This is a genomic window from Amycolatopsis vancoresmycina (genome assembly GCF_000716785.1).
Classification (GTDB): Bacteria; Actinomycetota; Actinomycetes; order Mycobacteriales; family Pseudonocardiaceae; genus Amycolatopsis; species Amycolatopsis vancoresmycina.
In genome coordinates this window covers 279,432-335,882 of sequence record NZ_JNYY01000014.1, presented here as the reverse complement: position 1 = coordinate 335,882, position 56,451 = coordinate 279,432, and the positions used below count along the sequence as shown (strand labels likewise).

Genomic DNA, 56,451 nt, shown 5'->3' with positions numbered 1-56,451 from the left:
GGGCCCTGATGGCGGTGGCCCACCGGGAGCTGGTCCGGCCCGGGACGCGCGGGACGTTCCTCTTCTACCACCCGGCGAACCCGCTTTCGCCGGTGTTCTGGCACCGGCAGGGCTATCGTCCACTGTGGACCATGTGGATCCGGCGACCCGCCTGGTCCTGACCGCACGCTCTCCAGGGGGGACCATGGACATCGCCGAGCCGCTGCTCGCGGCGCACCGGGCGCGGTTCGCCGCCGTCGACGCGCTGCTGCCGCCCGCCGCGCCCCCGGCCGACGGCGAGCGGCTGGACGCGGCGACCGCGGGCGGCACGCAGGTCACCGGCGTGCTGCAGCGGCAGCGGCTGGGGCCCGGCGACGTCCCGATGCTGTGGTCGGCCGCGGACACCTGGCAGCTCTTCCCGTACTTCGGCGCGACCGGCACCGAGGGCGTGGACCTGCTGCTGCGGGCGCTGAAGGCCCGGCTCGCGGGCGAGGTGACCGGCGAGGACTCGGCGTGCGTGGTCGTCTGGCCCAGCCGGGACGCCGAGGCGATCCGCGCGTTCCTCGACCACGGCCTCGTCCCGCTGTCGGCGGTCGGCGTGCGGACCGCTCCCCCGCCCGCGGCCGGACCGGCCGTCACGATCCGCCGGGCCGGCCCCGGCGACTTCGCCGCGGCCCTCGACCTGGCGGCGGCGACGTTCGACTACACCGGGCTCGTCGCGGCGCCCCGCCGCGCCAACACCGCCGAGCTGCTGGCGCCGTCCCTGCGGGCGGCCCTCGCCGAGGACGAGCCGCCCGTCTGGCTGGCCGAAGCGGACGGCGAGACCTGCGCGTTCGCGCACTGCGCGTGGGTCGACGCGGTGCCGGGCAGCGAGGCGGGCGAGCTGCTCCCGCCGGGACGCTGGGGGTACGTGAACAACGTCGTGACGGCGCCCGGCGAGCGCGGCGGCGGGTTCGGCCGGGCGCTGATGGCCCACGTGCACCGGGAGCTGCACCGCGGCGGCGCGACCCGGACGTACCTCTACTACAACCCGACCAACCCGCTGTCTTCGGTGTTCTGGCACCGGCAGGGCTACCGCCCGCTGTGGACGACGTGGGAGGTGCGCCCGGCGTCGGCGCTCCGGTGAGCGCGGCGCAGCAAGGGTGCGCCGCCACCCGCTCGTGAGTGGTAAGGAGGGTTCTAACTCGCCTTACCACTCACGAGCGCCGTGACCGTGAGCCACCCACAAGTGTGACGTGCGTCCGGTGATCTTGCCGCCCACCGCGCCCGGGACTAGCTTTTGAACTGACCGGTCAGTTCAAAATTCTCGAAGCGGGAGAAACCGTGCAGGTCCGAGCCGATCGGGTGTCCCTCGAAGGGCACCACGGCACCTTGTTACCGCCCACCTCCCTGACCGTCGGCGAGGGCGACCTGGCGATCGTGCACGGCGAACCCGGCGTCGGCGTCACCGCCTTCGGCCTCGCGCTGGCCGGCCGCCTGAAGCCGACCACCGGCACGGTGCACGCCGAAGGCGTCGACACCCCGCTGACCGAACTCGTCGCCGTCGTCGACGCACCGGGCGTCAGCGAACCCGACGACGCCCTGCCGCTGCGCGTGGTCGTCGGCGAGGAGCTGGCGCTGGCGCACCGCCCGGCCGGCAAGGAGGACGTCGCCCGCTGGCTCGCCGCCCACGATGCCGCGCCCTTCGCCGGCACGCGATTCGAGAACCTCACCCCGGCGCTGCGCACGCGGCTGCTGACCGAGCTGGCCGCCGAGCGCAAGGGCGTGCGCGTGCTCGTCCTCGACACGCCCGACCGGCACACCAGCGACGTCGGCAGCTGGGCCGCGCCGGCGCGCGAGCAGGCCGCGCGCGGCCTGGCCGTGGTCGTGCTGACCGCGACGACGCCGCCGTCCGCGCTGCCCGGCACCCCCGCGGTCCTCGGCGCGGCCGAGCAGCCGGAGCCGCAGAACTTCGCCCCCGAACCCACCGAAGAGCTCCCCGCGAGCACTGACGGAGACCCCGAATGAACGCCTTCCGCATCGCGCGCAACGAGCTGCGCCGCCTCTCGACCGGCACCCTGCCGAAGCTCGCGCTGGTCGCGCTCGTGCTGGTGCCGCTGCTCTACGCGTCCTTCTACCTCTACGCCAACTACGACCCGTACGGCCGCCTCGACAAGCTGCCCGCCGCGGTCTTCACCAGCGACACCGGCGCGAAGGACGCCGGCGGCCAGCAGCGCAACGTCGGCCGGGAGGTGACCGACGAGCTGGTCAAGTCCGGCACGTTCCAGTGGCACGAGGTGTCCGAGCAGGAGGCCCGCGACGGCGTCCGCGACGACAAGTACTCCTTCGCGATCGGGATCCCGAGCGGGTTCTCCGCCGCGCTGCTGTCGGTCGGCAACTTCCAGCCGCAGCAGGCGACGATCACGCTGACCACCAACGACGCCAACAACTACCTGTCCGGCACGATCGCCAAGCAGGTCGCCGAGCAGGTGCGCAAGACGATCGCGGAGAAGGTCGGCAGCGAGGCCGCGGACCGGTTCCTCGTCGGCTTCTCCACGATCTACGCCAAGATCCAGGAAGCGTCGACCGGCGCCGCGCAGCTCGCCGACGGCGCCACGCAGCTCAAGACCGGCCAGCAGAAGCTGGCCGACGGCGCCGCCAAGCTGGCGGACGGCTCGTCGACGCTGGCGACCGGCCTGGGCACGCTGAAGAGCGCCACGGCTTCCCTGCCGTCGCAGACGCAGCAGCTCGCCAACGGCGCGTCGCAGGTGGCCGCCGGGGACCAGAAGGTCGCCGACGCGGCTTCGGTCGCCGCGACGGCGTCGTCCGACATCCAGGGCAAGCTCGACTCCTACCGCAGCCAGCTGCAGACCGACCTGCGCAACGCGGGCGTGCCGGAGACCCAGGTGGAGGCGATCCTGGCGAAGGCCGACCAGCTGCGCTCCCCCGTCGACCAGGCCAACGGCAAGATCCAGCAGGCCAACGGCGACCTCGCGAAGCTGGCCGACGGCGCCCGCCAGGTGTCCGACGGTGCGGCCAAGCTCGCCGCCGCGTCCCCGCAGCTGGCGAGCGGCATCGCCCAGGCGTCCGACGGCGCGAACCAGCTGAAGGACGGCTCGGCCCAGCTCAGCGACGGCGAGAAGACCGCGGTCAACGGCACGAACCAGCTCGCGGACGGCGCGGTGAAGCTGCGCGACGGGCTCGCGGCCGGGCTCCAGCAGATCCCGAACCCCGACGACCCGACCCGCAACGCGACGGCCAACACGATCGCGGACCCGGTGGCGGTGAACGCCAACGGCGAGGCGTCGGCGGGAACCTACGGCGCCGGCCTCGCGCCGTTCTTCATCTCGCTGGCCACCTGGATCGGCGCGTTCGTACTGTTCCTGATCCTTCGCCCGCTCTCGACCCGCGCGCTGACCGCGGGCGCGGCGCCGTTCCGGGTCGCGGTCGGCGGCTGGCTGTCCTCGGCGCTGCTGGGCATCGCGCAGGTGGTCGTCCTGTTCGGCGCGGTGACGTGGCTGGTCGGCATCCACATCGCCCACCCCTTGGCGGCCATCGGGTTCGCGGTGCTGGTGTCGCTGACGTTCACCTCGGTGGTGCACGCGCTCAACGCGTTCTTCGGCGCGGTCGGCAAGTTCCTCGGCCTGGTGCTGCTGGTGCTGCAGCTGGTGAGCGCGGGCGGCACGTTCCCGTGGCAGACGATCCCCGACGCGCTGTACCCGCTGCACGTGGTGCTGCCGATGGGCTACGCGATCGACGGCTTCCGGCACCTGTTCTACAGCGGCGCCTCGACGGGCCGGCTCCTCGGCGACATCGGCGTGCTGCTGGCGTACCTGGTGGGCGGGATCCTGGTCTCGACGCTGGCCGCCCGCAAGCGTCGCGTTTGGACGGTGTCGGCCCTCAAGCCCGAGCTGAGCCTGTGAGCGGCGGGACGAAGCAGAAGCTCTTCGAGGCCACGCTGGAGCTCTCGAAGAGCCGGGGCCTGGTCGGCCTGACCGTCGACGACATCGCGGCGGCGGCGGGCGTCGCGAAGGGCACGGTGTACTACAACTTCGGCTCCAAGGACGGCCTGGTCGACGCGCTCCTGCGGTACGGCGTCGACATGCTCGCGCTCCGGCTGCGCTCGGCGGTGTCCGACGCCGACCCGCTGGACGTGATCGAGGCGCAGGTCGACACGACGCTGGAGTTCATCGCGCAGTACCCGGGGTTCTCGCAGATCCTGGTGAGCGAGCTGTGGCGGACGCCGGGCCAGTGGCACGGGACGCTGTCGCTGCTGCGCGAGGAGATCATCTCGATCGTGAAGCAGCAGCTGTCGCGGCTGGACGCGGCCGGGCGGCTGCCGGAGGGCGTGCAGATCCCGACGGCGGCGGCCGGGCTGTTCGGGACGATGCTGGTGGTGGCACTGGACTGGCAGGTGTTCGGGCCGCAGCGGACCCGCGCGGAGGTGCGGGACGCGGTGATGGTGCTGATCCGCGGCCTGGGCCGCCGTTAGCCGGCGGCCTGCGCCCGGTAGCGGCCGGGCGTCTGGCCGGCCAGGGCGGTGAACGCCTCGATGAAGCTGGTCGGGTTCGCCCAGCCGAGCCGCGCCGCGGTGTCCGTGACCGAGGCGCCGTCGCCGAGTTCGAGGACGGCTCGCTGCACCCGCAACAGCGTGCGCCACCGGGGGAAGCTCATCGACAGTTCGCTGCCGAACAGCCGGCTGAGGGTGCGTTCACTGGCGCCGGTCCGGCGCCCCAGCTGGGCCAGGGTCGCCGGGTTCGCCGGGTCGGCGTGCAGCAGGTCGGTGACGGCCTTGAGGCGCGCGTCGCCCGGCTCCGGGAGGCGCAGCGGCTCCTGCGGGGCGCGGGCGAGTTCGGTGAGGACGAGCTCGCGCAGCAGCCGGGTGCGCCTGCTGCCGGCCGGCTCGTGGTCGGCCATCGCCAGGTAGGCCTCGCGCAGCAGCGCGCCGGCCACGAACACGGCGGGTTCGTCGGGCAGCGGCCCGGCGAGGGCGGCGGGCACCGCCAGGAGCCGGACGTCCGTCTCGCCGTGCGAGCGGCTGCTGTGGACGTGGAACGGCGGTACCCAGGTGATGCGGTTCGCCGGCGCCACCCAGGTGCCGGCCCGGGTGGTGGTGACCAGCGCCCCGGAGGCGGCGTACCGGAGCTGGCCGAAGTCGTGGGAGTGGGCGGGAACGCCTTCGCCGTGGGCCAGCGGCCCGCAGGCCACCACATCGCCGATCATGGTTCCACCGTACGGTGGCGGGTTTCCGGAGTTTCCCGGCGGGACACCGGTGGTGCGCCGGACGGGCCGACGGCCATCGTGAAGGCATGCGAACGATCACCCAGCACGAGTTCGGGGGCCCCGAGGTCCTCACCGTCGTGGACGCCCCCGAGCCCCGCCCGCTGCCGACCGAGGTCCTGGTCCGGGTCGAAGCGATCGGCCTGAACCCCTTGGAGCCGCGCCTGCGCGCCGGCGAGTTCCCGCTGCTCGGCCCGCCGCCGTTCGTCCTGGGCTGGGACATCAGCGGCGTGGTCGAGGCGGCGTCCCGGACGTGGCGGTTCCGGCCCGGCGACGAGGTGTTCGGGATGCCGCTGTTCCCCCGGGCGGCCGGGGGGTACGCGGAGTTCGTGGCCGCACCGGCGTTGCACCTGGCCCGCAAACCGGCGTCGTTGACCCACGTCGAGGCGGCGGCGCTGCCGGTGGCCGGCCTGACGGCGTGGCAGGGGCTGGTCGACCTGGGTGGCGTGACCGAGGGCGACCGCGTCCTGGTCCACGGCGGTGGCGGCGGAGTCGGCCACCTCGCGATCCAGCTCGCGAAAGCCCTGGGCGCGCACGTGATCACCACGGCGGGTGGGAGCAAGCGGGAGTTCGTGTCGAGCTTGGGCGCGGACGAGGTCATCGACTACACGGCGGCGGACTTCGCGGAGGTGGTTCGCGACGTGGATCTCGTGCTCGACACGCTCGGCGGGGAGGTCGCTTCGCGTTCGCTTCCGGTGCTGCGCCCCGGCGGTCATTTCGTGACGGCGGTCGCGGAGGAGGACACGGCGCTCATCGCGAAGTTCGAGGCGGCCGGGCTGCGCTTCAGCGGCATCGCGGTCGAACCGGATCCGGTGGCGCTGCGCGGCCTCGCCGATTTGGTCGAGAGGGGGCGGCTGCGGGTGCACGTGGAGGAGACGTTCCCGTTCGACCGCATCGCCGACGCCCACCGGCGGCTCGAGCGCGGTCACCTGCGGGGGAAGGTGGTGCTGACCGTCTGATCCGGCGGCCGCGGGGGCGCCCCCCGTTTTCCACGCTACCAGCGGGGACCGACAATTCCGGGGCGCAGTAGGGCCGCTCGGTCGCGGGTCCTGGTCGCGGGGTCTCTGCCGCGGGTCTCGGCCGCGGGTCCCGGCCGCGGACCCGCGGGGGCGCCCCCCGTTCTCTACGCTACCGCCTGGCACCGACAATTCCGGCGCCCGCGGGGGTGCCCCGCGGGCCGCCGGGCGCCCGCGGGCCGCCTCAGCCGCGGTCCTCGATGCGGGCCCGGACCGCCGCCGCATACGTGTCCACCGCGGTTGCCGCTGCCGTCAGCTCGCAGGGGCCGTCGATCAGCAGCCGCTTCGCCGGGATGTACGCCTGCTCGATCTCCGGGTCGCCCTCCAGGGCGTGCTCGCGGGCCAGCTCGTGGTCGCCCGCCAGCCTTGCGCGCAGTTCCTCGCGGCGGGCCACCAGGCCGTCCAGCACCGCTCGCTGGCGGCGGCCGTCCTCCACCGCCGGGGCCACCGCGTGCTCGTGGCCGTCGATGTGGCGCTCCACCCACTCCGCGTCGCCGTCCACCTCCGCCGACCGGAGCTGCTTCAGTGCTCCGCGAAGGCGTTGCGCGCGGGCCGGCAGCATCGCGACGCCCGTGAAGCGCGTGGCCACCCGCAGCTGGTACGCCTCGATCTCCGCCAGCTCCGCCACCGCCTGGGTCAGCACCTCCAGCCGGCCCGCGAGGTCGTCCGGGGCCGGGCGGGCCTGGCCCGTGCTCGCCCGGACCGCCGCCACCCCCGGCGACGACTCCTCGCGGAATCCCAGCAGCAGCCGGAGACCGAGCTCGGCCGCGCGGCCGGCCAGCGGGGCCAGCACCTCGCCGACGAGCCGGTCGGGCTCGGCGGAGTCGTCGATCGCGTCCACGACCAGCGTGCGGCCCGCGACGCCGTTGGTGAGGCGGTCGGCGATGCGGTGCCGGACGGCGTCGGCCGTGCGGCCGGTCGCGTCCACTGCGAGGTCGACGCTGCCCGGTGGCGGCATCTCGCCGAGCGCGGGCGGCAGGCCGGGCACGCCGAGGGAACGTTCCCGGTCGGCGAGCACGATCCCGAACCGCAGCGCCGCCGCGACGGGCGAGCCGGCCTCGCCCGTGTCGACGACCCAGACCGTGCCCGGCTCCGCGTTCGAGAACCAGTCGGCGACGCGCTGCACGAAGGACACGTCGACGGCCTCGCCGACCGGACGCGAGAAGCTGGCGTCGACCGCCGGGCTGCCCGAGGTCCAGATGCTCAGCTGGGGCAGGTGCCCGAGCATCGTCTCGACCGGCACCATCCACGTGCCGGTGTCCTTGCCGACGACCATGCCGACGACGTGCCCGGTCGCCTCGTCGAGCACGGCCGTGCCGCCGAAGCCGGGGCCCAGCGGTTCGGCTTCGGCGGTGCGGAACAGGCGGACCCACTCGCCGCCGGTCTGCTCCGGGCCGCCGAGCCGCGCGTGCGTCCAGCGGCCGACCGAGCCCGGCGGGAACCCGAACGCGCGGACGAGCTGGTGCTCGCCCAGCGGCATCCGGTGCAGCGGGGCGCGGAACACGCGCGATTCGGGACGTTCCAGGCGCAGCAGCGCCAGATCGCCGTGGCCGCCGCCGTCGGACGGCACCCAGCAGCCTTCGACGACGGTCGCGGCACCCGGCAGCGCCTCGGCCAAGCCGACGAAATCGACGCTCAACGCGGCACGCGGGCCACCGGCGGTCTCGACGACGTGCGCGCTCGTGAGCACGTGGTACTCGTCCAGTACCGTGCCCGCTCCGCACACCCGGCCGAGTTCGTCGTGCAACCGGACCCGCCAGCGTCGTCGCTCACGCTCGAACCCCATTCGGCGGACCCTACGCCGTGATCGCCACGCGGTGGCGCCGACCCACTTACCCAGCGGTAATGGCTCACCCGAACGGAGTCGTCCGTTCGGCGCAACGCCGGATCACACTCGCCCGAACACGCGGCTCCCGGGCGCGGCCGGGTCGTCGCCGGCCCAGAACTCGTACCAGTGCCCGGTGAACTCCTCGCGGGACAGCCGGCCGTCGCCGTCGGTGTCGAGGAGCGCGAACACCTCGTCGGTCGGCGTCTCGACGCCGTTCCAGGCCGTGATGAGGCGGTGGTACTCGGCCGCGGAGATCACGCCGTCGCCGTTCTCGTCGACGGCTTCGAACACCGCCTCCGCCGTGCCGGTGACCGCGCCCGGCATCTTCGGGAGTTCGTCGACGACCCGCAGGACCTGGTCCACGCTGACCTTGCCGTCGCCACCGGCGGCGTCGTCCAGCGTGCCCCACCAGCCCATCATGATGCCGGTGAGCCGCCGCCCGCCGGGCGTGCCCGCGTCGGTGCCGCGGAGGTCGAGCCACCGCGCGGTGAGAGCCCGGAAGTCCGCCTCCGTCAGGTAGCCGTCGCGGTCGTGGTCCATGGCGCCGAAGACGCCGGAGATCTTGCGTCGCTGGAAGTCACTGGCCATGGCGCCCAGCATCATCGTGGGCGTGACGCGCGGCGACGGCCGCCCGAGTACATCCGCGCCACGACCCGGTGATCCGGGCCGTGACGCGCAGTAGCGAAAGCTAGTGGGCGGCTTCGTTCCACGAGCGGCCGTAGCCGACCGAAACCTCGAGCGGCACAGCAAGGGAGTACGCCGAACCCATGCCCTCGCGCACGAGCTTCTCCAGCTGTTCCTTCTCCCCTTCCGCGACCTCGAGCACCAGTTCGTCGTGGACCTGCAGCAGGATCCGGCTCTTCAGCTTCGCCTCGACGAGCGCGCGGTGGACGTTCAGCATCGCCACCTTGATGATGTCGGCCGCGCTGCCCTGGATCGGGGCGTTGAGGGCCATCCGCTCGGCCATCTCGCGGCGCTGGCGGTTGTCGCTGTTGAGGTCCGGCAGGTAGCGGCGGCGGCCGAAGACCGTCTCCGTGTACCCGTTCTTCGCCGCGACGCCGACGACCGAGTGGAGGTAGTCGCTGATGCCGCCGAAGCGGGCGAAGTACGCCTCCATCTGTTCCTTGGCTTCTTCGGTGGAAATGCGCAGCTGCTGCGAAAGCCCGTACGCCGACAGGCCGTACGCGAGGCCGTACGACATCGCCTTGACGCGGTAGCGCAGCTCCGGCGTGATCTCCTCCGGCGGCAGGGAGAACGCCCGCGACGCGACGAACGTGTGCAGGTCCTCGCCGGAGTTGAACGCCTCGATCAACCCCTCGTCCTGTGAGAGGTGCGCCATGATCCGCATTTCGATCTGGCTGTAGTCCGCGGTCATCAGCTCGGAGTAGCCCTCGCCGACGACGAAGGCGTCGCGGATGCGGCGGCCTTCCTCGGTGCGGACCGGGATGTTCTGCAGGTTCGGCTCGGTCGAGGACAGCCGCCCGGTGGCCGCGATCGTCTGCAGCAGCGTGGTGTGGATGCGCCCGTCGTCGGCGACGGCCTTGATCAGCCCCTCGACCGTCGTGCGCAGCTTCGTCGCGTCCCGGTGCTCCAGCATGTGCTGCAGGAACGGGTGCTCGGTCTTCTCGAACAGACCTTGCAGCGCCTCGGCGTCGGTGGTGTAGCCGGTCTTGGTGCGCTTGGTCTTCGGCATGCCGAGCTCGTCGAACAGCACGACCTGCAGCTGCTTCGGCGAGCCGAGGTTGATCTGCTTGCCGATCACCGCGTACGCCTCTTCGGCGGCCTGCGTGACGCGCGAGAGGTAGTGCGCCTCGAGCGTGGTCAGCTGCTCCAGGTCGACGGCGACGCCGGCGATCTCCAGCTCGGTGATGACCTCCAGCAGCGGCAGTTCCAGCTCGGCGAGCAGCTTCGCGCCGCCGATCTGCTCCAGTTCCTTCTCGAGCGCGCCGGCCAGCTCGAAGATCGCGCGGGCCTTGACCAGCTCGTCCTGGATCTCCTTCTGCTCCAGGCCTTCCGCGCCGCCGTCGAGCAGCGACAGCTGCCCGTCGCCGCCGTCGGTCTCCGAGCGCAGCTCGCGGTGCAGGTAGCGCAGCGCGAGGTCGTCCAGCTCGAACGTGCGCTGCCCGGGCCGCACCAGGTACGCGGCCAGTGCGGTGTCCATGGCCAGCCCGGCGAGGGTCCAGCCGCGGGCGCGGATCGCGTGCAGCGGGACCTTGAGGTCGTGGCCGGTCTTGCGGACGGCGGGGTCGGCGAACCAGGCGGCCAGCGCCGCGTCGTCGGCTTGGTCCATGGCCGTGACGTCGACGTACGCGCCTTCGCCGTCAGCCGTCGCGAAGGCGACCGCGCGCAGGTCGGACCGGACAGACGTGCCCACCGTGCGGAAGGACAGCGCCACCGGCTCGCCCGTGCGCGCGTGCGCGGCCAGCCACGCGCCCAGCGCGCCGGGGGCCAGCGCCGCGCCCGAGACCTCGAAGCCCTCGTCGGCCTCCGGCTCGGCGCTCTGCAGCGTTGCGAACAGCCTGTCGCGCAGCACGCGGAACTCCAGCTCGTCGAACAGCGCGTGCACCGCCTCGCGGTCCCACGGGCGCAGCTCCAGCCCGGCCGGGGCGACCTCCAGCTCGACGTCCCGGATCAGCTCCGTCAGCTGGCGGTTGAGCTGCACCGACGACAGGTGCGCCCGCAGCGCGTCGCCGACCTTGCCCTTGACCTCGTCGACGCGGTCGATGAGGTCGTCGAGCGAGCCGAACTGCTTGATCCACTTGGCCGCGGTCTTCTCGCCGACACCGGGAATGCTCGGCAGGTTGTCCGACGGGTCACCGCGCAGCGCGGCGAAGTCCGGGTACTGCCGCGGGGTGAGCCCGTACTTCTCCTCGACGGCGTCCGGGGTGAACCGGGTCATCTCCGAGACGCCGCGCTTCGGGTACAGCACGGTGACGTGCTCGGTCACCAGCTGCAGCGCGTCGCGGTCGCCGGTACAGATGAGGACGTCGAAACCGTCGGCCGTCGCCTGCGTGGTGAGCGTGGCGATGATGTCATCGGCTTCGAAGTTCTCCTTCACCAGCGACGGGATGCCGAGCACCCGGAGCACGTCCTTGACCAGGTCCACCTGGCCGCGGAACTCGTCCGGCGTCGTGCTGCGGTTCGCCTTGTAGTCGGCGTAGGTCTCCGAGCGGAACGTCTTGCGCGAGAGGTCGAACGCCACCGCGAGGTGGGTCGGCGCTTCGTCGCGCAGGAGGTTGATGAGCATCGAGGTGAAGCCGAAGACCGCGTTCGTGACCTGACCGGTCTTCGTCTTGAAGTTCTCCGCGGGCAGGGCGAAGAACGCGCGGTAGGCCATCGAATGGCCGTCGATCAGCAGCAGCTTCGGCCGCTCGGCGAGGCTGGTGGATCCTGTGGCGTTGGCAACGGTCGTCTTCTCACTCGGGCTCACGGGGCCGAGTCTAGGCTGAGGGTCCGACACTCTTACGTGTCGCATAGGAACAGGAGCTTTGTGTGACGGAAAGTGCCGCCCCCATCGACGTGGAGCGGCTGTCGGGCATCGACCCGGCGGCGGCGGACCAGCAGCTGAACGACAAGGTCGGGATGAAGCTGCTGGAAGCGACGGCCGAGCGCGTGGTCGGCACGATCCCGGTCGAGGGCAACCTCCAGCCGTACGGCCTGCTGCACGGCGGCGCGAACGCCGTGCTCGCCGAGGCGCTCGGCTCCACGGTCGCCGCGCTCAACGCCGGCCCCGGCAAGGCCGCGATGGGCCTCGAGCTGTCCTGCACCCACCACCGGGCGGTCCGCTCGGGCACGGTCACCGGCGTGGCGACGCCGCTGCACGTCGGCCGCGGCACGATCACCGCGGAGATCGTGCTCACCGACGACGAGGGCCGCCGCACCTGCACCGCGCGGCTCACCTGCGTCGTCCGGGACCGGCCGCCGGGCGCCTGAGCCGGTGGACCTCGACCTCGCCCAGGTGCGGGCGTTCGTGGTGACGGCGGAGCACCGCCACTTCGGGCGGGCCGCCCAGGCGCTGTTCCTCACCCAGCAGGCGCTGTCGAAGCGGATCCGGAAGCTCGAAGAGGCCCTCGCGACGCCGTTGTTCCTGCGCACGCCCCGCGCGGTCGAGCTGACCGCCGACGGCGAGCGGTTCCTGCCGCACGCCCGCGAGCTGCTGCGGGTGGCCGGCGCGGCGGTGGCCGCGGTGGGCGCCGAAGACCGGCCGCTGCGGCTCGACGTCCTCGACTACCGGCTCTCCCCCATGTTCCTGCTCCGCCGCCTCGCCGAACGCGAGCCGGGGCTGGAGATCGACCGGGTCGCCGGCGGCGGGTTCGCCAACGCCGTCGAGCCGCTGCTGTCCGGCGAGCTCGACGCCGCCTTCGGCCGGGTCACCGGCGGCGAGCGGCCGCTGCCCGAGGAGCTGGAGCACCGGGTCGTCCGGCTCGAGCCGCTGGTCGCGCTGCTCGCGCCGGAACACCCCCTCGCCGTGCAGGACGTGGTGCGGCTGGACGAGCTGCGCGCCGACGGGATCTGGCTGCCCGGCCTGCGCGGCCCCGCCGAGTGGCTGTCCTACCTGCAGGCGATGTGCACCCGGTTCGGGGTGCCGATCGACGACTCCGGCGTCAGCTACGACCTGCGGCACACCCTCGAGCAGACGCGGTACGGCAAGCGGCGCGTCACCCTGGCCGGCGCCGACATGGAACTGGCGCCGGAGCTCAATCTGAAGGTGCTGCCGTTCGAGCCGTCACCGTTGTTCCCGTGGTCGCTGGTCTGGCGGCGCGGCAAGGCGCACCCGGCGCTGCGGCGGCTGCTGGCGCTGGCCGGGCGCACCAGCCGCGAAGAGGACTGGTGCGCCCAGGACCCGGCGCACGCGTGGCTGCCGGACGACGACGTCAGCCTCGCAGCCGCCGCGCGAACCACTCCGTGAAGGCGGCGTCGACGCGCGCCGCTTCCGGTGTCCCCGGCGGGAATTCGTGGGCCATCCCCTCGACCGTCACCAGCTCGGCCCCCACCTTCTCGCGCAGCGCCTCGGCCGGCTCGCGCACGGCGACGTCGTCGTCCGCGCCGGTGACGATCAGCAGCGGCGCGGTCAGCTCGGGTGCCCGGTCGACGTAGTCGTGGTGCGCCGCGACCTCCCGCGAACGTTTGCTCCAGGCGTAGGCCACCCCGAAACGGCGCTCGTTGGCCGCGATCACCGGCGCCAGCTGGACGACCGGGCTCGCGACCGCGGCCGCCGTGATCGCGGCGTCCCCGCGCGCCAGCACCTCCAGGGCCACCAGTGCCCCGGCCGAGCCGCCGAACACCCCGAGCGGCCCGGTCGCGCCCGGCAGCCGGTCGCGCAGCTCGGCCAGCGCCGCCGGGAACTCGCCCGCCGCCTGCTCGGTCACCGGCCCGAACACGTTCAGCACGGCGTCCTCACCCGCCCGCCGGAACACCTCCGCGGGGCCGCCCTCGGGCAGCCGCTTCCCGGACAGGGGCAGCCCGAAGTACACGCGCCACGCCTGCAGGCCCGCCATCGGGACGGCCTCGGCCATCGCCTGCTCGCTGGACGGCGAATCCATCAGGTGCCAGCCCGCCAGCAAGGCCGCCGGAGCAGTCTCGTCCGCCGGCGGCACCGCCACGAACGGCACGCCGGCCGCGGTCCCTTCCATCATTTCGTTCTCCCTCGTTCTGCTTGTGCGACAAGCAAACCGCCGGAGAGCGGGCCGGGTCCAACAGCCGTTCCGGCGCCGGCGACAACCACCGGTTGTCGCCGGGAACGCGAACCGGCCCCGCACGCCGGAGCGCACGGGGCCGGTTCGGGGCTTCCGGGACGTCAGCCGACGCCCAGGTACGCCTCCTTGATGCTGTTGTCCGCCAGCAGCTCCTTGCCGGTACCGGTCTTGGTGATCCGGCCGGTTTCGAGCACGTACGCGCGGTGGGCGCGGGACAGCGCCTGCTGCGCGTTCTGCTCCACGAGCAGCACCGTGGTGCCCTGCTTGTTGATCTCCGTGATGATCCGGAAGATCTGCTGGATGAACTGCGGCGCGAGGCCCATCGAGGGCTCGTCCAGCAGCAGCAGCTTCGGCTTCGCCATCAGGGCGCGGCCGATGGCGAGCATCTGCTGCTCGCCGCCGGACATCGTGCCGCCCATCTGGGTCTTGCGTTCCGCCAGCCGCGGGAACAGCTCGAAGACGCGCTCCAGGTCCGCGCTGAGGTCCTTGCGGTCCTTGCGGGCGTAGGCGCCCATGTCGAGGTTCTCCATCACCGTCATGCCGGGGAAGATGCCCCGGCCTTCCGGCGCCTGGGAGATCCCGCGGACCACCCGCAGGTCACCGCGCAGCTTGGAGATGTCCTCGCCGGCGAAGGTGATCTTCCCCGACGAGATCGGCCGGATCCCGGAGATCGCCCGCATGGTCGTCGACTTGCCGGCGCCGTTCGCGCCGATGAGCGTGACGACCTCGCCCTCGTTCACCTGGATGGACAGCCCGGAGACCGCCTGGATCCGTCCGTAGTGGACGGACACGTCCGACAACTCAAGCAACGTCATCGTCAGGCACCCCCAGGTAGGCCGCGATCACCGCGGGGTTCTCGCGGATTTCGGCCGGCACGCCTTCGGCGATCTTCTTGCCGAACTCCAGCACCACGATCCGGTCGGTCACGCCCATCACGAGCTTCATGTCGTGTTCGATCAGCAGGACGGTGTAGCCGTCGTCGCGGATCGTCCGGATCAGGCCCATCAGGTCTTCCTTCTCCGCCGGGTTGAAGCCCGCCGCGGGCTCGTCCAGGCAGAGCAGCTTCGGCTCGGTGGCCAGCGCCCGCGCGATCTCCAGGCGCCGCTGGTAGCCGTAGGGCAGGTTCTTCGCCCGGTCGGCCGCGCGGTCGGCGATGCCGACGAACTCCAGCAGGGCCATCGCCTTCTCGACGGCGGCCTTCTCCTCGCGGTGGTGCCGCGGCAGCCGCAGCAGCGCCCCGAGGAGGCTGGTCTTGTGCCGCGCGTCGGTGCCGACGACGACGTTCTCCAGCGCGGTCATCTCGCTGAAGAGCCGGATGTTCTGGAACGTCCGGGCGATGCCGAGCTGGGTGATGCCGTGCCGCGACGTCTTGCCGAGCGCGTTGCCTTCGAGCCGGACTTCACCCGACGTCGGCCGGTAGACGCCCGTCATCGCGTTGAAGCACGTCGTCTTGCCGGCGCCGTTCGGCCCGATCAGGCCGAGGATCTCCCCGCGGCGGATGTCGAAGGAGATCTGGTCGAGCGCGACGAGACCGCCGAAGCGCATGGTCACGTTGTCGACCTCGAGCAGCGTCTGCCCGACCTCGACGTCGATCTCGCGGTCCGGCGCGACGACCTCGGCGACCTCGGCGTCGTGCTCGGCCCGCTCCTCGGCCGTCATGTGCTGCAGCTCGGCGACGAGGCCGCCCTCCGCGACGACCTCGGGGCCGCCGTTCTGGGGGTCGGTCATGGCTTGCTCCCCGGGGTCGGTTCGGTCTGCAGCGCACCGTCACTGCTGATCTGCTCGCCCCGGCCCAGCAGCCGCTGGTACGCCTGCCTGCCGTAGGCGAGCAGGCGCTGGCGGGCACCGAGCAGGCCCTGCGGGCGGAAGATCATCAGGATGATCAGCGCCAGGCCGAAGATCAGGTACTTGTACTCGGCGATCGCCTGGAACCGCAGCGGGACGTAGGCGACCACGCACGCGCCCAGCAGGACGCCGACCTTGTTGCCCGAACCGCCGAGGATCACCGCGGCCAGGAACAGCATCGACGTCACGACGTCGAACTTCTGGTTGTTCACGAAGCCGAGCTGCCCGGCGTAGAGCGCCCCGGAGAGGCCGCCGATCGCCGCGCCGCTGATGAACGCCCAGATCTTGAACTTGAACGTCGGGACGCCCATGATCTCGGCCGCGTCCTCGTCGTCCCGGATGGCGACCCACGCGCGGCCGACCCGGCTGCGCTCGAGGTTCCCGACCAGGAACAGCACGGCGATGATCAGCGTCACGCACAGCCAGTACCAGGGAATGCCGTTCGAGTTGTTGAACAGCGGCGACCCGTCGGCGTTCGTGCCCGGCGGGTGCCCGACCTCCTTGAACCCGGAGTTGCCGCGCAGCGGGCCGACGTTGTCGGCGAGCAGGCGGACGATCTCGCCGAAGCCGAGCGTCACGATCGCCAGGTAGTCACCGCGCAACCGCAGCGTCGGTGTCCCGAGGATCACGCCGAAGACCATCGTGACGGCCATGGCGATCGGCAGCACGACGAGGAACGGCAGGTGCGACAGCGACGAGTCGGGGCTGGTGAACAGCGCCATCACGTACGCGCCGATGGCGAAGAAGCCGACGTACCCGAGGTCCAGCAGGCCGGCCTGCCCGACGACGACGTTGAGGCCGATGGCGACCAGCGCGTAGCGGGCCACCTCGAACATCGCGATCGGGAAGTCGTACCCCGGCTGGGTGGTGAGGATCGGCGGGTTCAGCACCGGCAGGAAGTAGATGAGCACCACCAGCGGGATCAGGATGCCCCACTGCTGCACGCGGCTGAGGTTGTTCCAGCGCTCGCCGAACGAGCGCTTCTTGGCGGTCGCGGCCGCCGGCGGAGTCGTGGTCGTGGTCATACCCGGGCCTTTCCGAGCGACTCACCGAGGATGCCGGTGGGCCGGATCATCAGGACGAGCACCAGCAGCACGAACGCGACGATGTCGCGCCAGCCGCCACCGAACAGCGACTGCCCGTAGTTCTCCGCGACGCCGAGCAGCAGGCCGCCCAGCAGCGCGCCGCGCAGGTTGCCGATACCGCCGAGCACCGCCGCGGTGAACGCCTTGATACCGAGCAGGAAGCCGCCCTGGTACCACGCGCCCTGCGGGATCTTCATCATGTAGAACAGCGCCGCCGCACCGGCGAGCAGGCCGCCGATGAGGAAGGTCAGCATGATGACGCGTTCCTTGTTGACGCCCATCAGCGTCGCCGTGTCGGGGTCCTGCGCCACCGCGCGGATACCGCGGCCGAACTTGGTCTTGTTGACGAAGTAGTTGGCGCCCAGCATCAGCACGATCGAGGCGACGACCGTGATGATCGTGACGTTGGTGATGCTGCCGCCGAAGAGCGTGAAGACCTCTTCGTTGCGCATCAGGCGGATGCCGAGTTCGGGGTTGCCGCCGCGCCAGATGAAGATCAGCTGCTGCAGCACGAAGGACGCGCCGATCGCGGTGATCAGGAAGACCAGTTTCGGCGCCCCGCGTTTTCTCAGCGGCCGGTAGGCCACCCGTTCCAGGACCACCGCCGTGCCGCCGGACACCGCCATCGACGCCAGCAGCGCGAGCAACAGGAAGCCGACCAGCTCCACCACCGTCAGCGTGGGCGTGTTGCCGGGCCGGAAACCGAGGCCGTAGAAGGTGAACCAGGTGGCGTAGACGCCGTAGATGAAGACTTCGGAGTGGGCGAAGTTGATGAGCTTCAGGACGCCGTAGACGAGGGTGTACCCCAGCGCCACGAGTGCGTAGATGCTGCCGTAGGCCAGGCCGTCGAACGTGTTGTTCCAGAACTGGTCCAGGAACGCGTTCACGTCGAACGTGATCCAGCTGTCGCTGTGGACCAGCACGGCCGAGCTCAGGTCATGAGTCAATGACACACTAGTTCTCCATGTGGGACCGGGGTGCAGGCCCGGCGGGATCCAGCCGCCGGACGTGCACCCCGGTAATCAGAACGGAAGCGTTGCGCTACTTGATCTCGGTGTTGCGGACGATCTTCCCGCCCTCGACCTTGTAGGTCCACACGGTCGTGCTGGACAGCTCGCCCTTGTCGTCCCACTTGAAGTGCTTCGTGATGCCCTGGCCGTCGTAGCTCTTGACGAAGTCGAGCATGCCCGCGCGGTCCTTCTTGCCCGAGTCGATGCCCTTGAGCAGGATCGTCGCCAGGTCGTAGGCCTCGGGCGAGTAGGTGCCCGGGTCCTTGCCGACCGCGGCCTTGTAGGCGTCGGTGAACTTGGTGAACTGGTCAGCCGGGACGCACGGGCAGGTGAAGTACGCGTTCGCGGCCGCCTCGCCGGCGCCCTTGACGAACTCGTCGTCCTTCACGCCGTCCGGGCCGACGAACTTGGCCGTGACACCGGCGTCGTTCAGCTGCTGCGCGAAGGGCGCGGCTTCCTGGTAGTAGCCCGAGTAGAAGACGGCGTCCGGCTTCTCGCTCTTGATCTTGTTGACCACGGCCGAGAAGTCGGTCTGCTTGGTCTTGACGCTGTCCTGGCAGGTGCCCTTGTCACCCAGCGCCTGGATGGTCGAGGCGGCCAGGCCGGTGCCGTAGTCGGAGTCGTCCTTGATGACGCACACCTTGTTGGCCTTGAGGTCGCCGGTCATGAACTTCGCGGCGGCCGGGCCCTGGGTGTTGTCGTTGCCCAGACCGCGGAAGAAGGTCTTCCAGCCGTTCTGGGACAGCGTCGGGTTGGTGGCCGACGGGGTGACCGTGACCAGGCCGGCACCGTTGAAGATGTTGCCCGCGGCCTTCGACTCACCCGAGAACGGCAGGCCGACGACGCCGATGATGGCCGGCGTGTTGACGATCTGCGTCACGATGCCGGGCGCCTTGTCCGGCGTGCCCTCGGTGTCGAACTGCTCCAGCTTGACCTGGCAGCCCGGGTTGGCCTTGTTGTGCTGGTCCACGGCGAGCTTCGCGCCGTTCAGGATGTTGACGCCCAGCGCGGCGTTGGCGCCGTTGATGGTGCCCGCGTACGCGATGGAGGTCGGGGCACACTGGGCCTTGCCGTCGCCGGCCGGGTCGGCCGCGTCGGCGGCGGCGGACGGCGCCGCGGCCTGGGACTGGGAGCTCGAGCTGTTGCTGTTCGAGCCGCTGTCCGTCCGCGCCGAACACGCGCTGAGGGCGATGGCCCCGACACTGGCCAGCACGATGACCCTCGCAAGTCGTGCTTTCTGCACTCGTTCCTCCAAATGCCACCTGGCCGCCCGGTCGGGCGGCTGTCCCGGCGTGGGACCTGACTGGCCGCTGAAAGTAGCCGCCCCGGGGGCCGTTGCACAGAGTCACACGTGCTCTTGTAGCCACATCGTGACGGTCGTCACGAGTATTAACGTATGGTTTACACCCGCTCGTCGTAATACGACCAGCGGGTGGTGACTCTCGGTGCCCGGCAGCCCGCAGACTGCCCCTTGACGCCCGGCGCAAGGTGTGCAGAGTCTACGGACCCGGCGTCGATCATGGTCCCCGGCCACGCCGGGAAGGCTCGCAAAGGTACCAAGTACGCCCTTTCGGGCACCCGGAGCGTCACGAAAAAGGGGGTGACCGCGACGGCGGCCACCCCCTTTTCGGGTGGATCAGCTCCCGATGCTCTCCACGACGGCCTCGGCGACGGCCTTCATGGTGGTCCGCCGGTCCATGGCGGTGCGCTGGATCCAGCGGAAGGCATCGGGCTCGGTGAGCCCCTGCCGGCTCATGAGCAGCCCCTTGGCCCGGTCGATGACCTTCCGCGTCTCGAGCCGGTCGGTGAGCCCGGCAACCTCGGCTTCGAGGGCCTGCAGCTCGGAGAACCGGCTGACGGCGAGCTCGATGGCGGGCACGAGGTCCCGCTTCGCGAAGGGCTTGACGAGGTAGGCCATGGTCCCGGCATCCCGGGCCCGTTCGACGAGATCCCGCTGGCTGAAGGCGGTGAGGATGACAACGGGGGCGATCCGGTCACCGGTGATCTTGGCGGCGGCCTCGATGCCGTCCAGCTTGGGCATCTTGACGTCGAGGATCACGAGATCGGGCTTGAGGTCGGTGGCGAGCGAGATGGCCTGCTCACCATCACCGGCCTCCCCGACGACTTCATAGCCCTCTTCCCGCAGCATTTCGACGAGGTCAAGCCGGATGAGAGCCTCGTCCTCCGCGACGAGCACCCGACGCTGCGGCACGTTGGCCTCGGTAGCCTGATCGGTCACCGGGGTCCTCCTGAAGACTCGGCGGGACGTGGGCATTTTCGCGGCGTTCCGCGAACCTGAAGCCTACCGGGAACGATCCAGTGGAAGAGATGGCGTTCACCACGAAGTGGCCAGCATGACACTCCCCGACCCGGCCACGGACGGGGTCCGGTGATCCCGTAGAGTCACCACGTCACGCCCCCGTAGCCCAACTGGCAGAGGCAACGGATTCAAAACCCGTCCAGTGTGAGTTCGAATCTCACCGGGGGCACAGTGGCCCACCAGCACAGAACGGCCCCTGACCAGGACTTATCCGGTCAGGGGCCGTTCTCGTGAGTCCGGTCGTGTCTGGCTCTGTCCGGCCGTCTACGACCCTCCACCCCCTATGCGCCCCCGCGAGTCGGGCCCTCGTCGCCCTGCCAGTCGAGCGCCTTCTCGATGCGGTCGTGGGCGGCGGACTCCAGGCCTGCGATCACCTTGGCGTAGATCTGGTGGAGCACGGCGACGGAGTGGCCGGCCCACTCCGCGCACTGCGTAGACGGCACCCCAGCGGCCAACCAGGTCGACACGCAGGCGTGCCGGAGGTCGTAGGGACGCTTTGCCAGCGGAGAGGCGTACTCGTCGTCCGAGAACGCCGCCTTACGCGCCTTGTCCCAGACCCGGCCGATCGTGGATTCGGCCAGGTCTCCCCCAGTCAGGTTCCGGAACAGCCGCCCGTCGGCCGCCGTGCCGAGCGTGGTCAGGTGCGTGTGCAGGATCGCCGTCAGCGGCGGTGGCGACGGCACTGCGCGGACCTCCCCCTTTCCCCTCTGTTTGAGCTGCCTGCGGTCGCGGCGTTCCCCGCTATCTGTCCAGGCGGCGCCGGTGATCGGCGCGGTCTCCGACAACAGCAGCTCGCCCCACCCCTCTTCGGGTAGCTGCAAGTCCGACTTGCGGAGCATGGCCGCTTCCTCCGGCCGGAGAGCCGCGTAGTACATGACGGCGAAGAACGCGACCAGCATCGGCCCAGACGACCGGCGCGGCTGCCCTTCGATCCGCTGTGCCTCCACTTCGGACAGCAGGCTCTTCGCCTGCCTCGGGTTGATGACCACGCGCTTATCGATCGCCCGCACCGACTTCGGGGCCGTCCACTTCACTTCGGAAAGTCGATTTGCGGTCAACAGCTTCAGTTCGTGGGCGTACTCCAACGCGTTGAACAGAACTGCGCGTTTGCGGTTGACGGTCTTTGCGGCAGCCTGCTTTCCGTCGAGCTTGAGCGAGAGCACTTCCAGCACTTCCCGGAGCACGGCTTTGTCGTTGAGCCTCGACACCGGCGCGGTGTTCGTCTTGAGCCACTTCAACGCCTGCTCAACCTCTCGCGGCTTCGGCTCATCGCGGCGTTTGGTGTTGAACGCCCAACCGGTGAGCGCCCGGCGAAGCGTCCTGCTGTCCGGCGCGCCCCGGGTCGTCTTGAGCAACGCCGGCGTCACACTGGCGAGCGCATCAGCGTTCCCCGCCCTCGACTTCCCGGCGGCCCGTGGCCACTTCATATCGACGTACTTGCACGCGAAGTCGAACCACGGCATTTCGTTCTCTTCCCGCAGCTTCGAGACCGGGAGACCTTGCGTGCGCTCGAAAGCCTCACCGCGTCGTGACGCGGCAACCAGGTCCGAGCGGAAGCTATCGGCCAGAGCACTCGTCTCGAACGTCTCACCGAAGCGCACGCCGGCGACGAACCAGACGACGCGGTAGCTCGTCTTCGACTTCCAGACACGGGTCTCGATCTTCCAGATCTTGACGTCGTAGGTCGTGTCCATCAGGCGGCCTCCTCACAGTTGTCGAGCCAGATTTCGAGGTCGATTCGGCGGATGCGGATCTCTCCGTTCGGGAGCTTGATGCAGCGGGGCGCGCGCTTCTTGGCGCGCCACTCGTAGAAGGTCGAGCGGGCTACGGCGAGTTCGGCGCAGCGTTCGGCGATGGTGAGGTGTTGGCGTGGCATGGCCATCGGTGGTGAGCCCTTCGGGTCGCGGTGCGGGTGGCGGTGATGCGCATGGGCTCTCCTCGGTTCTGGTTTGGTCGGTTGTCGGTGCTGAGGGGGTAAGCCGTACCAGCCGTACCAGCCTCGTTTTGCCTAGTCAGGTGCGGTACGACTTGGTTTCGTGGTACGGCTTGAGCCGTACCAGTGCAGTGACGGTGGTACGGCTTGAGCCGTACCAGGCGGGGAAGCCGTACAGGGCTGACCTGCGAAAACGAGGCTGTCGATGTCCGTTCCGTCAGTTTTACTGCTTTGTTCGGATATCTGCCGATCAGCGACCAATGGCCGTACCCCTGGCGGCGCGACCGCGATTTACTCCAGCCGGCACGCGTCGAGCGTGCGGACTCCGGAGGGATGAGAATGTCTGCTGGGTTCGGCAAGGTTCCACGTATGCGCCGGGTTTTCGTGCTGTCCGCCTGCGTCGCCACCGCTGTGTCACTGAGCGGAACCGGCACGTCGGCGACCGCGGCCCCCACTGTGAAGCACCACGCTTTCAGCGCCGCGGCGTCACTGCTCGCGGGCGCGAAGACGCCGGAAGAGCGCGCGGCGCTGACCGACCGGGCGCTGGCCGCGACCGTGAACAAGCTGCAGGTCGCCTACAACACGAAGCCACTGTTCGACCAGGGTATCGACGGCACCGGCACCGTACTGGCGACGGTGGTTTCCTACGGCGACAAGAACATCAAGGCCTACATCGACAGCTATTCCCGGTCACACGGCCTGCCCGCCGCCGACGTCCAGGTCCTGGAGCCCGCCGGCAAGGTTCCCGCCTGCAGCGACCCGGGAACTCCGAGCGACTGCTCGAGCTGGGGCGGCGAGACCGACTTGGATGTGGCGATGTTCCACACCCTCGCACCCAAGGCGAAGATCCTCGTGGTGGCCACCCCGACGTCGGAAACCCAGGGCATGGACGGATTCCCGGACATGATGACGGCCATCGACTACCTGGCCGACCACCACAGCGCCACGGTGATCTCGATGAGCCTCGGCACGCCGGAGGACGACTTCGACAGCTCCGCGCAGCTGCACACCCTCGACGCGCACTTCAAGAAGGCGACCGACGCGGGGATCACGGTGACCGCCTCCAGCGGTGACGACGGCTCGACCGGAACGAAGAAGGACGACACCCCCTGGGGCAAGAAGGTCGTCAGCTTCCCGGCGGCCAGCTCCTTCGTGACCGCCGTCGGTGGGACCGTGCTGCACCAGAACTCCAACGGCACCAGGACTTCCCCCGACACCGTCTGGCCGCGCTCGGGCGGCGGCGTCTCGCACGAGTACGGTGCACCCGCTTGGCAGAGCGAGGTCGACAAGACGACCCACGCCACCGGGCGATCGCTGCCGGACATCTCGCTGCTCGGCACCTCAGGCACTTCGCAGTCGTCGCCGCTCTTCGCCGCTGTCGTCGCACTGGCGTCGCAGAAAGCGGGCAAAGGCCTGGGCTTCATCAACCCGGCGCTCTACGCACTCGGCAGCGGCGGAACCGCCAAGGGCATCGTCGACGTGACCTCGGGAAGCAACGGCTACAACGGCGTCCCAGGCTACTCGGCGGCGACGGGCTTCGACATCGTCTCGGGCTGGGGCACCGTCGACGCGGCCAAGTTCGTCCCCGCACTGGTACAGCAGATCGGCTGACCCGAGTCCGTGAACGGCGTGAAGCGGGAGCGCTGGTCGCGGCTCGTCACGAGATCTGTTCGGAAGGCCCGTCCGGCCGGCGCTGGGGGTTTTGGTCAACGGCCTCGATCCGATCGTTCGCCGGGGTCAGTGTCTGCGTGGCCGGAGGAGGTTCTCCAGGTTCGCTCGTGCGACATGCTTGAGGAACTCTCCGCGGTAGGTGATGTCACCGGCGTCGTGCATCGTGTCGGTCATCGAGATCGCGGCCGCCTGCCTCTCCCAGGTGTGGGTCAGGCAGGTGTCCGAATAGCTCTCGAGCAGGCTCCCGTCGTCTTTTTCGACCTGGCGGATGATCGCTTGGGCGAGTTTTTCGGCGTCGTGCAGTGCGAGGCTCATTCCCTCCGCGCTCATCGGGGAAATCAAGTGCGCTGCGTCGCCGAGGAGGTGGAGCCTGCCGTAGCTCATCGGGCTGAACACCACGCCGCGCAGCGGCACGACCTGCTTGCTGATGATCGGACCCCTCGGCACAGGTCCGCCGAACCGCTTTCCGAGCTCGGTCCAGACGCGTTCGTCCGGCCAGTCCTCGATGGTGTCGGTGACCGGGCACTGCAGGTAGACACGGCTCGCGTTCGGACCGCGGGTGATCTGTGCGGCGAAGCCGCGGGAATGCACCGCCATCACGGCCAGTGGATGCGCGGGCACCTCCGTCATGACAGTCAGCCAGGCGTAGCCGAACTCGTGGGTGTGACAGGTGAGGAAGCCGTCGGGAATGGCTGCTCTGCTGACGCCCTGGTGGCCGTCGCTACCGGCGACGAAGTCGCAGCCGATCACCGCGGTCGAGCCGGCAACGTCCCGGTAGCGCACCCGGGGATGCTCGGTGTCGAGACCGTCCAGTGAGATGTCGTCGGCCTCGAAACGAAGGTCGCCACCGTCCCGCAGGAACACCCTGATCAGGTTTCGGACCAGGATCTGCTGCGGGAGGAAGACACTTTCGGCGTCCTCGTGGTCGTCCATCTTCCATTCGCGCTCTTCACCGTCGATGATCAGCGGCATCGGCTCGTCGGAAGAATCGTGGGCGGCCCCTTCGACGGCCTCGCCTACTCCCCATTCGTGCAGCATGCGCACGCCACGGGCGTCGAGCGCACCGGCCCGTTGCCGGTTCTCGACGTACTCGCGGCTGTGCTTTTCCAAGATGACGCACCGGATTCCGCTGCGCTGCAGGAAGGTGCCGAGCGCGAGCCCGGCGACCCCGCCGCCCACGATGACCGCGGTGGTGTTTTCTTCTGTTCGAGTCATGATCACCACTGTGGCCAGGTCGGCTATTGCCGTCCACCGATAACCTGACGCGCGATAACGGAAACCCGCCAATATGCCTATTCTTCGCGGTCGCGCAGGCCGGCTTGGTAGCGCCCGGGGGTTTGCCCGACGACGGCGGTGAACGCTTCGATGAAGGTCGAGGGGTTCGACCACCCGCAGGTGATCGCGGTGTCGGTGACGGAGTCGCCGTCGGTGAGCCGGATGAGCGCGTGGTGGATGCGCAGGATGGTGCGCCAGCGGTGGAAGCTCATGCCGAGGTCGGTGTGGAACAGGCGGCTGAGGGTGCGTTCGCTGGTCCCGACGGCCCGCCCCAGTCCGGCCAGGGTCGTGTTCCGGCCGGGGTCGGCGTGCAGGAGATCGGTCGCGGCGCGCAGCCGGTCGTCGCGCGGCTCGGGCAGGTGGAAGGACTGCTCGGGAATCTCGCCGAGTTCGTCGAGCACCACCGCGCGCAGCCGCCGGTCCGCGTCGGCGGATTTCGTCCGGTCGCCGGTCAGCGCCAGAACGCCCTCGCGCAGCAGGGGCGACACCGCGAACACGCAGGGGTGCTCGACCAGGGCGCCGCACTCCTCGGCGGGGACGGCGAGGATGCGGGCATCGGTCCGGCCGTAGAAGCGGTGCGAGTGCTCGAAACCCGGCGGCGTCCAGGTGATCCGGTCGGCGGGCGCGATCCAGGTCCCGTACTCGGTCGTGGTGGTGAAGGCCCCGGCTGCCGCGTACACCAGCTGACCGTCGCCGTGGGAGTGGCTGGCGAGGTGAAAACCGTGCGGGAGCCAGCCTGCGCCGTGCGGCGTCCGCTCGTCCGGTCGCGCGGAGGATTGGCGGGTTTTCTGCATCAGACGGCAGCTTACCGGTTCACTGCCTCTTGCTCGCAGCCGCGTTTGCCGCGTGTTTCAGCCTGGCCTGGATCTCCGCGGTCTGTGGAGCACCCAGTTCCTCGCAGATCGACAGTGCCTGGCGCCAGCATTCAACCGCCGTGTCCGCGTTGCCGACGGTCTTCGCTACGTCGCCGATGGCGGTGAGACTCCTCGCTTCGCTCCAGCGGTCGCCCACCTCTCGCCACATTGCTAGGGCCTGCCGGTAATGCTCTTCCGCCTTGTCCAGTTCGTCGAGGTCCCGGTAAGTGTCTCCGAGGCTTTTGAGGATCTGGGATTCGCCACCCGGGTCGCTGCTTCCGCGTCGCAACAGCAGTGCCTGCTGGAGGTAGTCGATCGCCTCGACGTACCGTCCGAGACCGCGGCAGGCGTCGCCGAAGCAGTGCAGAGCCTGGCTCTCGCCGTATCTGCTGTCCACTGCGTGGAACAGCGTGAGCGCCTCCTGGGAACACGCCAAGGCGTCGGTGAACCTCTCCAGCTCCCACAACGCGATGCTCAGGCTTCCCAGCGTCCACGCCTCGGCGTAACGATCGCCCAGTTCTCGCCAGACGTCGAGGGCGCGCTCGAAGCTGTCGATCGCGTCGTCGTACCGGCGGAGGTTGCGGTAGGCGATTCCCAGGCCCGCCAGCAGCCAGGCGTATCCGCTCCGGTTGGCCTGCTGCTCGGCCGCGGCGAGTCCGATCCGGTAGGCGATTATCCAGTCGACCCAGGGCGTTCGCAGGGTGAAGTAGCCCCACAACGCGGTTGGGAGCTGCCACGCGATGTCCAGGTGCGACTCGGCCGAGGCATGTCTGGTCGCGGCGACCAGGTTGAGGCGTTCTGCCTCGCACCACTGCCAAGCCCGCCCCTGGGTTTCGAACGTCAGCGGACGGCAGCCGACGGGTGGTTCGCCGAGCGGGGCGTGGCGTCGACGTGGTGCGAGTTGACGGTCCGCGGCGTCGGCGGAATGCAGGTACCACGTCAGCAGGCGCAGTTTGGCGTCGCTGCGGTCGGCTTCGGTTTCGTCCTCGCCGGCACGCTCCGCGGCGTACAACCGCAGCAGGTCGTGGAGGCGGTAGCGGTTGTGGTCGACCTCCTCCACCAGGTGCACGCTGGCGAGAGCGTCGAGGTTGCGCCGGGTTTGCTCGATGGTGAGGTTGGTCAGCGCCGCGGCCGCCGGGATCGAGATGTCCGGGCCCGGGTGCAGGCCGAGCAGGCGGAACACGTGGGAAACGGCAGGCGGCAGCGCCCGGTAGGACCAGGAGAACACGACGCGCACGGCCGTGCTCTCGTCGTCGTCCGCGGCCAGCAGGTCGAGCCGGTCGCGTTCGCCGGACAGCTGGCGAGCCAGTTCGGCGAGGGCGAGTCTCGGGTGCGCGGCGACGCGTTCGGCAGCGATGCGCAGCGCGAGCGGAAGATATGCGCAGGCGCGCGTGATCTCGGCAGCCGCAGCACCGTCGGCTGCGACCCGGTCTTCACCGACGATCTGCTCGAGGAGGGAGTACGCCTCTGCCGGGTGAAGCGGATCGAGGGTCAACCGGGCGGCGCCCTCCCGGGCGACCAGGCCGGACATCCGGTGGCGGCTGGTGATCAGCACCCGGCACGTGGCCGATCCGGGGAGCAACGGGCGGACTTGCTCCGGTGTGGCGGCGTTGTCGAGGACGATCAGGACACGCCGGTCGGCCAGCAGTGAGCGGTAGAGCGCCGCCTGTCCCTCGAGGTCCGCCGGCATGTCCCGGGTGGTGACACCCAACGCCCTGAGCACTCGCTCCAGGATCTGCTCGAGCGGCGTGGGCGCGACCGGGTCGTAGCCGTGGAGATCGATGTAGATGTCGCCGTCGGTGAACTGGCTTCTCACCGCGTGCGCCCAGTGCACGGCCAGCGCCGTTTTGCCCATCCCGGCTGCGCCGACGATCAGGAATATCGTGGTTTCCCCGGGCCCGCTCGCCCCCGGCTCGGCGAGCAACGAGTCGAGCTTGGCGATGTCGGGGCGGCGGCCGGTGTAGTGGGCGGTGCTCGCCGGGAGATGCCGGGGTACCGGTAGCACGCGGCGTTCGGCTGCAGGACTCGGTTGTCTCGCCGGGTTGACGCTGTACGGGTTGTCCGGCAGGGCAATCCACGCCGAGGTGACGGTTTCTTTGGCTGCGACAGTCACGTTTCGGTAGGTGCCGGGCCTGGCGGTGATGCTGTGCCGCACCACCTCGTCGAAGAACCAGTTCGACGTGATGAGCGCGAGTATGCCCCGCGACCCGGCCAGAGCGGCCCTCAGCTCGGAAGAGTTGGCGAGGCGAAACGTCAAGTTCACCGACGCAGCCGTGACGCCGTGGTCGTCGTAGTTGATTTCTCCTGCGTGCACCGCGAGGCGCAACCTGATGCGGGCTTCGGGTCCGTGCAGGCGGTTGTGCTCCGCGAGGGCGTCCACCACCTGGGCGGGAAGTGCCTCCACGAAGAGGCTTTTCGGCACTTCCGGCGGCGCAAGGATCAAGACGCCGTCACCGCGGTCTTCCGTTTCACAGGACTCCCAGGGGATGCCGGCGCTGTCGAAGGAGGTGCGCAGGCAGCTGTACAGCCCGCGCCGGACCGCTAGCTGGTGGTGATTCGTCCGTTGCCACCCGCCGAACCCCTCGACGTCGACCACGACGATCGTACGGTGAACCGCTGCCGTCGATTTCGTCATCACCATGCCCCGCCGGTCTCACCCGAGTTCACCGTTCGGACCATGATGAACGTGGGTCCCACTCCCCTGGGGTGTTCTCACTCGAATGGCCGCTTCGCACTGGACAAGACAAGGACGCGGGATCGAGGACCGCTGCTGTCCGCGTTCGACGCCCACGACCCGCGAGCGCTTTCGGCGTTCTGGCGGGAGGTGCTGGGCTACAGCCAGTCGTGCTCGCGGGCGTATCGGGCCGCTTCGTGGCGGGTGCGGGTCTGGGTCTTCTGCATCGCGTTGGACAGGTAGTTGCGGACCGTGCCCTCCGCGAGGTGCAGCTGCCCGGCGATGTCGGCCACCGCGAACCCCTCGCGGGTCGCGCGCAGGACGTCCAGCTCGCGGTCGGTCAGCGGGCAGTCGTCGACGACGGCGAGGGCCGAGACGTCCGGGTCGATCCAGCGCTTGCCCGCGTGCAGGGTCCTGATCACCGCGGTGATGTGGGCCGGTTCCGCCGCCTTGCTGACGAACCCCTGGACGCCGAGCTTCAGCGCCTTGCGGAGCACGCCGGGGCGGGCGTGGCGGGTCAGCATCAGGATCACCTGCTCCGGCCGAGCCCGGCGGATCCGCTCGACCGCGCCGAGGCCGTCCACGCGGGGCATCTCGAGGTCGATGACCAGCACGTCCGGCCGGTGTTCGAGGGTGGCCGCGACCGCTGTTTCGCCGTCGTCGGCCTCGGCCAGGACCGTGATCTCGCCTTCCAGCGGCAGGAGCGCCGCCAGTGCCTTGCGGAGCAGGGCTTCGTCGTCGGCGAGCACCACCGTCGTCATCGTCGGGCCTCCTTCGGCGCCGGGAAGGCCGCCGCGGTGCGGAAGCGGCCGTCGGAGTGGGAGACTTCCAGCTCGGCGCCGTGCTCCGCCAAGCGGTGCCGGAGCACCGCGAGCCCGCCGAGCTCGAGCGGGCCGGTGTCCGGGGCGCCGTCGTTGACGATCGCGATCCCGCGCCGGGACAGCGTGATCCCCACCTGGCGGGCTTCGGCGTGCCGCAGGATGTTGGTCGTCGTCTCGCGCAGGACCTGGCCGAGCAGCTCGCCCGCGGTGGTGTCCACTTCGGACTCGCGGGTGACGCGGACGTGGATCCCCGCGGCCTCGAAGAGGTTCTTCGCGTTCTCCAGCTCGGCGGACAGGTTCAGCCGCCGCTGGGCGTAGGCGAGTTCCCTGGTCTGGACGATGGTGTCGCCGACCAGGTCGTGCACCTCACGCAGTTCTTCGCGCGCCCGGTCCGGTTCGCGGTCCAGCAGCTTCTCGGCCAGCGCCACCTTCAGCTTGACCACGTGCAGGGTGTGCCCCTGGATGTCGTGCAGGTCGGACGCGAAGCGCACGCGCTCCCGCGTGACCGCGAGGTCCGCCTCACGATCGCGGGACTGTTCGAGCTCGGCGATCAGGTCGAAGAAGCGCTGGCTGACGAACATGAACGCGGTCGAGACCAGCATGGCGGCCGCGGGCACGGCCGCGAACTGGAACAGCCGCCAGCCGATCCGGTCGTCGTGCACGAGGACGTTCGCCGCGCCCAGCCCCGCGATCAGGACCGTCAGCCCGGCCAGCGCGGCGAGCCGGCGGCGGGGCAGCGGCGGGATGAGGTACGACCCCACCACGGACAGCCCGAAGAACGCGGCCGTGTCGTCGGTCAGCGACCCGGCCAGCCACACCACCGCGGTGACGGCCAGGCTCGGCCGCGCGACGCGGAGGTAGTCACCCGCGGTCCAGCGCTCGGCCGTCGCCAGCGCCGCGAGCAGCCCGGCGACCTGGATGACGACGTGCCACCAGGACCGGGCGGTCGCCAGCAGCAGGAACACGCCGACGAGCGCCAGCGGCGGGACGGTCGTGATCAGGTTCAGCCGGCGCAGCCGTTCCTGGACCTTCCCGCCGGTCCAGGACGTCCTGCGCGCGATCGTCGGCACCTCCACCAGCCGAGCGTATCCGGCTGAGCGGGCACCACCAGTGACACCACGTCACATATCCGGGTGACGCCGCCGCACTGCCGGGCCGCGCCGATCCACGGTGGACTCCGGGGCATGTCCACGACACCGGTCATCGACGTCGATCGCCTCACCCTCACCTACGGCGGTTTCCCCGCCGTGAAAGACCTTTCGTTCCAAGTGAATCGCGGGGAGCTGTACGCCCTGCTCGGCACGAACGGCGCCGGCAAGACCTCGACCCTGGAGACGGTCGAAGGCCACCGCGCGCCGACCTCGGGTGCCGTCCGGGTGTTCGGGAAGGACCCCCGCGACCGCGCCGCCGTCCGCCCGCGGCTGGGGATCATGCTGCAGGAGAGCGGGTTTTCCGCCGACCTGACCGTGCGCGAGACCGTCGGGCTGGTCGGGCGGCTCACCGGACGGCACGACGACGTCGGGCGCCTGCTCGGCGTGGCCGGGCTCACCCGCAAGGCGGGCACCAAGGTCGGGCAGCTCTCGGGCGGGGAAAAGCGGCGGCTCGACTTCGCCACCGCCGTCTACGGCACGCCCGAGCTGGTCTTCCTCGACGAGCCCACCACCGGCCTCGACATCCAGTCGCGGGACGCGCTGTGGGACGCCGTCGACCGGCTGCGCGAAGCCGGCTCCACCGTCGTGCTCACCACGCACTACCTCGAGGAAGCCCAGCAGCGCGCCGACCGCATCGGGCTCATGCACCAGGGTGCCCTCCACCGCGAAGGCACCGTCGCCGAGCTGACCAGGACGCTGCCCTCGACCATCCACTTCGGACTCCCGGCGCGCGCGCCGTCGCCGCCGCTGCTCGCCACGCGGGGCGGGGACGGCAAGTTCTTCGTCGAGACCTTCGGCCTGCAGAAGGACCTGCACACGTTGCTCGCCTGGGCGCAGGACCAGGCCGTGGAGCTGCTCGACCTGCAGGCCGGGCCGACGCGGCTCGACGACGTCTTCCGCGCCATCGAAAACTCCTGAAAGGAGCAACCATGCTGACGATCGCTCGCGCCGAGCTGAGCCAGCTCTTCCGGAACCGGCTCGTGCTGGTCACCGCCCTGGTGCTGCCGGCAGCGCTCAGCGCGTTCTTCATCGCCCGGCACGACGTCTTCGCCGAGCTGGGGAGCTTCGGCTACATCGCGACGCTGACGTTGTTCTTCGTGCTGGGCATCGGCCTCTACACGACGACGGTGACGACGCTGGCCGCCCGCCGCCAGAACCTGTTCCTCAAGCGGCTGCGCTCGACCGCGGCCGGGGACGCCGGGATCCTCGGCGGGCTGCTGCTGCCGGTCACCGCGATCGCGGTGGTCCAGATCGCCGTGCTGCTCGCGGTGCTGGCCGTGGTCACCGGGAAGCCGGCGAACCCGCTGCTGCTGGCCGCCGCCGTCGTGGCCACCGTGGTGATGATGCTCGCGCTGGGCCTGGCCACGGCCGGGCTGACGAACTCGCCGGAACACGCGCAGGTCACCACGCTGCCGATCAGCCTGGGCGTGATCGCGGTGGCCGGCTGGGTCGGCCTCACCGGCACCGGCGAGCTCACGCTGCTCAAGCGCCTGCTGCCCGGTGGGTCGGCGGCCGAGCTGGTGCTCGACGCGTGGAACGGCGGGAAACCGGCTGCCGGCTCCCTGCTCCTCTTCGCCCCGACCCTCGCCTGGGTCTTCGTCGCGGTCGTGCTGGCGACGCGGCTCTTCCGCTGGGAACCGCGCCGCTGAGCGCGGTGCGAACGAAAGGAATTCCGATGCGCAAAGTATTGCTGGTGACCGCGATCGCCGTGCTCGGCGCGACGACCGTCGTCCCCACGGCCGCCGCCGCACCGAACACTGTGGACTGGGGACCGTGCCCGGCCGGGGCGTTCCCGACGCCGGACCTGCAGTGCACGACCTTGAAGGTCCCGCTGGACTACCGGGAGCCGGGCGGGCGGACGATCGACGTCGCCGTGTCGCGCCTGCCGAGCAAAAACCCGCAGAAGCGGCGGGGCGTGCTGCTGACCAACCCGGGCGGCCCCGGCGGCGGTGGCTTGGACTACCCGCAGCTGCTGAAGTACGTGAAGCTGCCCCAGGAAGTGCTCGACACCTACGACATCATCGGGTTCGACCCGCGCGGGGTCGCGCACAGCACGCCGGTGACGTGCGACCTGACGCCGGAGCAGATCGCGGTCGGCAACCTGCCGTACGCGAACGGACCGGCCGACGTCGTGAAGCAGGCCGCGCTCGCGAAGCGGGAAGCCGCGCAGTGCGCCGGGTCGAAGACCGGATCGCTGCTGCCGCACGTCACCACGGCGAACACCGCGCGGGACATGGACCGCATCCGGACGGCGCTCGGCGAGCCGAAGGTGTCGTTCCTGGGCGCGTCCTACGGGACTTACCTGGGCGCGGTGTACACGACGCTGTTCCCCGAGCGCAGCGACCGGATCGTGCTGGACAGCAACCTCGGGCCGGGCGGCTACGACATCGACGCGATGCGCGGCTTCGGGCGGGGCATGGAGGACCGGTTCCCCGACTTCGCGGCCTTCGCGGCGAAACACCCGGAGTACGGGCTCGGCACGACACCCGCGCAGGTGACGGCCGAGTTCCACGAACTGGCCACGCGGCTGGACCGCACCCCGATCGAGGGCATCACGGGCTCGGTTTTCCGCGGCCTGACGTTCGAAGGCCTGTACTCAACGGACCTGACGAAGCTGGCCGAGGACTGGCAGGGGCTCGACCAGGGCCGGGCCCCGAAGCCGCCGGCGGAACCGGTGACCGGGGTGGAAAACCTGCTGGCGTCCCGGTTCGCGGTGATCTGCGGCGACTCGGCGTGGCCGCGCTCGATCGCGAGCTACCAGCTGGACGTCGCGGTCGACCGGGTCCGCTACCCGCTGCTCGGCGCGGCGAGCGCGAACATCGCGGCGTGCGCGTACTGGGCGCCGCCGGCCGAGCCGCGGGTGCGGATCACCGGCGACGGCCCGGCGAACGTGCTGATGGTGCAGAACCAGCGTGACCCGGGCACGCCGTTGTCCGGGGCCCGCAAGCTGCGCGCCGCGTTCGGCGAGCGCGCCCGGATGATCACGATCGACCAGGGCGGGCACGGGGCCTACCTGTTCACGCCCAGCAAGTGCGGGAACGCGCTCGTGACCGAATACCTGGTGAGCGGGAAGCGGCCGGACGACACCTTCTGCGCCGCGGGGAGCTGACGGTGGGCGGCGGTGCGGTGCCGCAGGCTCGTCGAGCGGAACGGCGGGCGCCGGCTCAGCCGGGCAGCAAGCCGCTGAAGAATTCGACGACCGGTGGTCGTGTTCCCGCGGCGCTGTGGCCCACTCCGGGGACCACGACCCGCCGGACCGCCGTGCCGTGCCGGGCCAGGGTTGCGGCCAGCCGGTCGAGCTGCTCCGGCCGGCTGCGGCCGTGGTCGCCCATGGCGGCCAGGTCGGCCCGCCCGTCGTCGTCGCCGCCGATGACCAGCAGCACCGGCACCCGGGCGACCGCGGTGGGGTCCACGGTGATCCCGAACCGCCGCCGGGTGTCGGTGATGCCTTCCGGCCAGGCGAGCGAGTCGTCGAGCAGGGTCACGCCGCCGGGCGCGCCGACCGCGACGGCGGCGACCCGGTCCGGGTGGAGGTACAGGAAGCGGTGGGCGAACTGGCCGCCGCCGGAATGCCCGCACAGCAGCACCTTTCCGACGCGCGCGGTCCACCGGAACCGGACCTGCTCCAGGATGTCGAGCAGCACCACGTCGAACCGGATCCCGTTGGCGTCGACGAGCTTGTAGCCGTGCACGTCGTCGGGGTCGTCGATGCCGACCGGGAACAGCGGGGTCACGACGATGACTCGGTGCCGTTCGGCGAAGGGAATGAGGCCCTCACGCAGCTCGCCGACGCTGCGGCCGGTGCCGTGCACGGCCACCAGGACGGGCAGTTCGGCGTCCGGCGTCCAGCTCGTGGGGACGTAGGCGCAGTAACTGCAGCGCTGCTCGCCCGGTGCGGCGAAGAACGGGGTGCGCTTGGTGAGCAGCCGGCGGCCGGGGTGCGCCACCGGCAGGTCCGCGACACGGATCACGGCGTTCCCCCGGGGCCGGTCGAACGGCCGGCCGGCACCACCAGCCGCGCGAGGGGCACGTGGTGCTGTCCCGCGTGCATGTCCCGGTCCCGCACCGAACCCTGGCCCACCGGCCGCGGGAACGAGATCTTCACGACGTTCAGCGACGGGATCCGGAAGATCCGGACCGACCCCTCGTCGACCCGGTACAGGCCGGCGATCACGCGCTCGTTCAGGAACGTCTCGTCCGCCGCCACGCGATAGCCGCCGGCGTCACGCAGGAACACCTCCATCGTCACCCAGAACGGGCCCGCGTTCTTCGACCGGACTTCGCGGGCCAGGTCCGCCAAAGTGGTGTCAGGCACGGGTTTTCCCCTCGAACTCGATCCGGAACAGGTCCGGTGGCGCGCAGTCGACCACGTGGTTGAGCACGAACTCGTACGCCGCCCCGCGCTCGACCTCCGCGGGGGACGACGGGAACGCGAAACTCGGCAGGTAGTCCATCGCCGGGGTCGGCAGGTGCAGCAGCAGCGGGTTGGCGATCTTGGCCACCGCCGTCGCCGTCGGCTGGTCGGGTGCGTTGACCAGGAGCATCACGCCGACCTCGCGCGGCGGCCCGGTTTCGGGTTCGAGCTCGCCCAGCACCGCGTTGTGGCCGTACAGCCGGAGGTCGAACGCGTACTCGTCGGCGGCCAGGCCCAGTGTCCCGTGCACCCGCTGGGTGATCAGCGTGCGCATCAGGGCCGCCCACTCGTCGATGCCGGCCAGTACCAGGGGGTCGCGGATCGCCGAGAACGACATCGTCTCGTACCCGCTGATCCGGGCGCCCTCCAGCTTGATCGTGTACTGGTCGGCGACGTGGAACCGCGAGCCGGTGACGCGGACGGTGCGGTCGTCGACGGCCGTGTACACCGCGTCGCGGACGTCGAGCGTGCCGTCGGGTTCGCGCATTTCGAACGGGTCCGCTGTCTCGTAGAGCATGTGCGCGGCCACCAGGATCGGCGTGCAGGCCGCGCCCGGGTCGAGGGGCTCGATGGTGAAGCCGTCCGCGTCGATGGTGGCCAGGACACCGCCCGCGCGCGGGTTGTCGGTGCATTGGCCGCCGCACTCGACGATTTTGGCCGCGTGCCACGTCGGCCCGGCCGGCATGCCCATCATCAGCGGGTAGGCCGCCGCGACCGCCGTGTCGGTCGCGCGGCCGGCGAGGACGACCTGGGCACCCCCGCGCAGCGCCTCGACGATCGGCTCGTGCCCCATCGCGCCGACGATGTGCGTGCAGCTTTCGAGGGTCTCCGCGTCGAGCTCTCCCAAGGGCAGCAACGGATGCACGCGCCCCGCGTCGAGGTGTTCCTTCAGCGCGGCCGCGTCCTGCTCGCTGTAGATCTTCGCAACCTTCAGGGCGAGGCCCTCCTCCGCGAGCACCTCGGCGGCGATCCCGGCGACCCAGTCGACGCCGGCGTCGGTCCCGCTCGTGCCGCACGAGCCCACGATCACCGGGATGCCGGCGCCCGCGGCGGCGGTGAACAGGCTGCGCAGGTCGCGCGCCACGGCCTTGGCGGTCGTCTTGGCCGTCGCGGCACCGAGGTAGTACGGACCCGAGTCCGTGGACCCGCCGTCGATGCTGATGACGTCGGCGCCCATGGCGATGCCGCGCTCGACCGTCGCGTGGTCCCAGCCCGCCCCGAGCATGCCGCTCGGGGCCAGCACGCGCACTTTCTCCATGTCCCTCACTTCTCTCCGTTGACCACGTGCCGTGGCGCAGGTGGCCGGTGCTGCAGCTGCGTCACGCGCGCCACCAGGAGCACCGCCACCGCGGTGACGCCCGCGATGTCGAGCAGCAGGAACGGCCACCCGGTCACGTCGACCATGCCGCCGACCACCGCCGGCCCGAGGAACCCGCCGCCGGCCCAGCCGACGGTGTACAGCCCGGTGTAGGTCCCGAGCACGCGGGCCGAAGGCGCCAGGTTCCACAGGACCACCGCCATGTTGACCATGAACGCCGCCGCGCCCGCGGCCGCCACGCACATCGCGGCGACCGTGCCGGCAGGCGTCCGCACGAGGGTGCCGAGCACCATCGCCGCCGCGAACACGGCCATCCCGGCCAGGATCACCCGCAACCGGCCGAAGCGTTCGGCGAACAGGGCGACCGGGTAGGCGGCCACGATGAACGCGAGTCCGCTGGGGAGCGTGAGACCGCCGGCGTCGCCGCGGGACATGCCCAGCGCCTCCATGCCGTAGTTGGTGATGAGCGAGCGCGACGCGAACCACGCGCTGCCGAACGCGAGCACCGCCGCGATGACCAGCAGCCGGCTGCGGTCGGGGTCGCGCACGAGATCCAGCAGGACGTCCCGCATCCGCACGCGGGGCGCGTTCCCGGTGTGCCCGGCGCGGTCCTCTTCGAGCGCCGCCCGGTACCCCGGGGACTTGCTGTCGCGCACCCGCCAGGCGAGTACGCCCACCGACCCCAGCATCAGGACGGCCGGGATCGCGAAGGACAGCTTCGGGAAGTCGTCGATGAGGAAGATGCTGATCAGCGCGGCGACGATCACCGTGATGCTGGAGGCGATCTTCACCGCGGCGTTGGCCCGGCTGCGCCGCTCGGGCCCGATGTAGTCCGGCAGCAGGGACTCGGCGATCGGTTTGAACGAATTCGCGACGAGCGCGTAGCCGAACATGACCAGGACCAGCAGCGGCAGCGAGACCGCGGCGTGCGGGATGACCACGAACAGCACCGCCGCCAGCGGCATGCCGACGACCAGGTACGGGATGCGCCGGCCCCACGCGGTCCGGGTCCCGTCGGAGCGGTTGCCCATCCACGGCTGGACGAAGATGCCGAGCAGGTTGTCCATGCCCATCAGCGCGCCGATGAGCGCGGCGCTGCCGACGTGCTCGCGCAGCAGCGGCGGAACCTGCGAGTCGTAGAGGTTCCACGTCGACTCCTGCGCGAAGACCGCCAGAGCCACGAAGAACGTGATGCGTCCCGTCCGGACGCGCGGGGTGGTCAACGTCATCGTCGGCACCTTCCCTCGACCGATGACCGCCACCGTACTTTTGCTATAGCAAGATGGTCAAGAGTTGCAAATCAGCTTTGCCGTAGACTCGGACCCATGCTGGGTGACGCCCTGACCACCGACACGCTGGCCGACCGCGTGTACCGCGCGATCCGGGACGCGATCACCACCGGCGAGCTGCGCCCGGGCCAGAAGGTCACCGAGCGCGGGTTCGCCGAGCAGCTGTCGGTCAGCCCGACGCCGGTGCGCGAAGCCATCCGGCGTCTCGAACAGGACGGCCTCCTCGAACGGTCCGGCCCGCGGACGGTCAAGGTGGCGACGTTCGGCGGCGTCGCCGTCCAGGACCTCGCCGAGGTCGAGGTCGGCCTGCGGGGCATGGTGGCCCGCTTCGCCGCGCGGCACGCGACGCCCGGGCAGCTGGCCGGGCTCGACGCGATCCTCGACGAGGCCGACGACCTGCTCATCCTCATCAAGCAGCGCCACGAGTCCGGCCAGGACGTCGAGAAGCACGTCGGCCGGCTCTTCGACGCCATGCAGCGCTTCAACGCCCTCGTCGAGGCGTGCGCCGGCAACCCGGTGCTCGTCCGCCTGCTCGACCAGACCCGGGTGTTCTCCCGCGCGGAGCGGCGCGCGCGGGTGCTCGAACGCGTCAGCGTCGACGACACGTTCGGCCTGGACCGCTACGCCACCCATCGCCGGCTCGTCCGTGCCCTGCGCGCGGGCGATTCGGCGGCCGCGGAGGCGCTCGTGCTCGAAGACGCCCGCGGCGGGCTCGCCGACCTCCTCGCGGGCCCTTGGCTCATTCCCGGTCACGCTCGTGAGTGGTAAGGCGAGTTAGAACTCGCCTCACCACTCACGAGGTGGCCCGGCTTCGCGGAGGCGAACCACCTCAGGTGAGCGCGGGCAGCAGCGCGTCGAGCGTGATCGGCAGCTTCCGCACCCGGACCCCGGTCGCGTGGTGCACCGCGTTCGCGATGGCCGCCGCCGTTCCGACGATGCCGATCTCGCCCACGCCCTTGGTGCCCATCGGGTTGACGTGCGGGTCGTGCTCGTCGAGCCAGTCGGCGCGCAGGTCGCCCACGTCGGCGTTGGTGGCGATGTGGTACCCGGCCAGGTCGTGGTTGACCACGTGCCCGGTGCGCGGGTCCATCGTGCTGGTCTCGAACAACGCCATGGACAGTCCCATCGTCATCCCGCCGAGGAGCTGGGACCGGGCGGTCAGCGGGTTGACGATCCGGCCGGCCGCGAACGTGCCCCACAGCCGGGGAACGCGGATCTCGCCGGTGTCCGCGTCGACCCGTACCTCGGCGAACTGCGCGCCGAAGGCGTACATCGAGTACTCCTCCTCCGCCGGGTTCTCCGGCGTGTCCGCGCTCGCCTCGGCGCCCTCGGCCGGGTCGCTGCCGTACTTGTCGCGGAACGCCTCCGCCGCGGCCACGATCGCCGCTCCCCAGGAGGCGGTGCCGGACGATCCGCCGGCGACCGTCGCCTTCGGATAGCCGGTGTCGCCGATGCGGACCTCGACATCCGGCGCGGGGACGCCGAGGGCGTCGGCCGCGATCTGCGGCAGGATCGTCCAGGCTCCCGTGCCCAGGTCGGCGGCGCCGATCTCGACGGCGTACCGGCCGTTCTCGAACCTGATCAGCGCCGTCGACCCGGGCGAGCGCTTCGCCGGGTACACCGACGCCGCCACGCCGGTCCCGGTCAGCCACCGGCCCTCGCGGCGCACGCCGGGCCGCGGGTCCCGCTCCGCCCAGCCGAACCGCTCGGCGCCGGTGCGCAGGCACGCGACGAGGTTGCGGCTGGAGAACGGCCGTCCGTTCTCCGGATCGCGCCCGGGCTCGTTGCGCACCCGCAGTTCGATCGGATCCATGCCCAGCGCGACGGCGAGTTCGTCCATCGCGACCTCGGGCCCGAACATCCCCGGGCACTCCCCCGGCGCCCGCATCCACGACGGCACCGGCACGTCCAGCGCGGCGAGCCGGTGGCTGGTCGCCCGGTTCGGCGCCGCGTACATCATCCGCGCGGGCACCCCGGTCTGCTCGGCGAACTCCTTGATCCGCGACGTCTGCTCCACCACGTCGACGCGCAGCGCGCGCAGCCGCCCGTCCCGGTCCGCGCCGAGCCGGACGCGCTGGATCGTGGGCGTGCGGTACCCGGCGAGGACGAACATCTGCTGCCGGGTCAGCGCGAGCTTCACCGGGCGGCCCGGCACCGCGCGGGCGGCCAGCGCGGCGAGCACGACGTTCGCGTGCGGCCTGCCCTTCGAGCCGAACCCGCCGCCGACGTACGGGCAGCGGACCCGGACCTTCTCCTCGGGCAGCCCGAACACCCCGGCCACGGCGGAGCGCACCGGGTGGACGCCCTGCGTGGAGTCCCAGAGGGTGAGCATCCCGTTGTCCCACAACGCGGTCGTGGCGTGCGGTTCCAGCGGGTTGTTGTGCTGCATCGCCGTCTCGTACGTCTCGCCGACGGTCACCTCCGCCCGCTCGAGTCCGGCGTCGGCGTCGCCCTGCGCGGTGTCGGTCGGGAAGTCCGGGTTCACCGAGTCCGGCGCGTACAGGTCGCTGCGGCCGACGTCGAGCTCGACGTCGTGCGGCTCGACGTCGTACGCCGCCTCCACCAGCTCCGCAGCGTGCCGGGCGGTCTCCGGGGTCTCGGCCACCACCAGGGCGATCACGTGGCCGCGGAAGGGCACCTCGGGATCCTGCAGCACGGCGAGCTCGGCGTCGTCGGTGCTCGCCAGCCGTTCGGCGGTGAACGGGGTGATCACCCGCACCACGCCGCCGAGGCTTTCGGCGGCCACGGTGGCGATCCGGGTGCAGCGGCCGCGGGCGATCGTGGCCTGCACCGGGTGGACGTACAGCGGCCGGTCGGCCGGTGCTTCGAAGGCGTACGGCGCGGTCCCGGTGACCTTGGCCGGGCCGTCCCGGCGGGTGGTGGGGGTGCCGATGGCGCGGGGTTCGAGCAGCTCGGTCATCGCTTCGGCTCCTCGGCCGTCAGCTCGCGCAGCACCGCGGCCAGGGTGCGGCGGACGAGCGGGATCTTGACGGCGTTGCCGCCGTCGACGCCGTCGAGCGCGCGGGCCCCGGCCAGCTCGGCGGCCGCGGCCGCCGCGAACACGTCCTCGCCCGGCCGGGCGCCGCGCAGCACGGCTTCCGCCTCGGTGGCCCGCCACGGCTTGTGCGCCACCCCGCCGAACGCGACGCGGACCTCGTCGATCTTCCCGTCCACCAGGGACACTCCGGCGGCGACGGAGACCAGCGCGAAGGCGAACGACGCCCGGTCGCGGACCTTGCGGTAGGCCGACCGGCGCGCCCACGGGACCGCGGGCACCGTGAAGCCGGTGATCAGCTCGCCGTGCGCCAGCACCGTGTCGCGTTCCGGGTGGTCGCCGGGCAGCCGGTGCAGCTCGGTGAAAGCGATTTCCCGCTCGCCGCCGAGCCCGGTGACGTGCACCCGGGCGTCCAGGACCGCCAGCGCGACCGCCATGTCGGACGGGTGCGTGGCCACGCACGCCTCGGACGCGCCGAGGATCGCGTGCTCGCGCGTGGCGCCGCCGATGGCCGAGCACCCCGAGCCGGGTTCGCGCTTGTTGCACGGCGTCGTGACGTCCTGGAAGTACAGGCACCGCGTGCGCTGCAACGGGTTTCCCCCGGTGGTGGCCATGTTGCGCAGCTGGGCCGACGCGCCGGCGAGCAACGCCTCGGCCAGCACGGGACAGCGTCGCCGGACCTCCTCGTGCGCGGCCAGGTCGCTGTTGCGGACACCGGCGCCGACGAACAGGCCGCCGTCTTCGGTCTCGCGGATGTCCTCCGGCGTCACGCCGGTGACGTCGACGACCCGGTCCGGCCGGGCCACGCCCAGCTTGAGGTGGTCGACGAGGTTCGTGCCCCCGCCGAGGAACACCGTGCCCGGCTCCGCGGCCCACCGCACGGCCTCGGCCACCGTGGCCGGCTTGGCGAAGGTGAAGGTCTTCATCGCGACTCCCGGACGGCGGCGACGATCCCGGCGTAGGCCCCGCAGCGGCAGAGGTTCCCGCTCATCCGTTCGGCGATTTCCGCGTCGGACCACTCCGGAGCCGCGCTGACCGGCGAGGTGACGTGGCTCGGAGCGCCGTCGGCGAATTCGGCCAGCAACCCGGCCGCGGAGCAGATCTGGCCCGGGGTGCAGTACCCGCACTGGAAGGCGTCGTGGTCGAGGAACGCCTGCTGGATCGGGTGCAGCCCGCCGTCGGCGGCCAGCCCGGCGGCCGTCGTCACGTCGGCGCCGTCGCAGGTCACCGCCAGGGTCAGGCAGGCCAGCACCCGGCGGCCGCCGACCAGCACCGTGCACGCGCCGCACTGGCCGTGGTCGCAGCCCTTCTTCGCGACCGGCTCGCCCAGCTGGTCGCGGATCAGGTCGAGCAGGGTGCGCCGCGGGTCCACCGTGAGCCGGTGCTCGGTCCCGTCGACCTGCAGCTCGATCGTGGGTTCGGGGCTTTCGGTCGCCATGTGTCCCTCTTCCGTGAGAGTGATCGGCGTACCCGTTCGCGGCGGGAAGAAACGGCCGGGTGTGCCGGCCGCGGGCGGAATTGCGTTGGTGGCCTCCTCATGATCGGGAACAATCGGCGCAATGGACATGCGCGCCCTCCTCGCCCGGGTCGATCCGCTGGCCGCTCCGGCACGACGGCGGGTTCTCGCCGATACCGCACGCACGCTGGCCGGTTCCCCGGAGCTGACCGCGTTGCTCGCGGAACTGGACGCCGTCCCCGGGCTTCCGCGCGCCTGGGCCGCGACGATGGCCGTCATCGCGGGCGACGACACGCACCTGCGCCGCTGTCTCGTCGCGGACGATGCCCAGGTCGCCGGACTCGCGATGAACCACTGCGCCCGCCGCGGCCTGCACTTCGACGTCGTCGCCGGGGCGCTGGCGACCGCACCGGCCGCCTGGCGGCACGCCCTCTACCGCGCGGTGCGGGCCACCGGTGCCACCGCGTGGGCCGGTGCACTGCTGCCCGCCGTGCGCGCCCGCTTCGGTGACCGCGAGGCCGCCGCCGTGCTGGCGGCCTGCGAAGCCGGCACGGTGGCGGCGCTGCTGCCGGACCTGGACTTCGCCGTGCCCAACTTCGCCGCGCTCGCCCGCCGGCACCCCGCCGTCGTCCTCGCGGACCTGCGCCGCCGGCTGGCCGGAGCCGCCGGTGGCGGCCGGGTCGCCGTGTGGGCCCGGTTCGGTCCCGCCCTTGCCCATCTGGTCGAGCACGATCCCGGCCAGGTCGCCGGCCTGCTTGCCCGTTCGGGGCCGCCGACCGGGCTGCCGGCCGGCGCCGATCGCTGGCTGGCCGCGGCGATCGCCGCCGATCCCGACCGGGTCGTCGGCCTCCTCGCCGATTCCGCGCGGCGCATCCGGTTCCGGCCGGGTCGCGGCATCGAGCGCGCGCTGCGGCGGGCGTCGGACGAGGCCCTGACCTCGCTCGCGCGGGCCCTCGTCGACGAGGTACCCCGGTTGACGGCGCTGGTGCGCGGGCTCCCGCCGGCGCGCCGCGCGGCCGTCCTGGGTGGAGCGCTGGGCGACCGGACCCTCCAGCAGGCCGGGCTGCCGATCGCGCTGCTCGACGTCCTGCCGTGGCGGGCGCGGCACGAGGAAGCCCGGCGGCTGCTCGCCACCCGTCCCGTGGCCGACCACCCCGTGCTGCGGCGGGAGGCGACCGCGCGGTTGCCGTGGGCCGAAGCCGAAGCCGACCTGCGGGCCGAGACGACCCGGCCGGCCGCCGCGGAGCGCGCCGCCGGCTATCCCCTGCTGATCGGGGCGGCCGCCGCGACCCGGGACCCCGGCGTCGTCGCCCGGGTGCTGGCGTCGCTGACCCGGCTGCCCAACGAGCAGGACCCGGTCCGCCACGCCGCGCTCGCGGCCGTCGCCGCGGTCCCCGGCCGGCTGCTGCGCTCGGCCGATCCGTCCACACTGGTCAAGCCGGCCGCCGATGCCGTCCAGGCCAGGGACGCGTCGTGGGGCACCCGCCAGGCGGCCGGCACCCTGGCCGTCACCCTGGTGCGGGAGGGCACCCGCACCACGCGGCCGGAGCTGGTCGAGAGCGGGCTGCGGATCCTGCACCTGTCGGGCGGGCACGCGCGCACCCTCACCCAGCACCGGCTCGACCGGGACCTGCCGCGCGGCGCCGAGCACGCCGTGTGGTCGGCGCTGCGGCCGCGCATCGCCGCCGACGCCCGCGCCGGCCGCCACGACCTGGTGCTGGCGCTGGCCGCGGGCCTGCACCGGCGTGCGTGGGCGATGCCCGATCTGCAGGCCGCTGTGGGCGCCGCGACCGGCGCGGCCGACGACAGCACGGTGCACTGGGCGATCGAGCTGTGGCTGGCCCCGCCCGCGACCCGGGACGAACGCGTCGAGGCGGTGCTGCGCGGTGACCCGTCCACGATCACGGTGACCGCCGTCGCGGACGCGATCAGCGAACGCCGGACCGACCTGCTCGACCGCGTGCTGGACCAGGCGCCGCAGGGCCGGTTCGCCGCCCGCGGTGTCCGGCTGGTGCCGACGTTCGGCGGGTCGCTGCGGCAGTGGCTGCCGCGTCAGGTCGCCCGGTACGGCGAGTTGCTGGCCGACCTCGCCACCACACCCGGTAAGCCGGTCTGGGAGCGGGTCTCGGCTGTGCGGCGCCTGGCGAGCCTTCCCGGCGCCGCGCTCGACGACGTGCGGCCGTTCCTGCAGGACGACGAGGTCGCCGTGGTCGAGGCCGCGCTGGCCGGCCTGGCCTGGACCGACCGGCCCGGCGACGCACTGGGCCCGCTGCTCGGATACGCCGACACCGAACACGCCCGCGTCGCGGTCTACGCGGCCGGCCGGGCCGCCCGGAGCATCCCGCCCGCCGAACTGGGCGCCGCGCTCCGCCCCGTGCTGGCGGGCAAGAAGGTGACGGCGCGCAAAGAGGCGATCCGGCTGCTGGCCGAGCACCGCGTGCCGGACGCGGCCGGTGAGCTGGCCGCGCGGTGGGCGGACCCGGACCTGCATCGCGACCTGCGCCGCGCGATCGTGTCGGCCGCGCGCCTGCTGCTCGACGACGACCGCGCGTGGCAGTGGCTCGCCGACGCGGCCACGATGACCGGGGTGGCCACCGCCCTGACCGAAGCCACCCCGGCGACCATCGCCGAGCAGCACCGTGCCCGCTACGGCGCGCTCGTGCGGGCCGTGGCGACCGGCGCCGACCCGGACACCGCGCGGATCGGGTTGACCGCCTGGCCCGCGTGGAGCCACTGGGACCGCGAGGGATCGGCCGCGCTGGTCGCCCGGGTCTGCGAGCTGGCCGGCACCGCGACGTGGCAGCCGGCGGTCGAGGCGGTGCTGGCCGCGTGCACGATCACCGGCGACCCGGCCCCGCTGCACGCGATGGTCACCACGCTGACCGAGCTGGACGACGTCGTCATCGCGGGCCGTGACCAGCCGGCGCGCCAACGACTGCGTTACGTCGTCGCCCGGTTCGCGCCCCGCGTGGACGGCAGCGGCGAGACGATGCGCGACGCGGCCGAGCGGCTGTCGGCGACGCTGGCGCAACGGGCGGAGCACCGGGCAGACGCACTGACCCTCGCGATCGCCGCGCTACCCCGCCACGGCGACCTGCTCCCGGCCCTCCGCCGGATCGCCGCGCTCGCCAACCGCCCGGCACTGGCCTGGCAGGCCGCCGACCGGCTGGCGACCTGGCTGTCCGGCCACCACCCGGAACGGGCCGACCTCGGCGCAGCTCAGGCGCTCACCGCCGACGCGGCGGAGGCGTCGCTGGCGGCCGCCATCGCGGGCCAGGCCGGCTCCCGAGCCGGCTGGACGGGTCCGTGGCGCGAACTGGTGCTGGGCTTGCGCGAGCACTCCGACGCCGACGTCCGCGAACGAGCGTCGCGGATCGCTCTCGCTCCGGAATGACGGCCCGTCATCACCGCCCGCCGGACCGTGTCGCTCAGCCGAGGCCGGCAACCTCGATGACCACCTTGCCCGCGGTGTGACCGTGCTCGACGGTGGCGAGGGCGGCCGGCGCGTCGGACAACGGGTGGACGGCCGTGATCGGTGGTGCGAGGACGCCCTCGATGGCCAGGCGAGCCGCGCGCTCCAGGTTCTTGCGGTCGAGGCGGCGCTCGACGAACCGGCCGCCGAGTTCCGCTACCGACTGGTCGCCCACGGCGATCACCGTGCGGGGGTCGCGCGCCAGCGGGGCGACCGTTCGCAGTGCGGGGCCGCCGACCAGGTCGACGATCCCGTCGAAGCCGCCGGGAGCCAGCTCACGGGCGGCGGCAACGACGTCCTCCGTGGTGTAGTCGACGAAGCGCACCCCGAGAGTCTCGGCCGCCGCGCGTTTGGCGGTGCTGCCGGTGCCGGCCACGTTCAGCTCCCGCGCCGCGGCCAGGCGGGCGATCGCGAGGCCGACCCCGCCGCCGACGCCGTTCACCAGGATCGTGGCGCCGGGCGGGAGGCCGAGCTGGTCGAGCGCGTCCACCGCGGTCGTTCCGGCCACCGGGAGCGTCGCCGCCACGGTTGCGGACAGGCCCGCCGGGATGCGCGCGGTGTGCAAAGCGGACAGCACCGTCGTCTCGGCGTAGGTGCCGCCGCCGGTCAGCGCGAAGCCGAAGACCGCGTCCCCCACGTCGAGCCCGTCGACGTCCTCGCCGCGGGCGAGCACGGTTCCCGCCGCCTCCATGCCCAGCACGCGCGGGAACGGCCGCCCGCCGTCGAGCCCGGGGACCAGGCCCGCGCGCAGGAGGTGGTCGAGGGGGTTCACCCCGGCGACGGCGACCCGGACCAGCACCTCACCGCGACCGGGGACGGGATCGGGGCGGTCGAAGAACTCCTGGACTTCGGGCCCGCCGTGCCTGCCGAAACCCCATGCCTGTCCCATTTTCCGCGCCTTCCGTGAGCGGCCCGGTTCGTCCGGGCCCTGCGGCCATCCTGACCGCTGACACCGGTGTCAGGGGCAACCGGCTGAGGCGCGGGTCACACCGTCAAGCCAGCTTCGCCCGGTGCCGGCTGTTGGCGCTGAGCAGCACGTCGAGGGCGTCCCGGGTCGCGGCCAGGTGCGCGATCTCCGCGTCGATCCGGTCGCGCTCGCGCTTCATCGTGGCGTACGCGAACTCGACGACGCCCGCGTCGGCGGGAGTCTCGACGCACGGCAGCACCATCGCGATCACCCGGCTGGACAGGCCCGCCTCGAACAGCTGCCGGATGAGCGACACCCGCTGGACCTCGGCGTCGGAGTAGTGCCGCTGCCCGGCGTCGGAACGGGTGCTGGTCAACAGGCCCTGCGCTTCGTAGTACCGCAGGGAGCGCGGACTCACGCCGGTGCGCCGGGACAACTCGCCGATCCTCATGCTGAAAAGCTACGCCCGCACGGCCGGCATCGTCGGCCGGACCTTCGGGTTGGGCAACACCTGGTCCACGAACGGAACCGTCCGGTTCTGCCACAGCCGAAGTCATCGACGCTGCCTGCGCCGAGCTGAACGGATGAAGATTCCGAGCAGCAGCAGGAGGAGGATGGCAGCACATCCTGAGATGCCCCAGAAAACCGGACGTTCCCAGAGCCGGACGTCCGCCACGCTCGACGCGGACGGTTTCACGCCGGCCGGGGCGCTCGTGGCCGGGGCACTGGTCGACGGTGGCGCCTGCGTGCGCAGAAGGTTGCTCGTCCCCGCCGCGCCGTTTCCGAACTTGTTCACGGCGGTCACGGTGAACTGGACCTGAGTCTCGTCCGGTACGCCCTCGACCGCGAACTTCCGGGCCTCCGACCGCACCACACCGATCTGCACACCGTCGGTTCGATCGATCCGGTAGCCGTCGATCGACGCGTCTCCGGGAGAAGCCGGCGGCTGCCACGAGATTTCGACCTGACCAGGTCCGGACTGCGAAGCGACGACTTCCAGCGGAGGACTCGGTGACCTCGGCGCACGCAGGCCGGCGCCCACGTCGACGACGGCCGTTGCGGCGTTCTGCCTGCCATCGTCCCCGGTGACCGTGACCACCGCCATTCCTTTGTATGCCTTCTTGTAGGAATGCGTGACCACCGGCGAGGTGGACGTCTCGTCGATCTTGCCGTCGTCGTTGAAGTCCCAGGCGTACTTGGTGATGCTGCCATCGGGGTCGAAGGAACCCGCAGCCGAGAAGTGGATCGGTTCACCTACCGCCGCCTTGTAGGGCCCGCCGGCTTGCCCGACCGGAGCTGTGGCGAACCCGCGCATCGCGTCATCGATGGCCTTGACGAGGTCAGCCGCGGTCGCCGACGAGTACACCTGTCCTTTGGAACCGTCCGCCAGCTTCTCGAAGCTGGTCCGCGTGGCTTCCTTCCCGCCCACGAGGATCGGGTTGATGACGACCGGATCCAGCTCCTTCGCCGCCTTGAGCACCTGAGCTTGCGTGTATCCGGTTCGCGGTTCGGGGTCCTTCGCCGGCGCGTCACCGATCAAGATGGTCAGCTTCAACGCACCAGGGCGCCATTTCTGCGCGTAGGCTGCCATGAGACCGGAGAAGATCGACTCCGGATCATCGCCACCCCCGTCGACGACGATGCCGTTGACCGCGTCGATGAACTCCGTCTTGCTTTCGGTGAACGGGACGTCGACTCGCGCCTGGTAGCTGTCGTCCACGTCCTTGTAGTCGACGAGGGAAACCCGAGCCGACTTCGCCACTCCGAAGATTTCGTCCGTCACCCGGCTGATCGAGGCACGAGCGGCATCGATGTCGTCGGCCATGCTGCCGGTGCTGTCGACGACGAATGCGACATCCACCTTCTCCGTGGGACGCAGGTCGACCGGCAGGAGCGTGGGGAAGACTCGGCTCCGGAGGTCCGGCCGGAGCTTGCGGAGCGCCACGGCGACTTCGTTCGCCGCCTGGGGTACCTCGCTCTGCGGGTACTCGAAGTGCGCGTGGCTGGTGGGCGGCAACTGCAGGATGTTTCCCGTGCACAGCCCATCGAGCTTGTCGCACCAGCTTCCCGTTCGGCTCGCCAGCGACTCCGGTACGTACGGGTCCCGGCCACCGAGGATTCCTTCGTCGAAGTACCCGTCGAAATCTCCGCGCACCCACGGTGCCTTCGCTCCGAAAAGCCTGCTGGCCAAGCTGCCGGTCCAGAATTTCGGATCGCCGAAGAGCGCCACGTACCCGACCCGGCCGAGCACCTTCGACGACAACTTCGGCAACGCCGACCCGATCGCGTCCGCGCCCTGCGAGTAGCCACCCAGAACTATTGTTTCCGCCGGGCAGTTGCGGTGCTCCAGGAAGGAGACCAGCTCGTCGGTCCCCGTCTTGCGGCTCCGGTTGTAGCCGTCGAGCGCCGCATCTTCATCCGGGTCGAAGTAGTCCTTGAGGTCGATCCCGAACCACTGCGTCATGGGAACAGCCGGATATTCACCCGCGTCGACCCGGTTGTTCCCGTCCAGGTTGCCGAGGTCGGCTCGGGCGATCCGCACCCCGGGAGCATTCTCCTTGATCTTTTCGTAGAAGGTGTCGGCCTCATCGCTCTTCTTGTCGGTGAAATTCTGCCCCGACCCCCGGGCGAACACCACCAGCACCTGCTGACAACCCGGCTCGGCCGTCGCCGCGGGCGCAGTCACCAATGCCACAGCCCCGACGCAACCGCTCGCCATGACCGCCGCAAGCCAACGTGTGACCACGAGCCACCTCCGGGCATATCTGAAAAAAGGGAAACTATCGGTGCATTGCCGTGATCCACAGCGAACGCCAAACAGTGCCAGGCGGAGGGTTTTGCGGAGGAACCGCGGAGCCCGGCGGCCCGATGGTGATTTTCAAGCTGAATGCGGCGTTGCGGTGCTGGGCAGCACAATCTCCTTGATCGGCGGTGCCACACCCGTCCACCGGAGGGGTTGTTACCGCGTATCCATTCCCTGTCAGCAACTCCTGTACAACGTCTCGATCACCCCCAGGCGGGACCGCAACGAGAAAACCCCGGGCGAACGATGGGCACTCCGCGTCGACGCAGAGGTAAGCAGCGATACCGTTACCCGTCTCCACCACCCGAGCAGAAATGGCGCCTTCGGGTATCTGCAACCGGTCAACCACGGCCCTGACCTCACGGAACTCCGCACGCGCGCGGGCATCGAATCCAACGAACGCAGTGGCGAGCACCAGAAAGACTCCGCACAGGACAAGGAGAATCTTCCCCCTGCGCGACAGCATCCGACAGCTCATGGACCTCATCGTCGCGTGCCGCCGCGTTCGTGTTACAGATCGCCAATTTCCTGGGGCCGTAACGCCGTCCGGCGCCTCCGCGACCTTGAATCCGTGCGCATGATGGGGCAAGGATCCGGCATTCGAGGCTACTTCGGCGCTCTGGTGGTTTTCGCCATCCTTGGTGCCGCCTCGACGGCGTGCGGTGGATCACCCGGGAACACCGGTAGCCAACCAGAAGCCGCCTCGCCCGGTGGGCTGCAGGCTTCCGGCGACACCGGCGGGATACCGGAAACTTCCTGCCCGACGGCCGCGGACTTCACGAGTGCCTTGTCGGAAAGCGTCTCAGCCGATCTTCTCGCTCCGATCCAAAGCCTTCAAATGGACTCCGACATCGCCTGCGCGGGGCACATCGCTGCCGCCTGGATCAAGCTGCGACAACTCGACCGCGGAAAAGCAGTCAACGGCCGGGCCATCTTTGTCGTACGCTGGCGCTACTGGCGCCTTCAAGAACTCGGCATGGCACACACCGACGCCGACAAGCGCTGGGAATTGATGGATTATCACGCCAAGTTCTCCGCAACTGCCTCCGTTTGCGAGCAGTCTCCGATCTTGCAATGGCTGCAGCGTCAGGGGAGCTGCGTCCGCTGACGCGGTCCGAGGCGGTGGCGACGCAGGTGCAACGAATCGTCCGGGTCCCGGCATCTTCCTTGGGGGTGCCTCGAGAACGCCGACGGAAGGACAGCGATGCGGAGACCACGGGCCGGGATCATCCTGCTGGCGAGCCTCCTGATCGTGCCCGCGGCACCGTCGTTCGCTGCCGAGCCGCCGCGGGTACCCGTTCGCGGCTTGGACGGCACCCGCAGCGCCCACGTCGTCCAGGACGGGACCGACGCCGGGCCGGCCGATCCCGCGGGCCAGGTCACCGCCCAGGTGTTCCTCGACGGCGATTCCCGGCGGCTGGCCGGCTACGCGCGGGCGGTGTCGGACCCGCGTGATCCCCGCTACGGCCACTTCCTGAGCCCCGAACAGACGCGCGCCCGGTTCGGGCCTTCGCAGGACCGCATCGACGCGGTCAGTGCCTGGCTGCGCGGCAGCGGCCTGTCGATCGTCAGCGCCGGCTCCCGGGCCGTCGTCGCCCAGGGCACAGTCGCCGCCGCGGCCGAGGCGTTCGGCACGCGCTTCCACAACTACACCTACTACGGCACCCCGTTCCGGGCGGCGGTGGACCCGGTCACGGTACCCGCGGCGGTGGGGCCGGACGTCCTGACCGTCACCGGCCTCACCGCCGCGACCGGCTCCCGGCCGCCCGTGCCGCCGCCCGGGACCGGGTCCCGGACGGCCGCCCGCGCCGCGGTGCCGGTCAGTCCCTGCCCGGACCACTACGGCGACACCCCGGCCACGGATCTCCCCGCTGCCTACGGACGTCCCGCGCAGTGGGCGCCCTGCGGGTACACGCCGCGGCAGGTGCGTGACGCCTACGGGATCACCGGGACCGGCCTCACCGGCAAGGGTGTCACGATCGGGATCATCAGCATCGGCAACGAAATCAACACCCTGCCCGACGCCAACCGCTTCGCGGCCGAGCACGGTGAGCCGCCGTTCGCCCCCGGGCAGTTCACCGCCCACGTCCCGCCCGGCACCCGTCCCGAGGAAGCCAGCGGCGAGTTCGCCATGGACGTCCAAGCCGCGCACGCGATGGCGCCCGGCGCGGACATCGCCTTCGTGGTGGGCTCCCGTGCCCGCTACGGCGACGACGTGCTCGACTCGATCGTGCAGATCGTCGACCGGCACCTGGCCGACGTCGTGTCGGGGTCGATCATCGTCGGCTCCACCCCCGGCTACGCCCCGGACGCCGTCGCGGCGTACGAACGCGCGTTCCAGGAGGCCGCGGTCGAGGGCATCACGTTCACCTTCGCCAGCGGCGACTCCGGCGGCGGCAGCACCGACAGCGGCGGCCGGTCCGTCGAGTACCCGGCGTCCAGCCCGTGGGTGACCGCGGTGGGCGGCACGACGCTGGCGATCGGGCCCGGCAACTCCTACCTGTGGGAAATCGGCTGGGCGACCGACGAAGCGTCCCTGTCCGGTGACGGCCGGTCGTGGGATCCGGGCCTGCCCGGTTACCAGGGGAAGGCTTCCGGCGGCGGCACCAGCACCGTGTTCCCGCAGCCGTTCTACCAGCGGGGTGTGGTGCCGGCGTCGTTCGCGGGGTCGCCGCCGATGCGCACGCTCCCGGACGTCGCCGCCCTGGCGGATCCCGATCTGTGCCTGCTCGTCGGCGAAACCGGCTACGACCTCGACGGCAGTCTGTCCTACAAGGTGGGCAACGGCGGCGGCACCAGCCTGTCGTCGCCCGCCTTCGCCGGGGTGGCCGCCCTTCTGGTGCAGGAGCACGGGCCACTCGGGTTCGCGAACCCGGCCCTGTACGCCCGGCCGTTACCGATGTACCACGCCATCCGCGACAACCCCGCCGGGACGCCGGACACGGTGGCGTTCGCGGTCGAGCGACGCGGGTTCGTCGACCTGATCACCCCGGGGCAGTACGCGGACTCGAACCTGGTCCACGCCCCGGGCTACGACACCGTGACCGGCCTGGGCTCACCGACCCGGCGGCTGATCGACTCCTTCCGCCGCCGGCCGTAGGACGTATCGTCCCGGCGATGCCCCGCCCTGAACCCGCCTCAGGACCCCGACAGGGGCTGGCTGAACCGGATGCTGTTGCCGAACGGGTCACGCAGGCCGCAGTCGATCCCGTACGGGCGTTCGGTCGGCTCGTCGGTGAACTCCACGCCCTTGGCCAGCAGCGTCTCGTAGGTCTTGCGGCAGTCTTCGGCGGCGAAGAACAGCGAGCCGCCCATCGCGCCCTTCGTCAGCAGGTCGCGGACCTGGTCCGCCGTCGCCTCGTCCATCCGGGGCGGGCCCGGCTTCTCCAGCAGGATCTCGCGGTCCGGCTGACCGGGCACGTTGATCGTCAGCCACCGCATGAACCCCAGGTCGGCGTCGGTGTGGACCTCCAGGCCGAGCTTGCCGACGTAGAAGTCGAGCGCCTCGTCCTGGTCGAGCACGAAGATCTGCGAAATCGTGATTGCGTTGAGCATGGGGGCGACGGTAGTGCAGGGGCGCGCCGGGGTGCTTATCCGAAACGATCAGCTCCGCGGCCGCATCCACGCCATCGCGAAGCAGGTCGGCACGCCGGCCAGCGGTCCCCGGCGGCGGTAGGCCGTCGGCGACTCGCCGACGATGTCCCGGAACGTCCGGCTGAACGTGCCGAGGCTGGTGAAGCCGACCTCCAGGCAGATGTCGGTGACGCTCCGGTCGCCCGCGCGCAGCAGGAACATGGCCCGCTCCACCCGGCGGCGTTGCAGGTAGCGGTGCGGGGTTTCCCCGAAGGTGGCGCGGAAGGTCCGGGCGAAGTGCGGCGCCGAGACGTGCGCGACCCTGGCCAGCGCGGGAACGTCCAACGGCTTCGCGTAGTCCCGGTCCATGGTGTCGCGCGCACGCAGCATGCGGCGGTTGGTCTCTTCCCCGGCACGGCTCACGGCGGAATCACACCACACCGGACGCGCCGCGAAGTCACCCCAGGCGCGCGGCGCGGCTCAGGAGGTGGCGGCGCTCGGGTTCGCTCGTCGTGCGGCGGGCCGCCTCCTGGTAGCCGGCGCGGGCCGCGTCGTGGTCGCCCGCCAGCTCCAGCAGGTGCGCCCGCACGGACACCAGGTGGTGGGACGCGGAGATGCGCTCGTCGGCCGAGAGGGCGTCGAGCAGGGCCAGCCCGGCCGCCGGCCCGTGGACCTCGGCCACCGCCACCGCGCGGTTCAGCGTCACCGCCGGGTTGGGCGCGACGCGCTCGAGAAGCGTGTAGAGGGCCAGGATCTGCGGCCAGTCCGTGGCTTCCGCGGTGGGTGCCTCGTCGTGGACGGCGGCGATGGCGGCCTGCAGCTGGTACGGGCCGACCGGGCCGTGCGCCAGCGCGCCGGTCACCAGGGCCACGCCCTCGGCGATCGCTTGGGCGTCCCAGAGCGTCCGGTCCTGCTCGCTCAGCGGCACCAGCCCGCCGTCCGCGGCCGTGCGGGCCGGACGGCGGGCGTCGGTCAGCAGCAGGAGGGCCAGGAGCCCGGCCACCTCGCCGTTGCCCGGGACCAGCCGGTGCAGCTCGCGGGCCAGGCGGATCGCCTCGGCCGTCAGCTCGGCGCGCACCAGCCGCGTCCCCGACGTGGCCGTGTAGCCCTCGTTGAAGACCAGGTAGACCACCTGGAGCACGACGCCGAGCCGCGCCGCCCGCTCGGCCGGCGGCGGCAGCGCGAAGCCGGTCCCCTTGATCCGGTGCTTGGCCCGGCTGATGCGCTGGGCCATGGTCGCCTCGGGCACGAGGAAGGCCCGGGCGATCTCGGCGGTCGACAGGCCGCCGACGGCCCGCAGCGTCAGCGCGATCTGCGACGGCGGCGTCAGCGCCGGGTGGCAGCACAGGAACAGCAGCGTGAGCGTGTCGTCGCGGCCTTCGACGTCGCCGGCGGGCGGGGTGCGGAGGGCGTCGGCCTCCTCCCGCCGTCGCCGGGCGGCGTCGCTGCGCACCTGGTCGGCGAGGCGGCGCGACGCCACCGTCAGCAGCCACGCCCGGGGGCTCTCCGGCCACCCGTCCACCGGCCACTGGGCCGCGGCCGCCGCCAGCGCCTCCTGGACGGCGTCCTCGCAGGCATCGAACTGGCCGTACCGGCGCACCAGCACCCCGAGCACCTCGGGAACCAGCCGCCGGACGGCCTGCCAGCCGGTCACGGCGCCACTTCGGCCTCGTGCATCAGCGGCCGGACCTCGACGCCCCAGTAGCGCGCGGACGGGGCGCGGGCGGCGATCTCCAGTGCCCTGTCCAGGCCGTCGCAGTCGACGATCATGAAGCTGCCCAGGAACTCCTTGGCCTCGGCGTAGGGACCGTCGGTGATCACCGGTGTCCCGTCGGTGACCCGGACCATCTTGGTGTTCACCTCGTCGGCGACGCCGTAGGCGCCGACCAGCTCGCCGGACTCGAACAGCTCCCGGTTGAGGGCGTCGGTCTCGCGGATGATCTCGGCGAGGGTCTCGGCGCCCACCGAGTTGAAGGCTTCCTCGTTGCCGTAGATCAGCAGCATGTACTTCACGGATCGTTCCTCTCTCACGGCCGTCCGACCAGGTCACCACTGGCGCCGCGGTCGTCGAGCACCAGCTTCGACCGCCCGCTGACGGTATAGCGGATGTGGGTGACACCGGGCGTGTCGACGACCCGGGCCGGGACCAGCTCGACGCCGTCGTCCGCGCCGAGGCCGAGACCGGGGCCGAAGAGCCGCTGCCCGTCGCCGAGCAGCACCGGGGCGATGTGCAGCTCGAGCTGGTCGAGCAGCCCGGCGGCCAGCACCTGCTGCAGGAGCTCCCCGCCGCCGGCGACCGCCACGTCCTTGCCGCCGGCCGCGGCCCTGGCCAGCTCGACGGCGCGTTCGAGCCCCTCGGTGACGAAGGTGAAGGACGTGCCACCCCGGCGTTCGAGCACCGCCCGGGCGCGGTGGGTGACGACGAACACGGGAGCCCGGAACGGCGGCTCGTCACCCCAGGGAACCTCACCGGCGTCGAACATCCGCCGCCCCATGACGTAGGCCCCGGCGGCGGCGAAGGTCTCGGCGACGATCTCCGAGTCGGCCGACCGCGCACCGCCGGCGAAGCCCTGCCGCTCGCGCCAGGCCATGGCGTCGACGGCCCAGCGGGTGACCCGGAAGAACCCGGGCGCCTCGGGACCCTGCATCCAGCCGCTCATGTCGTGGGGGTGCTGCGGGTCCCGTGGGCCGGTGTAGCAGCCGTCGAGGGACACCGACATCTGGGCGGTGACCTTGGTCATCGGGCACGCTCCGCTCGTGGGCGGCGGCCTCTTTCGGCCGCCTCGTGCCCTTCAGTCGGAGCCGGGCGCTCGTTCTCGACATGCGCCGGCGAGATTCCGTTCCGGGGTCGCCGCGTCGTAAGCTGCCGGTCCACCACGATGCCGCGGCTTCGGAGGGGTTCCCGGTGAATCGGCCGTTGCCGCGACTGCTCCTGCTGCTGCTCGGCGCGGGGGCGGTGCTCTCCTTCGCGGCGAGCCTGTACCTCGAAGCGCACTACCTCGGGTTCCTCCAGAACCACCCGATCATGGTGAACCTGATCTCCGGCGTGGTCGGCTTCTGCACGGCCAGCCTCGTGGTCGCGGTCGGGTTCAACTGGTTCGTCCGGCGGTCGAACCGGCGCTCGGCGATCCGCCGCGGCGTGCTCGAAGACTGGTTCTCGGTCACCAGCAGCCTGTCGGGGTTGAGCCGGAGCCTGGCCACGTTCGGGAGTGCGAAGCCCCGGGACCTCCGGCACATGTCCGCCCTGAAGCAGGACATCTTCCGGCAGGCCGACGCGATGATCAGCACCTGCAGACGGCTGGCGACCGCGCTGAACCTCGAAGAGGACGCGACGTTCCGCGGCATGCTCGCCGACGCGACCGCCGGGTACGACCAGATCAACGCGCGGCGCACCCGCGACCTGGAACCCGGCCTCGAGCCGCTGCTCCGCGCCTACTTCCGCCGGGTCGGCGACCTGGCGTACTTCATCCAGCGCTCGGTCGCGGGCCGGGACCTGAACCTCGAAGTTCGCGATCCGGACTGAACCGCCCGCGGGCGGTTCAGTCCCGGTCGTCAGCCGGCGACGAACCGCTGGTGCCACTCCCCGCCGCCGTACGGCGGGGCGACCACCGCGAGTTCGCCTTCGAACGGCGCCGGCTTCCACGGGCCGAGGACCCGCAGCTGGTAGTTGCCGACCGGGATGTCCTTGAACGTCGCGTAGCCGTTGGCGTCCGTGCGGGCGTAGGCGCGGATCGCGCCGTTCTCGAGCAGCACGAGGTTGCGGTTCGCCAGGCCCTCGTCGGCGTCCAGCGCGCCGTTGCCGTTCTT

The 56,451-nt window shown here is 71.3% G+C and carries 51 protein-coding genes and 1 tRNA gene (2 of these 52 running past the window's edge); 18 read left to right on the top strand and 34 right to left on the bottom strand.

The window, feature by feature from the left end:
- The 5 genes from OO60_RS30770 to OO60_RS30750 form a co-directional block, all read left to right on the top strand.
- Window positions 1-161 carry the 3' end of a GNAT family N-acetyltransferase gene (locus OO60_RS30770; RefSeq protein WP_033262637.1) on the top strand. It extends 754 nt beyond the left edge of the window, so only the last 161 of its 915 coding nucleotides appear in the window; the start codon falls outside the window, past its left edge; its stop codon occupies window positions 159-161.
- A 23-nt stretch (window positions 162-184) separates the two neighbouring features.
- Window positions 185-1,105, top strand: coding sequence for a GNAT family N-acetyltransferase (locus OO60_RS30765; protein ID WP_033262636.1), 921 nt, complete (start codon window positions 185-187; stop codon window positions 1,103-1,105).
- Between the two features lie 197 nt (window positions 1,106-1,302).
- On the top strand, window positions 1,303-1,986 hold the full coding sequence (locus tag OO60_RS30760; RefSeq protein ID WP_033262635.1) for an ABC transporter ATP-binding protein: 684 nt from the start codon (window positions 1,303-1,305) through the stop codon (window positions 1,984-1,986).
- A complete protein-coding gene (locus OO60_RS30755) occupies window positions 1,983-3,881 on the top strand; it encodes a YhgE/Pip family protein (RefSeq protein ID WP_004561867.1) in 1,899 nt (632 codons plus the stop codon). Before OO60_RS30760 ends, OO60_RS30755 begins: the two co-directional genes overlap by 4 nt.
- The gene (locus tag OO60_RS30750; RefSeq protein ID WP_033262634.1) at window positions 3,878-4,450 is read left to right on the top strand and encodes a TetR/AcrR family transcriptional regulator; all 573 of its coding nucleotides are present in this window, start codon (window positions 3,878-3,880) and stop codon (window positions 4,448-4,450) included. Before OO60_RS30755 ends, OO60_RS30750 begins: the two co-directional genes overlap by 4 nt.
- On the opposite strand, the gene OO60_RS30745 is transcribed toward OO60_RS30750, so the two are convergent.
- Window positions 4,447-5,181 (bottom strand): AraC family transcriptional regulator, encoded by a 735-nt coding sequence (locus OO60_RS30745; RefSeq protein WP_033262633.1) that lies wholly within the window; start codon window positions 5,179-5,181, stop codon window positions 4,447-4,449. The genes OO60_RS30750 and OO60_RS30745 overlap by 4 nt on opposite strands.
- Before the next feature lie 86 nt (window positions 5,182-5,267).
- On the opposite strand from OO60_RS30745, the gene OO60_RS30740 reads away from it, so the two are divergent.
- Window positions 5,268-6,197: an NADP-dependent oxidoreductase gene (locus OO60_RS30740; protein ID WP_004561865.1), complete on the top strand. Its 930-nt coding sequence runs from the start codon at window positions 5,268-5,270 to the stop codon at window positions 6,195-6,197.
- A gap of 241 nt (window positions 6,198-6,438) precedes the next feature.
- On the opposite strand, the gene OO60_RS30735 is transcribed toward OO60_RS30740, so the two are convergent.
- From OO60_RS30735 to polA, 3 genes are all read right to left on the bottom strand, one after another.
- Window positions 6,439-8,040, bottom strand: coding sequence for a S1 family peptidase (locus OO60_RS30735; RefSeq protein ID WP_033262632.1), 1,602 nt, complete (start codon window positions 8,038-8,040; stop codon window positions 6,439-6,441).
- 102 nt (window positions 8,041-8,142) lie between these two features.
- Window positions 8,143-8,670: an EF-hand domain-containing protein gene (locus tag OO60_RS30730; RefSeq protein WP_033262676.1), complete on the bottom strand. Its 528-nt coding sequence runs from the start codon at window positions 8,668-8,670 to the stop codon at window positions 8,143-8,145.
- A gap of 100 nt (window positions 8,671-8,770) precedes the next feature.
- Window positions 8,771-11,512, bottom strand: a complete 2,742-nt coding sequence (polA, locus tag OO60_RS30725) for a DNA polymerase I (protein WP_033262631.1) — start codon at window positions 11,510-11,512, stop codon at window positions 8,771-8,773.
- 62 nt (window positions 11,513-11,574) lie between these two features.
- Here polA and OO60_RS30720 point away from each other — a divergent pair, with 62 nt between their 5' ends.
- Entirely contained in the window at window positions 11,575-12,015 is a 441-nt protein-coding gene (locus tag OO60_RS30720; protein WP_004559050.1) for a hotdog fold thioesterase, read from the top strand.
- A 4-nt stretch (window positions 12,016-12,019) separates the two neighbouring features.
- Window positions 12,020-12,991, top strand: a complete 972-nt coding sequence (locus tag OO60_RS30715) for a LysR family transcriptional regulator (protein WP_033262630.1) — start codon at window positions 12,020-12,022, stop codon at window positions 12,989-12,991.
- On the opposite strand, the gene OO60_RS30710 is transcribed toward OO60_RS30715, so the two are convergent.
- The 7 genes from OO60_RS30710 to OO60_RS30675 form a co-directional block, all read right to left on the bottom strand.
- On the bottom strand, window positions 12,957-13,718 hold the full coding sequence (locus OO60_RS30710) for an alpha/beta hydrolase family protein (protein WP_004559048.1): 762 nt from the start codon (window positions 13,716-13,718) through the stop codon (window positions 12,957-12,959). The genes OO60_RS30715 and OO60_RS30710 overlap by 35 nt on opposite strands.
- A 161-nt stretch (window positions 13,719-13,879) precedes the next feature.
- Complete coding sequence (locus OO60_RS30705; protein WP_004559047.1) at window positions 13,880-14,593, bottom strand: ABC transporter ATP-binding protein; 714 nt, start codon at window positions 14,591-14,593, stop codon at window positions 13,880-13,882.
- Window positions 14,580-15,506 (bottom strand): ABC transporter ATP-binding protein, encoded by a 927-nt coding sequence (locus OO60_RS30700; protein WP_004559046.1) that lies wholly within the window; start codon window positions 15,504-15,506, stop codon window positions 14,580-14,582. Before OO60_RS30700 ends, OO60_RS30705 begins: the two co-directional genes overlap by 14 nt.
- Window positions 15,503-16,648 carry a branched-chain amino acid ABC transporter permease gene (locus tag OO60_RS30695; RefSeq protein ID WP_004559045.1) on the bottom strand — a complete coding sequence of 382 codons (1,146 nt, stop codon included), beginning with the start codon at window positions 16,646-16,648 and terminating at the stop codon, window positions 15,503-15,505. The genes OO60_RS30700 and OO60_RS30695 overlap by 4 nt, the downstream gene beginning before the upstream one ends.
- Window positions 16,645-17,631, bottom strand: a complete 987-nt coding sequence (locus OO60_RS30690; protein WP_004559044.1) for a branched-chain amino acid ABC transporter permease — start codon at window positions 17,629-17,631, stop codon at window positions 16,645-16,647. The genes OO60_RS30695 and OO60_RS30690 overlap by 4 nt, the downstream gene beginning before the upstream one ends.
- 118 nt (window positions 17,632-17,749) lie before the next feature.
- The gene (locus OO60_RS30685) at window positions 17,750-18,931 is read right to left on the bottom strand and encodes a branched-chain amino acid ABC transporter substrate-binding protein (RefSeq protein ID WP_004559043.1); all 1,182 of its coding nucleotides are present in this window, start codon (window positions 18,929-18,931) and stop codon (window positions 17,750-17,752) included.
- 423 nt (window positions 18,932-19,354) lie between these two features.
- Window positions 19,355-19,957 (bottom strand): ANTAR domain-containing response regulator, encoded by a 603-nt coding sequence (locus tag OO60_RS30675; RefSeq protein WP_004559041.1) that lies wholly within the window; start codon window positions 19,955-19,957, stop codon window positions 19,355-19,357.
- A gap of 176 nt (window positions 19,958-20,133) precedes the next feature.
- Here OO60_RS30675 and OO60_RS30670 point away from each other — a divergent pair.
- Window positions 20,134-20,207, top strand: a tRNA-Leu gene (locus OO60_RS30670).
- Window positions 20,208-20,319: 112 nt separating this feature from the next.
- Here OO60_RS30670 and OO60_RS30665 read toward each other — a convergent pair.
- Both OO60_RS30665 and OO60_RS30660 read right to left on the bottom strand, forming a co-directional pair.
- Window positions 20,320-21,732 (bottom strand): tyrosine-type recombinase/integrase, encoded by a 1,413-nt coding sequence (locus OO60_RS30665; RefSeq protein WP_004559040.1) that lies wholly within the window; start codon window positions 21,730-21,732, stop codon window positions 20,320-20,322.
- Window positions 21,732-21,920, bottom strand: coding sequence for a helix-turn-helix transcriptional regulator (locus OO60_RS30660; RefSeq protein ID WP_004559039.1), 189 nt, complete (start codon window positions 21,918-21,920; stop codon window positions 21,732-21,734). Before OO60_RS30660 ends, OO60_RS30665 begins: the two co-directional genes overlap by 1 nt.
- 420 nt (window positions 21,921-22,340) lie before the next feature.
- On the opposite strand from OO60_RS30660, the gene OO60_RS30655 reads away from it, so the two are divergent.
- A complete protein-coding gene (locus tag OO60_RS30655) occupies window positions 22,341-23,582 on the top strand; it encodes a S53 family peptidase (protein ID WP_004559038.1) in 1,242 nt (413 codons plus the stop codon).
- A gap of 126 nt (window positions 23,583-23,708) precedes the next feature.
- Here the strand turns inward: OO60_RS30655 and OO60_RS30650 are convergent, their stop codons facing one another.
- The 5 genes from OO60_RS30650 to OO60_RS30630 all read right to left on the bottom strand — a co-directional run bounded on the left by OO60_RS30650 (window position 23,709) and on the right by OO60_RS30630 (window position 30,342).
- Window positions 23,709-24,857, bottom strand: coding sequence for a 4-hydroxybenzoate 3-monooxygenase (locus OO60_RS30650; RefSeq protein ID WP_033262675.1), 1,149 nt, complete (start codon window positions 24,855-24,857; stop codon window positions 23,709-23,711).
- A gap of 77 nt (window positions 24,858-24,934) precedes the next feature.
- Window positions 24,935-25,711 carry a helix-turn-helix domain-containing protein gene (locus OO60_RS30645; protein ID WP_033262628.1) on the bottom strand — a complete coding sequence of 259 codons (777 nt, stop codon included), beginning with the start codon at window positions 25,709-25,711 and terminating at the stop codon, window positions 24,935-24,937.
- 19 nt (window positions 25,712-25,730) lie between these two features.
- Window positions 25,731-28,367 (bottom strand): ATP-binding protein, encoded by a 2,637-nt coding sequence (locus tag OO60_RS30640; RefSeq protein WP_240490832.1) that lies wholly within the window; start codon window positions 28,365-28,367, stop codon window positions 25,731-25,733.
- A gap of 236 nt (window positions 28,368-28,603) precedes the next feature.
- Complete coding sequence (locus OO60_RS30635; protein WP_004559034.1) at window positions 28,604-29,206, bottom strand: response regulator transcription factor; 603 nt, start codon at window positions 29,204-29,206, stop codon at window positions 28,604-28,606.
- A complete protein-coding gene (locus tag OO60_RS30630) occupies window positions 29,203-30,342 on the bottom strand; it encodes a sensor histidine kinase (RefSeq protein WP_004559033.1) in 1,140 nt (379 codons plus the stop codon). The genes OO60_RS30635 and OO60_RS30630 overlap by 4 nt, the downstream gene beginning before the upstream one ends.
- A 108-nt stretch (window positions 30,343-30,450) precedes the next feature.
- On the opposite strand from OO60_RS30630, the gene OO60_RS30625 reads away from it, so the two are divergent.
- The 3 genes from OO60_RS30625 to OO60_RS30615 are packed head-to-tail and all read left to right on the top strand — an operon-like array spanning window position 30,451 to window position 33,526.
- On the top strand, window positions 30,451-31,335 hold the full coding sequence (locus OO60_RS30625) for an ABC transporter ATP-binding protein (protein WP_004559032.1): 885 nt from the start codon (window positions 30,451-30,453) through the stop codon (window positions 31,333-31,335).
- Between the two features lie 11 nt (window positions 31,336-31,346).
- Entirely contained in the window at window positions 31,347-32,066 is a 720-nt protein-coding gene (locus tag OO60_RS30620; protein WP_004559031.1) for a hypothetical protein, read from the top strand.
- Between the two features lie 26 nt (window positions 32,067-32,092).
- A complete protein-coding gene (locus OO60_RS30615) occupies window positions 32,093-33,526 on the top strand; it encodes an alpha/beta hydrolase (RefSeq protein WP_033262627.1) in 1,434 nt (477 codons plus the stop codon).
- Window positions 33,527-33,581: 55 nt separating this feature from the next.
- Here OO60_RS30615 and OO60_RS30610 read toward each other — a convergent pair whose 3' ends face one another.
- Genes OO60_RS30610 through OO60_RS30595 form a run of 4 tightly spaced genes read right to left on the bottom strand, consistent with a single transcriptional unit; the run spans window position 33,582 to window position 37,378 of the window.
- The gene (locus OO60_RS30610) at window positions 33,582-34,388 is read right to left on the bottom strand and encodes an alpha/beta hydrolase family protein (protein ID WP_004559029.1); all 807 of its coding nucleotides are present in this window, start codon (window positions 34,386-34,388) and stop codon (window positions 33,582-33,584) included.
- On the bottom strand, window positions 34,385-34,732 hold the full coding sequence (locus OO60_RS48250) for a DUF4387 domain-containing protein (RefSeq protein ID WP_033262626.1): 348 nt from the start codon (window positions 34,730-34,732) through the stop codon (window positions 34,385-34,387). Before OO60_RS48250 ends, OO60_RS30610 begins: the two co-directional genes overlap by 4 nt.
- Window positions 34,725-36,089 carry an acyclic terpene utilization AtuA family protein gene (locus tag OO60_RS30600; protein WP_004559027.1) on the bottom strand — a complete coding sequence of 455 codons (1,365 nt, stop codon included), beginning with the start codon at window positions 36,087-36,089 and terminating at the stop codon, window positions 34,725-34,727. Before OO60_RS30600 ends, OO60_RS48250 begins: the two co-directional genes overlap by 8 nt.
- A 5-nt stretch (window positions 36,090-36,094) precedes the next feature.
- Window positions 36,095-37,378 carry an MFS transporter gene (locus OO60_RS30595; protein ID WP_004559026.1) on the bottom strand — a complete coding sequence of 428 codons (1,284 nt, stop codon included), beginning with the start codon at window positions 37,376-37,378 and terminating at the stop codon, window positions 36,095-36,097.
- A gap of 96 nt (window positions 37,379-37,474) precedes the next feature.
- Here OO60_RS30595 and OO60_RS30590 point away from each other — a divergent pair, with 96 nt between their 5' ends.
- Entirely contained in the window at window positions 37,475-38,206 is a 732-nt protein-coding gene (locus OO60_RS30590) for a GntR family transcriptional regulator (RefSeq protein ID WP_004559025.1), read from the top strand.
- A 61-nt stretch (window positions 38,207-38,267) separates the two neighbouring features.
- Here the strand turns inward: OO60_RS30590 and OO60_RS30585 are convergent, their stop codons facing one another.
- Genes OO60_RS30585 through OO60_RS30575 form a run of 3 tightly spaced genes read right to left on the bottom strand, consistent with a single transcriptional unit; the run spans window position 38,268 to window position 41,871 of the window.
- Window positions 38,268-40,358 (bottom strand): xanthine dehydrogenase family protein molybdopterin-binding subunit, encoded by a 2,091-nt coding sequence (locus OO60_RS30585; protein WP_004559024.1) that lies wholly within the window; start codon window positions 40,356-40,358, stop codon window positions 38,268-38,270.
- On the bottom strand, window positions 40,355-41,359 hold the full coding sequence (locus tag OO60_RS30580; protein ID WP_033262625.1) for an FAD binding domain-containing protein: 1,005 nt from the start codon (window positions 41,357-41,359) through the stop codon (window positions 40,355-40,357). Before OO60_RS30580 ends, OO60_RS30585 begins: the two co-directional genes overlap by 4 nt.
- Complete coding sequence (locus tag OO60_RS30575) at window positions 41,356-41,871, bottom strand: (2Fe-2S)-binding protein (protein ID WP_004560473.1); 516 nt, start codon at window positions 41,869-41,871, stop codon at window positions 41,356-41,358. Before OO60_RS30575 ends, OO60_RS30580 begins: the two co-directional genes overlap by 4 nt.
- Window positions 41,872-41,992: 121 nt before the next feature.
- Between OO60_RS30575 and OO60_RS30570 the strand changes: the two genes are divergently transcribed.
- The gene (locus tag OO60_RS30570) at window positions 41,993-45,283 is read left to right on the top strand and encodes a hypothetical protein (protein ID WP_033262624.1); all 3,291 of its coding nucleotides are present in this window, start codon (window positions 41,993-41,995) and stop codon (window positions 45,281-45,283) included.
- Between the two features lie 34 nt (window positions 45,284-45,317).
- On the opposite strand, the gene OO60_RS30565 is transcribed toward OO60_RS30570, so the two are convergent.
- The 3 genes from OO60_RS30565 to OO60_RS30555 form a co-directional block, all read right to left on the bottom strand.
- Complete coding sequence (locus OO60_RS30565) at window positions 45,318-46,250, bottom strand: NADP-dependent oxidoreductase (RefSeq protein WP_004562562.1); 933 nt, start codon at window positions 46,248-46,250, stop codon at window positions 45,318-45,320.
- Window positions 46,251-46,353: 103 nt separating this feature from the next.
- On the bottom strand, window positions 46,354-46,719 hold the full coding sequence (locus OO60_RS30560) for a MerR family transcriptional regulator (protein ID WP_033262623.1): 366 nt from the start codon (window positions 46,717-46,719) through the stop codon (window positions 46,354-46,356).
- A gap of 102 nt (window positions 46,720-46,821) precedes the next feature.
- Window positions 46,822-49,014 (bottom strand): cutinase family protein, encoded by a 2,193-nt coding sequence (locus OO60_RS30555; RefSeq protein WP_155849076.1) that lies wholly within the window; start codon window positions 49,012-49,014, stop codon window positions 46,822-46,824.
- A 628-nt stretch (window positions 49,015-49,642) separates the two neighbouring features.
- On the opposite strand from OO60_RS30555, the gene OO60_RS46640 reads away from it, so the two are divergent.
- On the top strand, window positions 49,643-50,179 hold the full coding sequence (locus tag OO60_RS46640; protein WP_155849077.1) for a hypothetical protein: 537 nt from the start codon (window positions 49,643-49,645) through the stop codon (window positions 50,177-50,179).
- 96 nt (window positions 50,180-50,275) lie between these two features.
- Window positions 50,276-52,171, top strand: coding sequence for a S53 family peptidase (locus tag OO60_RS30545; protein WP_004562566.1), 1,896 nt, complete (start codon window positions 50,276-50,278; stop codon window positions 52,169-52,171).
- A gap of 38 nt (window positions 52,172-52,209) precedes the next feature.
- Here the strand turns inward: OO60_RS30545 and OO60_RS30540 are convergent, their stop codons facing one another.
- The 5 genes from OO60_RS30540 to OO60_RS30520 all read right to left on the bottom strand — a co-directional run bounded on the left by OO60_RS30540 (window position 52,210) and on the right by OO60_RS30520 (window position 55,385).
- Window positions 52,210-52,626: a VOC family protein gene (locus OO60_RS30540; RefSeq protein ID WP_004562568.1), complete on the bottom strand. Its 417-nt coding sequence runs from the start codon at window positions 52,624-52,626 to the stop codon at window positions 52,210-52,212.
- Between the two features lie 48 nt (window positions 52,627-52,674).
- The gene (locus OO60_RS30535) at window positions 52,675-53,034 is read right to left on the bottom strand and encodes a helix-turn-helix domain-containing protein (RefSeq protein ID WP_004562570.1); all 360 of its coding nucleotides are present in this window, start codon (window positions 53,032-53,034) and stop codon (window positions 52,675-52,677) included.
- A gap of 67 nt (window positions 53,035-53,101) precedes the next feature.
- Window positions 53,102-54,298, bottom strand: a complete 1,197-nt coding sequence (locus OO60_RS30530) for an RNA polymerase sigma factor (protein WP_004562572.1) — start codon at window positions 54,296-54,298, stop codon at window positions 53,102-53,104.
- Complete coding sequence (locus tag OO60_RS30525; RefSeq protein ID WP_240490954.1) at window positions 54,295-54,648, bottom strand: YciI family protein; 354 nt, start codon at window positions 54,646-54,648, stop codon at window positions 54,295-54,297. Before OO60_RS30525 ends, OO60_RS30530 begins: the two co-directional genes overlap by 4 nt.
- Before the next feature lie 23 nt (window positions 54,649-54,671).
- Window positions 54,672-55,385 carry a dihydrofolate reductase family protein gene (locus OO60_RS30520; RefSeq protein ID WP_004562575.1) on the bottom strand — a complete coding sequence of 238 codons (714 nt, stop codon included), beginning with the start codon at window positions 55,383-55,385 and terminating at the stop codon, window positions 54,672-54,674.
- A gap of 176 nt (window positions 55,386-55,561) precedes the next feature.
- Here OO60_RS30520 and OO60_RS30515 point away from each other — a divergent pair, with 176 nt between their 5' ends.
- The gene (locus tag OO60_RS30515) at window positions 55,562-56,167 is read left to right on the top strand and encodes a hypothetical protein (RefSeq protein WP_033262622.1); all 606 of its coding nucleotides are present in this window, start codon (window positions 55,562-55,564) and stop codon (window positions 56,165-56,167) included.
- Between the two features lie 29 nt (window positions 56,168-56,196).
- On the opposite strand, the gene OO60_RS46970 is transcribed toward OO60_RS30515, so the two are convergent.
- Window positions 56,197-56,451, bottom strand: partial view of an SdrD B-like domain-containing protein gene (locus OO60_RS46970; protein WP_004562577.1) — the 3' portion only. It continues 165 nt past the right edge of the window; 255 of the gene's 420 nt are visible here — the last part of the coding sequence; the start codon falls outside the window, past its right edge; the stop codon is at window positions 56,197-56,199.

Coding starts and splice junctions, on each gene's coding strand:
- OO60_RS30765 (WP_033262636.1), top strand. CDS start 185: ATGGACATCGCCGAGCCGCTGCTCGCGGCGCACCGGGCGCGGTTCGCC.
- OO60_RS30755 (WP_004561867.1), top strand. CDS start 1,983: ATGAACGCCTTCCGCATCGCGCGCAACGAGCTGCGCCGCCTCTCGACC.
- OO60_RS30745 (WP_033262633.1), bottom strand. CDS start 5,181: ATGATCGGCGATGTGGTGGCCTGCGGGCCGCTGGCCCACGGCGAAGGC.
- OO60_RS30740 (WP_004561865.1), top strand. CDS start 5,268: ATGCGAACGATCACCCAGCACGAGTTCGGGGGCCCCGAGGTCCTCACC.
- OO60_RS30735 (WP_033262632.1), bottom strand. CDS start 8,040: ATGGGGTTCGAGCGTGAGCGACGACGCTGGCGGGTCCGGTTGCACGAC.
- OO60_RS30730 (WP_033262676.1), bottom strand. CDS start 8,670: ATGGCCAGTGACTTCCAGCGACGCAAGATCTCCGGCGTCTTCGGCGCC.
- OO60_RS30710 (WP_004559048.1), bottom strand. CDS start 13,718: ATGATGGAAGGGACCGCGGCCGGCGTGCCGTTCGTGGCGGTGCCGCCG.
- OO60_RS30705 (WP_004559047.1), bottom strand. CDS start 14,593: ATGACGTTGCTTGAGTTGTCGGACGTGTCCGTCCACTACGGACGGATC.
- OO60_RS30700 (WP_004559046.1), bottom strand. CDS start 15,506: ATGACCGACCCCCAGAACGGCGGCCCCGAGGTCGTCGCGGAGGGCGGC.
- OO60_RS30695 (WP_004559045.1), bottom strand. CDS start 16,648: ATGACCACGACCACGACTCCGCCGGCGGCCGCGACCGCCAAGAAGCGC.
- OO60_RS30665 (WP_004559040.1), bottom strand. CDS start 21,732: ATGGACACGACCTACGACGTCAAGATCTGGAAGATCGAGACCCGTGTC.
- OO60_RS30660 (WP_004559039.1), bottom strand. CDS start 21,920: ATGGCCATGCCACGCCAACACCTCACCATCGCCGAACGCTGCGCCGAA.
- OO60_RS30655 (WP_004559038.1), top strand. CDS start 22,341: ATGCGCCGGGTTTTCGTGCTGTCCGCCTGCGTCGCCACCGCTGTGTCA.
- OO60_RS30650 (WP_033262675.1), bottom strand. CDS start 24,857: ATGACTCGAACAGAAGAAAACACCACCGCGGTCATCGTGGGCGGCGGG.
- OO60_RS30645 (WP_033262628.1), bottom strand. CDS start 25,711: ATGCAGAAAACCCGCCAATCCTCCGCGCGACCGGACGAGCGGACGCCG.
- OO60_RS30635 (WP_004559034.1), bottom strand. CDS start 29,206: ATGACGACGGTGGTGCTCGCCGACGACGAAGCCCTGCTCCGCAAGGCA.
- OO60_RS30625 (WP_004559032.1), top strand. CDS start 30,451: ATGTCCACGACACCGGTCATCGACGTCGATCGCCTCACCCTCACCTAC.
- OO60_RS30620 (WP_004559031.1), top strand. CDS start 31,347: ATGCTGACGATCGCTCGCGCCGAGCTGAGCCAGCTCTTCCGGAACCGG.
- OO60_RS30615 (WP_033262627.1), top strand. CDS start 32,093: ATGCGCAAAGTATTGCTGGTGACCGCGATCGCCGTGCTCGGCGCGACG.
- OO60_RS30600 (WP_004559027.1), bottom strand. CDS start 36,089: ATGGAGAAAGTGCGCGTGCTGGCCCCGAGCGGCATGCTCGGGGCGGGC.
- OO60_RS30595 (WP_004559026.1), bottom strand. CDS start 37,378: ATGACGTTGACCACCCCGCGCGTCCGGACGGGACGCATCACGTTCTTC.
- OO60_RS30590 (WP_004559025.1), top strand. CDS start 37,475: ATGCTGGGTGACGCCCTGACCACCGACACGCTGGCCGACCGCGTGTAC.
- OO60_RS30585 (WP_004559024.1), bottom strand. CDS start 40,358: ATGACCGAGCTGCTCGAACCCCGCGCCATCGGCACCCCCACCACCCGC.
- OO60_RS30580 (WP_033262625.1), bottom strand. CDS start 41,359: ATGAAGACCTTCACCTTCGCCAAGCCGGCCACGGTGGCCGAGGCCGTG.
- OO60_RS30575 (WP_004560473.1), bottom strand. CDS start 41,871: ATGGCGACCGAAAGCCCCGAACCCACGATCGAGCTGCAGGTCGACGGG.
- OO60_RS30570 (WP_033262624.1), top strand. CDS start 41,993: ATGGACATGCGCGCCCTCCTCGCCCGGGTCGATCCGCTGGCCGCTCCG.
- OO60_RS30565 (WP_004562562.1), bottom strand. CDS start 46,250: ATGGGACAGGCATGGGGTTTCGGCAGGCACGGCGGGCCCGAAGTCCAG.
- OO60_RS30560 (WP_033262623.1), bottom strand. CDS start 46,719: ATGAGGATCGGCGAGTTGTCCCGGCGCACCGGCGTGAGTCCGCGCTCC.
- OO60_RS30545 (WP_004562566.1), top strand. CDS start 50,276: ATGCGGAGACCACGGGCCGGGATCATCCTGCTGGCGAGCCTCCTGATC.
- OO60_RS30540 (WP_004562568.1), bottom strand. CDS start 52,626: ATGCTCAACGCAATCACGATTTCGCAGATCTTCGTGCTCGACCAGGAC.
- OO60_RS30535 (WP_004562570.1), bottom strand. CDS start 53,034: ATGCTGCGTGCGCGCGACACCATGGACCGGGACTACGCGAAGCCGTTG.
- OO60_RS30525 (WP_240490954.1), bottom strand. CDS start 54,648: ATGCTGCTGATCTACGGCAACGAGGAAGCCTTCAACTCGGTGGGCGCC.
- OO60_RS30520 (WP_004562575.1), bottom strand. CDS start 55,385: ATGACCAAGGTCACCGCCCAGATGTCGGTGTCCCTCGACGGCTGCTAC.